Source organism: Chelatococcus asaccharovorans (assembly GCF_003201475.1).
Lineage (GTDB): Bacteria > Pseudomonadota > Alphaproteobacteria > Rhizobiales > Beijerinckiaceae > Chelatococcus > Chelatococcus asaccharovorans.
Window position 1 is genome coordinate 1 of sequence record NZ_QJJK01000018.1, and the last position, 57671, is coordinate 57671.

At 63.0% G+C, this 57671-nt stretch carries 44 protein-coding genes and 1 pseudogene; 17 read left to right on the top strand and 28 right to left on the bottom strand.

The genetic code is table 11. From position 1 onward, the window contains the following. Positions 1-232: pseudogene (locus C7450_RS34360) on the bottom strand (hypothetical protein); the annotation flags it as partial. A 250-nt stretch (positions 233-482) separates the two neighbouring features. Here C7450_RS34360 and galE point away from each other — a divergent pair. The 5 genes from galE (at position 483) to C7450_RS29945 (ending at position 8519) form a co-directional block, all read left to right on the top strand. Further along, positions 483-1472: a UDP-glucose 4-epimerase GalE gene (gene galE, locus C7450_RS29925; RefSeq protein ID WP_110378163.1), complete on the top strand. Its 990-nt coding sequence runs from the start codon at positions 483-485 to the stop codon at positions 1470-1472. 389 nt (positions 1473-1861) lie between these two features. Continuing rightward, the gene (locus tag C7450_RS29930) at positions 1862-3535 is read left to right on the top strand and encodes a polysaccharide pyruvyl transferase family protein (protein ID WP_210206578.1); all 1674 of its coding nucleotides are present in this window, start codon (positions 1862-1864) and stop codon (positions 3533-3535) included. A gap of 256 nt (positions 3536-3791) precedes the next feature. Next, positions 3792-6278 (top strand): hypothetical protein, encoded by a 2487-nt coding sequence (locus C7450_RS29935; protein ID WP_146227589.1) that lies wholly within the window; start codon positions 3792-3794, stop codon positions 6276-6278. 7 nt (positions 6279-6285) lie between these two features. Next, on the top strand, positions 6286-7554 hold the full coding sequence (locus C7450_RS29940) for a glycosyltransferase family 4 protein (protein ID WP_245450227.1): 1269 nt from the start codon (positions 6286-6288) through the stop codon (positions 7552-7554). A 176-nt stretch (positions 7555-7730) separates the two neighbouring features. Then, positions 7731-8519 (top strand): hypothetical protein, encoded by a 789-nt coding sequence (locus C7450_RS29945; protein ID WP_110378167.1) that lies wholly within the window; start codon positions 7731-7733, stop codon positions 8517-8519. A 70-nt stretch (positions 8520-8589) separates the two neighbouring features. On the opposite strand, the gene rfbA is transcribed toward C7450_RS29945, so the two are convergent. From rfbA to C7450_RS29985, 8 genes are all read right to left on the bottom strand, one after another. Continuing rightward, positions 8590-9462: a glucose-1-phosphate thymidylyltransferase RfbA gene (gene rfbA, locus C7450_RS29950; protein ID WP_110378168.1), complete on the bottom strand. Its 873-nt coding sequence runs from the start codon at positions 9460-9462 to the stop codon at positions 8590-8592. After that, positions 9459-10358 (bottom strand): dTDP-4-dehydrorhamnose reductase, encoded by a 900-nt coding sequence (gene rfbD, locus C7450_RS29955; RefSeq protein ID WP_110378169.1) that lies wholly within the window; start codon positions 10356-10358, stop codon positions 9459-9461. The genes rfbA and rfbD overlap by 4 nt, the downstream gene beginning before the upstream one ends. Continuing rightward, positions 10358-11446, bottom strand: coding sequence for a dTDP-glucose 4,6-dehydratase (gene rfbB / locus C7450_RS29960; protein WP_110378170.1), 1089 nt, complete (start codon positions 11444-11446; stop codon positions 10358-10360). The genes rfbD and rfbB overlap by 1 nt, the downstream gene beginning before the upstream one ends. A 9-nt stretch (positions 11447-11455) precedes the next feature. Next, positions 11456-12049, bottom strand: coding sequence for a dTDP-4-dehydrorhamnose 3,5-epimerase (gene rfbC / locus C7450_RS29965; protein ID WP_245450229.1), 594 nt, complete (start codon positions 12047-12049; stop codon positions 11456-11458). Between the two features lie 108 nt (positions 12050-12157). After that, on the bottom strand, positions 12158-13540 hold the full coding sequence (locus C7450_RS29970; RefSeq protein ID WP_170147518.1) for an HlyD family type I secretion periplasmic adaptor subunit: 1383 nt from the start codon (positions 13538-13540) through the stop codon (positions 12158-12160). 297 nt (positions 13541-13837) lie between these two features. After that, complete coding sequence (locus C7450_RS29975) at positions 13838-15601, bottom strand: type I secretion system permease/ATPase (protein WP_170147519.1); 1764 nt, start codon at positions 15599-15601, stop codon at positions 13838-13840. A gap of 95 nt (positions 15602-15696) precedes the next feature. Beyond that, positions 15697-16524, bottom strand: coding sequence for a SapC family protein (locus tag C7450_RS29980; RefSeq protein WP_170147520.1), 828 nt, complete (start codon positions 16522-16524; stop codon positions 15697-15699). Positions 16525-16584: 60 nt separating this feature from the next. Beyond that, positions 16585-17286, bottom strand: coding sequence for a SapC family protein (locus tag C7450_RS29985; protein WP_110378174.1), 702 nt, complete (start codon positions 17284-17286; stop codon positions 16585-16587). Between the two features lie 141 nt (positions 17287-17427). Here C7450_RS29985 and C7450_RS29990 point away from each other — a divergent pair, with 141 nt between their 5' ends. From C7450_RS29990 to C7450_RS30020, 7 genes are all read left to right on the top strand, one after another. After that, entirely contained in the window at positions 17428-18243 is an 816-nt protein-coding gene (locus tag C7450_RS29990; RefSeq protein WP_110378175.1) for a hypothetical protein, read from the top strand. 218 nt (positions 18244-18461) lie between these two features. Next, entirely contained in the window at positions 18462-19451 is a 990-nt protein-coding gene (locus tag C7450_RS29995; protein WP_110378176.1) for a DUF4214 domain-containing protein, read from the top strand. Positions 19452-19729: 278 nt separating this feature from the next. Beyond that, positions 19730-22309, top strand: a complete 2580-nt coding sequence (locus C7450_RS30000) for a glycosyltransferase family 2 protein (RefSeq protein WP_110378177.1) — start codon at positions 19730-19732, stop codon at positions 22307-22309. A 115-nt stretch (positions 22310-22424) separates the two neighbouring features. Continuing rightward, a complete protein-coding gene (locus tag C7450_RS30005; RefSeq protein ID WP_110378178.1) occupies positions 22425-24917 on the top strand; it encodes a glycosyltransferase family 2 protein in 2493 nt (830 codons plus the stop codon). A gap of 36 nt (positions 24918-24953) precedes the next feature. After that, positions 24954-25661 carry a class I SAM-dependent methyltransferase gene (locus C7450_RS30010; RefSeq protein ID WP_210206579.1) on the top strand — a complete coding sequence of 236 codons (708 nt, stop codon included), beginning with the start codon at positions 24954-24956 and terminating at the stop codon, positions 25659-25661. After that, positions 25658-26863 (top strand): glycosyltransferase, encoded by a 1206-nt coding sequence (locus C7450_RS30015; protein WP_110378180.1) that lies wholly within the window; start codon positions 25658-25660, stop codon positions 26861-26863. The genes C7450_RS30010 and C7450_RS30015 overlap by 4 nt, the downstream gene beginning before the upstream one ends. A gap of 129 nt (positions 26864-26992) precedes the next feature. Continuing rightward, on the top strand, positions 26993-28282 hold the full coding sequence (locus tag C7450_RS30020; protein WP_146227590.1) for a hypothetical protein: 1290 nt from the start codon (positions 26993-26995) through the stop codon (positions 28280-28282). 27 nt (positions 28283-28309) lie between these two features. On the opposite strand, the gene C7450_RS30025 is transcribed toward C7450_RS30020, so the two are convergent. From C7450_RS30025 to C7450_RS30055, 7 genes are all read right to left on the bottom strand, one after another. Then, entirely contained in the window at positions 28310-29275 is a 966-nt protein-coding gene (locus C7450_RS30025; RefSeq protein WP_110378182.1) for an NAD-dependent epimerase/dehydratase family protein, read from the bottom strand. A 14-nt stretch (positions 29276-29289) separates the two neighbouring features. Beyond that, complete coding sequence (locus C7450_RS30030) at positions 29290-29610, bottom strand: EthD family reductase (RefSeq protein WP_110378183.1); 321 nt, start codon at positions 29608-29610, stop codon at positions 29290-29292. A 68-nt stretch (positions 29611-29678) separates the two neighbouring features. Continuing rightward, the gene (locus C7450_RS30035) at positions 29679-30971 is read right to left on the bottom strand and encodes a TRAP transporter large permease (protein ID WP_110378184.1); all 1293 of its coding nucleotides are present in this window, start codon (positions 30969-30971) and stop codon (positions 29679-29681) included. Positions 30972-30975: 4 nt separating this feature from the next. Continuing rightward, positions 30976-31506, bottom strand: a complete 531-nt coding sequence (locus C7450_RS30040; RefSeq protein WP_110378185.1) for a TRAP transporter small permease — start codon at positions 31504-31506, stop codon at positions 30976-30978. A 55-nt stretch (positions 31507-31561) separates the two neighbouring features. Further along, positions 31562-32551 (bottom strand): DctP family TRAP transporter solute-binding subunit, encoded by a 990-nt coding sequence (locus C7450_RS30045; RefSeq protein ID WP_170147521.1) that lies wholly within the window; start codon positions 32549-32551, stop codon positions 31562-31564. Between the two features lie 69 nt (positions 32552-32620). Beyond that, positions 32621-33340 (bottom strand): SDR family NAD(P)-dependent oxidoreductase, encoded by a 720-nt coding sequence (locus tag C7450_RS30050; RefSeq protein ID WP_210206580.1) that lies wholly within the window; start codon positions 33338-33340, stop codon positions 32621-32623. Position 33341: 1 nt separating this feature from the next. After that, positions 33342-34238, bottom strand: a complete 897-nt coding sequence (locus C7450_RS30055) for a fumarylacetoacetate hydrolase family protein (protein ID WP_110378188.1) — start codon at positions 34236-34238, stop codon at positions 33342-33344. A 122-nt stretch (positions 34239-34360) separates the two neighbouring features. On the opposite strand from C7450_RS30055, the gene C7450_RS33745 reads away from it, so the two are divergent. After that, positions 34361-35065: a GntR family transcriptional regulator gene (locus C7450_RS33745; protein WP_170147522.1), complete on the top strand. Its 705-nt coding sequence runs from the start codon at positions 34361-34363 to the stop codon at positions 35063-35065. Between the two features lie 163 nt (positions 35066-35228). Here the strand turns inward: C7450_RS33745 and C7450_RS30070 are convergent, their stop codons facing one another. The 4 genes from C7450_RS30070 to C7450_RS30085 all read right to left on the bottom strand — a co-directional run bounded on the left by C7450_RS30070 (position 35229) and on the right by C7450_RS30085 (position 44265). After that, positions 35229-36659: an aldehyde dehydrogenase family protein gene (locus C7450_RS30070; RefSeq protein ID WP_110378190.1), complete on the bottom strand. Its 1431-nt coding sequence runs from the start codon at positions 36657-36659 to the stop codon at positions 35229-35231. 158 nt (positions 36660-36817) lie between these two features. Continuing rightward, positions 36818-37039: an alkylphosphonate utilization protein gene (locus C7450_RS30075; RefSeq protein WP_110378191.1), complete on the bottom strand. Its 222-nt coding sequence runs from the start codon at positions 37037-37039 to the stop codon at positions 36818-36820. 182 nt (positions 37040-37221) lie between these two features. Continuing rightward, positions 37222-43443 carry an autotransporter outer membrane beta-barrel domain-containing protein gene (locus C7450_RS34960; protein ID WP_110378192.1) on the bottom strand — a complete coding sequence of 2074 codons (6222 nt, stop codon included), beginning with the start codon at positions 43441-43443 and terminating at the stop codon, positions 37222-37224. 309 nt (positions 43444-43752) lie between these two features. Further along, the gene (locus C7450_RS30085) at positions 43753-44265 is read right to left on the bottom strand and encodes a hypothetical protein (RefSeq protein WP_110378193.1); all 513 of its coding nucleotides are present in this window, start codon (positions 44263-44265) and stop codon (positions 43753-43755) included. Positions 44266-45028: 763 nt separating this feature from the next. Between C7450_RS30085 and efeU the strand changes: the two genes are divergently transcribed. The 4 genes from efeU to efeO (C7450_RS30105) are packed head-to-tail and all read left to right on the top strand — an operon-like array spanning position 45029 to position 49279. Further along, entirely contained in the window at positions 45029-45904 is an 876-nt protein-coding gene (efeU, locus tag C7450_RS30090; protein WP_281064292.1) for an iron uptake transporter permease EfeU, read from the top strand. Continuing rightward, positions 45901-47085, top strand: coding sequence for an iron uptake system protein EfeO (gene efeO, locus C7450_RS30095; RefSeq protein ID WP_110378195.1), 1185 nt, complete (start codon positions 45901-45903; stop codon positions 47083-47085). Before efeU ends, efeO (C7450_RS30095) begins: the two co-directional genes overlap by 4 nt. Before the next feature lie 3 nt (positions 47086-47088). After that, positions 47089-48441 (top strand): iron uptake transporter deferrochelatase/peroxidase subunit, encoded by a 1353-nt coding sequence (gene efeB / locus C7450_RS30100; RefSeq protein WP_110378196.1) that lies wholly within the window; start codon positions 47089-47091, stop codon positions 48439-48441. A gap of 16 nt (positions 48442-48457) precedes the next feature. After that, entirely contained in the window at positions 48458-49279 is an 822-nt protein-coding gene (gene efeO, locus C7450_RS30105; protein ID WP_110378197.1) for an iron uptake system protein EfeO, read from the top strand. Positions 49280-49561: 282 nt separating this feature from the next. Here the strand turns inward: efeO (C7450_RS30105) and C7450_RS30110 are convergent, their stop codons facing one another. The 8 genes from C7450_RS30110 to C7450_RS30145 all read right to left on the bottom strand — a co-directional run bounded on the left by C7450_RS30110 (position 49562) and on the right by C7450_RS30145 (position 57404). Further along, the gene (locus C7450_RS30110) at positions 49562-51067 is read right to left on the bottom strand and encodes a tripartite tricarboxylate transporter permease (RefSeq protein WP_110378198.1); all 1506 of its coding nucleotides are present in this window, start codon (positions 51065-51067) and stop codon (positions 49562-49564) included. A gap of 13 nt (positions 51068-51080) precedes the next feature. Continuing rightward, entirely contained in the window at positions 51081-51542 is a 462-nt protein-coding gene (locus tag C7450_RS30115; RefSeq protein ID WP_170147523.1) for a tripartite tricarboxylate transporter TctB family protein, read from the bottom strand. Between the two features lie 160 nt (positions 51543-51702). Next, on the bottom strand, positions 51703-52671 hold the full coding sequence (locus C7450_RS30120) for a Bug family tripartite tricarboxylate transporter substrate binding protein (RefSeq protein WP_110378200.1): 969 nt from the start codon (positions 52669-52671) through the stop codon (positions 51703-51705). Between the two features lie 286 nt (positions 52672-52957). Then, a complete protein-coding gene (locus tag C7450_RS30125) occupies positions 52958-54022 on the bottom strand; it encodes an Ldh family oxidoreductase (RefSeq protein ID WP_110378201.1) in 1065 nt (354 codons plus the stop codon). Next, positions 54022-54906, bottom strand: a complete 885-nt coding sequence (locus C7450_RS30130) for an alpha/beta hydrolase (protein WP_110378202.1) — start codon at positions 54904-54906, stop codon at positions 54022-54024. The genes C7450_RS30125 and C7450_RS30130 overlap by 1 nt, the downstream gene beginning before the upstream one ends. Before the next feature lie 75 nt (positions 54907-54981). After that, positions 54982-55536, bottom strand: a complete 555-nt coding sequence (locus C7450_RS30135; RefSeq protein WP_210206581.1) for an NADPH-dependent FMN reductase — start codon at positions 55534-55536, stop codon at positions 54982-54984. Positions 55537-55736: 200 nt separating this feature from the next. Next, positions 55737-56645 (bottom strand): VOC family protein, encoded by a 909-nt coding sequence (locus tag C7450_RS30140; protein ID WP_110378204.1) that lies wholly within the window; start codon positions 56643-56645, stop codon positions 55737-55739. Between the two features lie 138 nt (positions 56646-56783). Beyond that, on the bottom strand, positions 56784-57404 hold the full coding sequence (locus C7450_RS30145) for a fumarylacetoacetate hydrolase family protein (RefSeq protein WP_342588565.1): 621 nt from the start codon (positions 57402-57404) through the stop codon (positions 56784-56786). Positions 57405-57671 lie beyond the last annotated feature (267 nt).

Consider the following 57671-nt stretch of genomic DNA (forward strand, 5'->3'; position numbering starts at 1 on the left):
TCAGCATCTCCTTCGGCATCGCCTTCGTCGCCGGCAGAAACCGCGTGCCAAGGCCTGCCACAGGAAACACCGCCTTGCGGATCCGGCGGGGCGCAACGGCCGTTGAACGTTCTGTAATTACAGGTTTTTCGGTCATAGGCGCTTCGTTTAACTCCATACGGGACGACTGATTGACACGGGAATCACAGCGCGCCCCCCACATGACGCAATCTTCCGCGCCCTGCCACGCCATTCTGATCTCAATCTGAGCTCACCAGAACTTAACGGCCCTCGAATCGAATGGCGACCCGAGCGGGCGATATGCCCTCGTGAAACGATCGAACGATTGATATACAAAAATATATTTCGCAATTGCACAAGAGCATGACAGCCGTGTTAGCTATAATGCGCAACGTGGAAAGCGGGGTGGCCATTCTGCCTTTCTCTCCCGGACCATTTATTGCTAGAGAACGGCGTTCGGGCTGTTCAAGAGGAACATCGGCATGAGCGTTCTCGTCACCGGCGGAGCAGGCTACATCGGCAGCCACATGGTTCTGGCGCTTCGTGAGCAGGGCGAAGAGGTGGTTGTCCTGGACAACCTCTCGACCGGCTTCCGCTGGGCGCTTCCCGCGGATGTACCGCTCGTCACCGGCGATCTCGCGGATGACGCCCTCGTCGACAAAACCATCAAGGACCACGGCGTTAAGTCAATCGCCCATTTTGCGGCCAAGATCGTTGTCCCCGAATCGGTCGCCGACCCCCTGGGCTACTATCTCGGCAACACGGTCAGGACCCGCAGCCTCCTCGCTTCGGCCGTCCGCAATGGCGTTGAGAATTTCATTTTTTCCTCCACCGCCGCCGTCTACGGCAATCCGCCCGTCATGCCGGTCCCGGAGGACGTGCCGCTTCAACCCGTCTCTCCTTACGGCCGCTCCAAGCTCATGAGCGAGTGGATGTTGCAGGACACCGCCTTCGCCCATGGGCTCAAATATGTCGTTCTGCGCTATTTCAATGTGGCGGGCGCCGATCCCGGCGGCCGGACCGGCCAATCGACACCGGCGGCAACCCACCTGATCAAGGTCGCCTGCCAGGCCGCGCTGGGGCTTCGTCCCCAGCTCGAGGTCTTCGGCACGGATTATGACACCCCGGACGGATCCTGCCTGCGCGACTATATCCAGGTGAGCGACCTGGCGCAGGCCCATGTGGCCGCGCTTGCCCATCTGCGCGCCGGCGGTGACAATCTCACATTGAACTGTGGATACGGGCGCGGATATTCCGTGCTCGAGGTGGTCGAGGCGGTCAAGCGGGTCAGCGGTATCGACATCCCCGTTGTGCTGAGCCCAAGGCGCCCCGGTGACCCGGCCGCGATCGTGGCGGAGGTCGCGCGGATCAAGGCGACGCTCGATTGGAACCCGCAGTTCCAGAACCTCGACATGATCGTTTCACAGGCGTTGGCCTGGGAAAAGAGACTGGCGAACCACCAAGCCGCCTGACCACGCGTCGGGCGCCCCTGGCAGGACAAGCCTGTTGCCGCAGCGCAACATAATGCCGCCGCGAGCCCGCGGTACGGTATTATGCTACCGTTCGCGCAATATATTCTTCCACATAATCAACGGGTTCGGCTTCCCGTTCGCGCGAAATTTGGATAATAATCGAACGAATCTGATGATCGGTCCGTATTGCCTGTGTGCCCGCAGGGATTAACGAATATGGTCAACGAAGTTTCAGCCCTGTCATACGCATGTTTCATCTTTAGGCCCCAATGGGCAGTCTATGATTGCTGATCGCAAGACGCGGGACTGGAGCGAAGCTTGGCTTTTGTTTCTGTTGGCACGGTTTTTGTGCGGAGAGGGGCGGGACTTATGTTGGCGAGGCTCGGCGGGTGCACCGCCGCGGCTGTATCTGCTTCCGAAATGTGTCGTGCGGCCGTGGTGAGGACTGGTCAAGGTTCCGCGACGGATATCAGGGCCGTACAGTGGCGTTTGGCGACGAAGGAATCCGAATGAACAGTTTGATGGAAGGTCAATCTCACGTCGCATCCTCCGCTGAAGCGGCCGGTGCGGCAACATCACCGAACCGTTCGGACACTGTTTCCTCCAATCAAGGCCCATCACTCGCCGACCTTGCTCATGTCGAAAGCGTAACCGATGAACGTTTACGCGGCTGGGTGCACAAGGACGCAGCAGATCTGCTTGAAGGTGGGCTGCGCGTTTCGATTGACGGGACCCCCTTCGCCAATATTGCCCCGCAGGGACTGAAGGCCGTGCCGGGGGCGGCCCGCTATGCCGACAAGATGATCTTCGAACTGCGGTTGCCCCGCGTGCCGGACACCGCGCCCCGTCGCCTGATCGACGTCGCCTTTGCCGCGAATGGCCAGGCCCTTCCGAACAGCTCGCGCCATCCGCTGCCGCTACGCCGGCCGGCCAAGGCCCTCGTCATGATCCCGGCCGGAGCGCGCTACGAGCATGACAAGATCAAGCTGCATCGCTGGCCGGTTGAAAGGGTCATCGATACCTACTCGAATATCGGCGACTTGATGGTCTATGATTCGACCCTGAAGCTGCTCTCCTTCGAGGATGTGGAAGTCGCCAATATCATCGACTTCACCGATAAGGACGTCGACCGCTACAACGCCGAGTTCGACTTCGTCTTCCTGCGCGGCTCGAACTTCATCCACGAGTTCATGCAATGGGAACGCGCTGGTGAATTGATTGCGCGCCTCAAAATTCCCGTCTACGCGATCGGCGTGGGCGCCCAGGCGGAGAGCAACCGCCGCATCGACCTGCCGCCGGAAGCGCTGCGCGTTTGGTCCGGGATCGCCGACCACTGCGCGCAGATCGGCGTCCGCGGCGCGTTCTCGGCGCAGGTACTCGCTGAAAACGGCATCAAGAACGTCGAGGTGGTGGGCTGCCCGTCGATGTTCCGCGCCCGCAATGAAAAGCTGAAGCTCAACGTCAAGGATGCCTACGACATCCGCAAGATCGCCTTCAGCCTGCGGCGCGAGACCGGCAAGGGCTACGCGCGCAATATCGAGGACTATCTCAGGATCCAGCGTGACTTCATGCTGCGGCTCGACAAGGAGAGCAATTTAACCGTCACGCTGCACGGCGAGCGGGAGGAAAAGGCCTTCTTCTTCCGTCACCCCGAGCGTATCGAGGCGGCGGTCAACACCCTGCGCGGCAACGGATGGCTGACCAGCCAGAACGAAGCCCAGATCCTCAAGATCTATGAGAACCAGTTGTTCTTCAACCGTTCGGTCGAGCAGTATGACGAGTTCATCCGCACGATGGACCTGGCGATCGGCTATCGCGTGCACGGCATCCTTCCCGCGATGGCCAGCGGCGTGCCCGGCGTGCTGGTCGACTACGACGAGCGCAGCAAGGAACTTGCGGAAACGCATTGCATTCCACTCATTTCGGAGGACGATGTCGCGAAGTTGTCCTGGCGCGACATCTACAAGCCCGAACTGTTCGACAAATTTCAGAAGGCGTTCCCTCAGAGATATCGAACAATGCGTGAGTTCCTCAACCGCAACAGCGTGCCACACCGCCTCTGACCCCCTGGGGATGCTGGATGGGGGAGACGGACCGGCAAGCGCCGCGCGACAGCGCAACGGACCCGCCTCCTTCCGCGTCGCCGCGCATCGCGATCAATTGGCAGCGCGTTTGCTGAGTTGACGCACGCCCTTTTCAGTGAATGGATACTTTCGAGTTCGCGGATGACTTGAAGGGTCCGAATTCTGTTCCGGCGATCGGGCCTTCATCGAGGTTCGGATAGCGGGAATACCAAGTTTGGAAGAGTGAGCAAGCCTCATGACGCGCGCCACAACCGATGAGAAGCTGTCCGAGCGATCGCTTCCCGATAACGGAGACGACGCGACGACGGCTGCTGTTCCACCGATAAGTGCCTCCATGGCGCCGAAGGGACGGCGTGCACCGTCGAACCGCTCCTCCAGGCGCAAGACATCGGGGCCGCCGGAATTGGCGCCACAGGGCGAGGTGCTCGCAGATAAATCTCCTGCACCGGCGGACAGACCTCCCGCACCGGCAGACACGGAGCAGGGACCGGCGAGCCCCGAGGCTTCACCGGACGTGGAAGCGGCGGTCGTGGAGGCCGAAGATCCGGCCGCCGCCGTGGAACCTGCGATGGCATCTGACCCGTCCCCTGCGGGACAGCCGGAGGCCCAGCCCCTGAATGGACAGCCCTCGCCATCCGCTCGCGGATCGGGCGCAAACCGGGTGACCTCTCCCCTCGCGGAGGGCGTGCAGCGCGCGCCCCAGTCTTCCATTCGCGGCCGCATCGATCTCGTCAGCGCTGACCAGGGTATCGTCGGTTGGGTTTTCAACCTTGATGAGCCAGCGTTACGCCTGAAGGTGCAGCTGATCGCCGGTAACACCGTTCTCGCTGAAACGGAGGTCAACCAGTTCCGCTCCGACCTTGGCAACACGCTCGATCCGGAGTTCATGCCGGGCTTCCGTTTTGGCCCTGAGACCTTCTACAACTGCTTCCGCGTGCCCCCGGACCAGCGCGGACAGCGGCTCATGATCCGGGTAACGGGCACGGCCTTTGGCCTGGGCGGCACCGCAATGCCGACCGTAACCGAGGCCTTGGAGCTCGCCGAAGACGTCGCGCGGCGCGCAGAGGCAGCCACCCGGACTGGTCAGTTCTCCGATCTCGCATCGGATCTCATGCGCTTGCGCAGTGAGGCCGAACCGCTCTGCCGTATCCCCTTCCGCCCGCTACCCGGCGCAGAGCGCGGCTTCATCGAGGCGATTTGCCCCCTGTCCGATGATCTCGTCATCATCAGCGGCTGGGTGATGGAGGGCGAGCCGCTCAATTTCTGCGGTGTGATCGTGGACGGCCAGAAATACCCAGCCGGTATATTCGTCGCGACCTATCCGCGCGATGATCTGCCGGAAGGCGCGCTTGCCTTCTTTGGCGTTGCGTCCACGCGCTGGCGTCCAAGCGGGCCGGCGGCGGATTTCTTCCTCTACCGCGGCTTCGAGACCCCTGTTTTCCTTCGCAGCGTGAAGCCCCTGCACGCGCTCTCCGAGCAGGATGCCCTGGCGCGGCTCAATGAGCTCAGGGCGCAATCCGATGATCGCCGCCTCAGGCAGATCGAGCGGCTCATCGAGCTTTCCGGCAACTGGGTCCCATCCGGCAAATCCATCGCCCAGGGCGGCGTCGCCCTGTCCATCGATCGCGCCATCGTCCTGGAGGACTTCGGTGTCTTTGTCGAAGGCTGGCTGCTGAGCCCCTACAAGCGCATTGAGGATGTCATCATGAAGCTGGGGGACAACCTCCTGCATCTCGATGGCGCCTCGCGCTACAGCAAGCCCCGGCCAGATCTGCAGGCCGCGTTCCCGCGGATGGACGATCTTTTCGACCAGGCTGGCTTCGTTGGCATTTTCCGAGGTCAGGTCAGCGACGGCGACCTCTTCAATCCCATGTTGAAGATCGTTTTCGCCGACGGAAGTTCCGTGGTGCAGGTGCTTGACGCGAGCATCTTTCGTTCGTGCCTCGACAGCCGGCCTCTGGCACAGGTGGCGATGCTCTACCCGAGCCTTCCGGTTGAATCGTTCTTCGACCAGTTCGTCGCGGCCTTCCGGCGCCAGGTGCTGACCCTGTCCCGCCGGGCCGATCCCCTGATCGTCCAGAAGGCCCGCCGTCTCGTCGCCGTGGCCCTGCCGCAGGAGCCCAGCGACGTTCTGCTGGTGCTCGAGGAGCTTGCCGACGAAATGGGCAGTTTGGCGAGCGATGTTGGCGTCGCCTTGATCGCCGGCCCTTCCCATGACAGACCGCGGGTTCTGGGGCTCGCCAACGACCTGCGGTTCCGGCTCCGCAGGCCGGTGTCCCTCTTCCGGGTCGCCAATACCAGTTTTGCGCTCTATTCGCTCACCGCCATTCTGCAGCAGCTTGAATGCGACTGGTTCACTTATATTGGCCCGGACATGTTGCCGACGTCCTGGGGCTGGAGCTGCATTGAGTCCGCCCATGCCGAGGAGGACAGGACGCTGCAGTTCTTCGCGAGCGAGGATGCGCTCGAGGGGCACCCTCTCGAGGGCGCAAGCGTCGATTGCTTCGCCTGGTCAGCGCAAGCCTTCCGCGAGTGGATGCTCGGCGCGCCGGCCTTCCTCAATGGGACCTATGAGGATAACGGCCTCGCCGAACTGGAGGATCACGTGCTGCACAAGGGAGCTGTGCGGCGCCTGAGAAGCCAGCCCTCGTCCATGGTCATCGAGACATTCAACGAAGCCGTGCGGCGCCGCTATGTCGTCAGCCGGCCAAGATACGCATGAGGCGGCGATGATCCCCCAAAAGACGCGCATAGCGATCATCTCCCATACCCATCCCTCCATCAGCAAGGGCGGCGCGGAGATCAGCGCCTACACCTTGTTCCTGGGGCTACAGAAGCTCGGTCTCGATCCGTATTTCATCGCGGCATGCCCGCGGGATGAGAAATCGCGGCTCGAGTTCAAGTCGTCCACGGAACGGGTCATCTTCTATGATCCCGCCTATTACGACCACTTCTACCATATCGCGCCGAAGCAGGTTGCCGATGAGCTCGCCTTCACCTTGGACGAACTCGGCGTCGGCATCGCCAATTTCCATCACTTCATGAATTTCGGCGTGAATGGCGTCCGCATGGCGTCGAGACGGGTCCCCCGTACCGTGGTGACGCTCCACGAGTTCCTGGCGATCTGCCACCATCACGGGCAGATGGTCACCCGCCCGCATCGCCGCCTCTGCGATAGTGCGAACGCGTCCAAATGCGTCCGCTGCTTTCCGGAACACGAGCGCGGGCAGTTCCAGTATCGGCAGGACTTCTTCATGAAGGCCTTTTCGCGTGTGGCGAGCTTCATCTCGCCAAGCAACTTTCTCGCCGACCGCTTCGTGGACTGGGGGCTGCCTGCCGAGCGCATTCGCGTCATCGAGAACGGACTGGCGGAGAAGCCGCAGCGCATCCCGAACCGGCCGAAGGATCCATCCGAACCGTGGGTTTTCGGTTATTTCGGGCAGATCAATCCGTTCAAGGGCGTCGATGTCATTTTGGACGCGGCAGAGTTCATCCGCGCCAAGCCGCAGCTTGCGCGCCGCGTCATCATCCGCATCCATGGCAATATCATCGGCCAGGCGCAGGAATTCATCGACAAATTCGAGGCTGACGTGAAGCGCAATATCGCGCTGGAATACGCGGGCGCTTACGACAATACGCAGGTCACCACATTGATGCGTGCCTGCGATTACGTCGTCATGGCGAGCCGGTGGTGGGAAAACTCGCCCGTCGTCATTCAGGAAGCCTACGCCGCCGGAAGGCCGGTGATCGCCTGCAATATCGGTGGCATGGCGGAGAAGGTGAAGCCCGGCATTTCCGGCCTGCATTTCCAGGTCGGCAATGCGGCGAGCCTCGCCGAGGCCATCGAAACCGCTTGCGACCCGCGGGTTGCGGAACGGCTGCAGGTATCCGTGCCCGATCCATCGGACGCGCGACAGATGGCTGAACAATACTTGCGCGTGTTCCGCGAGGCGCCGATGAAAAGTGCTCCGGCACTCGCTGCCATCGCAGCGTCATGACGGCATGAAATATGCTTTACCTGGCTGGGGGGCCAAAAGGTAAACGGGGGATCGAAGGAAATTAACTCAAGCTAAGGACTGCGTTTATGATCCGCGGATCGATCGAGTTTGTTACTGTGGATAAGGTAGGCGGATGGCTTTACACGGAACCCCTTAGCGCCAGGGATCGCACCGTTTTGGCCTTCCTTGATGATCGCTGCATTGGCGCCGGCAAGGTGGACATCTTCCGTCAGGATCTCGCTGATGCGGGCCTCGGCGACGGCCACCTCGGCTTTCACTTCTCCATCACCGTCGATGACCCCGAGAGGCTTGCGGGCGTGGTTGTACGCCTGGAAGGCAGCGACGCGTCGCTGATCCAGGCCAAATCCCGGATCCAGGCGGTTGATCAGAAGCCGACGATTGAACCCGAGGATATAGCCCTCCGGCTGTCGTCGCTCAAATGGATGCTGACGCGCGGCTGGTTGACGCAGGCGGAATATGATTTCCTCAAGGCCACGCTGCAGTTCGGCGTCTACGAGCGCACGCTCGCCGTTCGCAATAGCGAAGGGATTGCGAAGGAAGATCCCGCCACGGTCGCGGCCGACTTGTTGTCCGTCTGGCATTTCAACGACACAGGCATGGAGAGGCAGCACGTCAAAAGTGCGCAAGCTTTTGAGCGGCTGCTCCGGGCGCATCGCGCGCAGGGCACCAAAAGTGCCATGGTCGGGCTGTGGACCGAGCAGAAGGCCAACGTCCTCGTCGTTGAAGGCTCGCACATTGGCGCAGTGCCGACCGAACCGGGCCAACCCGACGACGTGACAGGTGCCGTCAGCTACAGCATCCGCTCGGAGCAGCTGCTAATGCTCGACGTCCGCTGCCAGTTCGCGTTCTCCGGCGTGTTCCCGAAGAAGGGCATTACCGTCCTTGGCGTTCCCAGCGCTGCGTGGAGCGCGTGGGGAGACGATGACGAGGAAGAAGCGGCCTGAGAGGCCGACTCCGACAGTCATCCAGCTTGAGTTTGACAATATCGGGCGCAGCCAGGCTGGGCCCGATTTTTTATGGCGCGTCGCCTGTGAGGCCGTCGAGATAGGCGCCATAGCCGCTTTTGCGCAAGGGGCCGGCAAGCGCGCGGAGCTGCGTGGCATTGATGAAGCCCTGCGCATAGGCGATCTCTTCCGGCGCGGCGATCTTCTGGCCGGTGCGTTTTTCGATCGCCCGCACGAACTCGCCGGCCTCCAGCATGCTGTCGTGGGTGCCGGTATCGAGCCAGGCATAGCCGCGGCCGAGACGCTGCACGTGGAGCAACCCCTCGCGCAGGTAGAACTGGTTGAGGTCGGTAATCTCCAGTTCGCCACGCGCAGACGGCTTCAATCCGCGTGCAATGGACGGCGCCCGGCCGTCATAGAAATACAAGCCCGTCACCGCCCACCCCGACTTCGGCGAGACCGGCTTTTCCTCGATCGACAGGGCCCGCCCGTCCGGGCTGAACTCCACGACACCGTAACGCTCGGGATCGGCGACATGATAGGCGAAGACGGCGGCACCACGCGCCTGCCGGCGCGCCTGGGCCATCTGCTGCGGCAGATCATGGCCAAAGAAGATGTTGTCGCCGAGGATCAGCGCCACGGGCCCGGCGTCAACGAAGGCCTCGGCCAGGATCAAGGCATGCGCGATGCCGCGGGGTTCATCCTGCTCGAGAAAGGTCAGCGAGACGCCCCATTGCGAACCGTCGCCGAGGAGGCGGCGGAACAGCGGCAGATCCTGAGGGGTCGAGATCAGGAGGATATCGCGGATGCCGGCGAGCATGAGGACCGACAGGGGATAATACACCATCGGTTTGTCGTAGACGGGCATGAGCTGCTTCGAGACGGCGAGCGTCGCCGGGTAGAGCCGCGTGCCGCTTCCCCCTGCAAGAACTATTCCTTTCATCGGCCATCGTCTCCTGGCACCAGCAATTGGTCGAGGCAGCGCCGGAGTGACATCAGCCAGTCCGCCGCCGCGATGCCATGAATGGCCGAGATCCGCGCGCAATCAAGTCGCGAATCCTGTGGCCGGGCTGCGCGCGTGGGATAATCGGCGGTCGCAATCGGCCTGAGCAGCGGTGTCCTCCGCCCGCGCTTCGCCGTCTCCGCAAAAATGGCCGCGGCGAAGCCGTACCAGGTGGTATGCGGCGCGCCCGTGAGATGGACAATGCCGAAGGCCGGATCGCCCGCCTTGGCCGATACGAGACGCGGGGCCATGCGAATGATGGCATCGGCGAGATCATCCACGAATGTCGGCGCTCCGTATTGATCGTCGACAACGCCGACGGCGTCGCGTTCCTCGCCGAGCCGCAGCATGGTCTTGAGGAAATTGGTTCCGCTCGCCGACACGACCCAGGCCGTGCGCAGGACGAGGGCACGCGCGTGGCAGGCGAGGACCGCGCGCTCGCCGGCAAGCTTGGAGGCTCCATAGACGCCGATGGGGCTGGGGGTGTCCTCTTCGGTATAGGGAGCGCCCTTGCGGCCGTCGAAAACATAGTCGGTCGAGACATGGAGGAGCGCGGCGTCGCAGGCGGCAGCCGCGCGCGCCAGCGCAGCTGCGCCTTCGGCATTGACCGCCCAGGCAGCCTCCCTGTCATCCTCGGCCCGATCGACGGCCGTATAGGCGGCCGCATTGACGATGAGGTCCGGCCGCGCGGCCTGGATGCGATCGCCCCAGGTCGCGGGTGACGCCAGATCGAGCTCGGCGCGCGTCGTGGCGACGACCTCGGCCCCGGCTGCGCGGAACCCCGCGACGAGCGCGCTGCCGAGCTGCCCCCCGGCCCCGGTGACGAGGACGCGCATCACCCCGCCCTTTCCGGGGCCTGTGACGAGGACGCGTCAGGAAAGAGGCCGAGCCTCTCCCCGCCATAGACCCCCTGACGCAGCGGCCGCCACCACCACTCGTTGTCGAGGTACCATTTAACCGTCTGCGCGATGCCGCTCTCGAAGCTCTCCCGGGGACGCCAGCCGAGTTCCCGCTCGATCTTCGCGGCATCGATGGCATAGCGTCGGTCATGGCCCGGCCGATCGGCCACGAAGGTGATCAACCGGCGACGTGCACCCGACGCATCCGGGACCAGTTCATCGAGAATATCACAGACGGTCTCCACGACCGCGAGGTTGCGCCGTTCGCTCCGGCCGCCGACTGCATAGGTCTCGCCCACCCGCCCGCGCTCCAGCACGGCAACGAGTGCCCGCACATGGTCCTCCACGAAGAGCCAGTCACGGATGTGCCTGCCATCGCCATAGACCGGAAGGGCTTTGCTTTCGAGGGCGTTCAGGATGATCAGTGGAATGAGTTTTTCGGGAAAATGATAGGGCCCGTAGTTGTTGGAGCAATTCGTGACGATCGCCGGCAAGCCGTAAGTCGCATGCCAGGCCCGCACGAGGTGGTCCGACGCCGCCTTGCTCGCCGAATAGGGTGAACGCGGATCATAGGGCGTCACCTCGGAAAAGGCGCCTGTATCGCCCAGCGAACCAAAGACTTCGTCGGTTGAAACATGCAGGAAGCGGAAGGCTTCCTTCGCCGCGCCGGCGAGGCCGTCGTGATAGGCCCGCGCGGCCTCGAGCAAGGTGAAGGTGCCGACGATATTGGTCTCGATGAACGGCGCCGCGCCGAGGATGGAGCGATCGACATGGCTCTCGGCCGCCAGATGCATGACCGCGTCCGGCCCAAACGCCTTGAACGCCGCCTCCATACGCGCGCCGTCGGCGATGTCCGCTTGCAGAAAGGCAAAGCCCGGCTTGCCCTCGCATAAATGCAACGACGCACGGTTGCCGGCATAGGTCAGCTTGTCGACGACGAGGACGTGCGCGCCGCGCTCCAGGACCAGATAGCGCACCAAAGCCGATCCGATGAAGCCGGCCCCGCCGGTGACGAGAATTCGCATACGCCCCCCTCAGAAGACGGGCTCGGTCTCGGACAGGAGCGGCTGATGCCGGTCCTTGTCCGAGAGGCTCGCCTCGGCTGCCGCAACGGGCCAATCGATGCCGAGCGCCGGATCGTTCCAAGCAATACCGCGGTCGCATGCGGGCGCGTAGACGTCGGTCACCTTGTAGAAGACCTCCACATCGGGCGTCAGGGTGCAGAAGCCATGCGCAAATCCTTCCGGAACAAAGAGTTGCAGGCCTTCTGCGTGGTCGAGCTCGACAGCAAGATGCCGCCCGAAAGTGGGTGAATGCCGCCGGATATCCACGACCACATCGAGGATGGCACCACGCAGCACGCGGACAAGCTTGGCCTGGGCATGGGGCGGCGTCTGAAAGTGGAGGCCGCGGATGGTCCCGCGCGGCGCCGAGAACGACTGGTTGTCCTGCACGAAGACGCTCTCGATGCCGACAGCGACGAAATCGCGGCGGCTATACGTCTCCGTGAAGAACCCCCGCGCGTCGCCGAAGCGCCGCGTCTTGATGAGGAACACACCCTCCAGCGCGAGCGGCAGCGCTTCGACATTGCCGTGACTGCGGATTGCGCCACCCTCGATACCTGCCACAGATGCCTCGTTGCGATCAGCGATACACGCAGTCTTCGTAACAGGTTCCAACAGGGAACGCATCGGCCGCACGGAGCGGCCGACCGTCAAATCCGGAACGGCAGCGCATCAGTGGCCGTCGACCATGGTCTTCCGGAGGCGATTGAACAGAGGCGCCGTGAGATATTCGAACGGCGTGCGCTCGCCCGTCGCGATCATCACCTGCGCCGGCATGCCCGGCCGCAACTTGTCCTTGATTTCGTCGGGTATGGATTTGGGATCCACGACAATTTCGGCAGCGAAATAGGAGTTCTGGTTCTTCTGGTCGATCAGCCGATCGTAGGAGAGGCTTCGCACCTTGCCGATGATGAAGGGCACCTGCCCGAGGTGGAAGGACGGAAAACGGACCTCCGCCTCAAGACCGGTCTGCACCACGTCCATGTCCGTCGGCTGGATCTGGGCCTGGATGACAAGTGACTCGTTGAGCGGTGCGATGTCGAGCAGCGCGTCCCCCGGACGGATCACCGCCCCGCGGGTGAAGAACTTGAGCCCCTGCACCACGCCGGTCTGGGGCGCAAGCACGGTCAACCGGTTGAGCACATCCTCGGCGACCTTGAGCTTTTCCGCGAGATCGGCGAGTTGCTTGCGGACATCGATGATCCGCTGGGCAACCTCCTGCTGCATGCCTTTCCCGACCTGGGCCATGTCAAATTTGGCCTGGTCGATCGCCTGCCGGCTTTCCGCCATGGCAGCCGCGGCCTGGCCGATCGAGCCTTCCATCTGCGCCCGCTGGCGCTCCAGGGCCGTAATGCGCGGCCACTGCACGAGGCCCTTGTCGTAGAGGGTGCGAAGGGCGGGAAGCTCCTTGTCGATCCACTCGAGCTGCTTGATGGCCGATTTATGGGCCTCCTCGGAGCCGGCAAGCTTCTCCTCCGCCTGCCCCACCTTCGCCTGAAGGGAATCGACCTGGTTCTTGAGAAAGGCGCGCCTGTCCTTGAACGCGCGCTGCTGGTCCTCGATTGTTCGGCGAACGGCCTGCTCGTTCTGCCGGTCGAGCGCTTCCTTGGGGAAGGTGATGACGTCCTTGCCATCGCGCTCGGCGATAAGACGTGCCTCCTCGGCAAGCGCGGCTGCCCGCTGGTTGCGGGCGGCGTCGAGATTGGCGCGCGCCTGCGTGTCGTCAAGAATGAAAAGGGTCTGCCCTTCCACGACCTGGTCGCCGTCACGCACCAGGATGTCGCGAATAATGCCACCCTCGTAGTGCTGCACGGTCTTCCTGTTCGATTCCGCGCTCACGACGCCGTCGGCAATGGCGGCGCTGTCGAGCCCTGCGACGAACCCCCAGGCAGCGCTTCCGCCGAAGCCAATGGCGATGACGGCAAGCCCGAGACGCGCCGAGCGGCGCCAGTCCATGTTGAGCGGCGGCAGGCCACGGTCGTCCTGCGGCAGAGCCCGGTTCGGCCGGTCCAGCACCGTGGTATCGAAGCTTTGATCCATGTCGTCGTCGGACATACGTAGCCTTTCATCGATCCGGCCGCGCCCCGTCACGGGCATGATGAGCGCGCAAAGGTCGGACTGCAACTCACCACCGGCCGCACCGTTCCGAGCGAAGATCCGGGGCCCTTGGAGGGCGATCTGCTGGTTACGGCCAATCTGGTGGATTTGAGATTCGTCACAGAGTGGGTCGAGAATGATGAACGAATTTCAAATCCGAAAACCACACGAGACTTATCAGCTTGCCAGTGTCCCGACCTATCCGAAATTCGAACGACGCCTCCCGGACATGATACGAAGTTCGGATAAGGGACCCTAGCGCCTCGCCAGGAGCTCCGGCTGTTGTCCCTTGATGGGCACGATCTTCGGCGTGGACAGCCGTTTCAATACATCATCGCGCAGGCCGAAATGCATCAAGGTCCCGTTACCGAGCACCGCGATCTTGTCGACGCAACTGAGGATCTGGGCCTTGTGCGTCACCAGGACGACGGTTGTCCCTGCTTCCTTCAAGGTCAGGATCGCGCGGGTGAGCGCCGCCTCACCGGCCGCATCGAGATTGGAATTGGGCTCGTCGAGCACGACATAGGACGGGCGGCCATAAGCGGCGCGGGCGAGCGCAATGCGCTGTCGCTGACCGCCGGACAGGCCGATGCCGTCTTCGCCAAGCCTGGTGTTGTAGCCCGCAGGAAGTGACTGAATGAGATCGTGGACCCCGACGAGCTTCGCAGCCTCGATCACGCCGGCATCATCGCGTGGTCGAAAGCGCCTGACATTCTCGGCGACCGTCCCCGCGAGCAGTTCGACATTCTGCGGAAGGTAGCCCACATACCGGCCGAGTTCGTCTGGCGCCCAGTGTTCGAGATCCGCGCCGTCGATGCGAATGGTACCGAGCGTCGGCCGGATGAGCCCGACGAGCGCGCGTGATAGCGTGGATTTGCCGGCGCCGCTGGGCCCGATGATCCCCAGGACATCGCCCGGTTCGATCGCAAAATCGACATTCCGTAGAACGATCTGCTTGCTGTCGTAGATCGAGAGCGTCGCATTCTCGACCGACAACGCGCCCTCCGGTCGCGGCAGGACGACCCGCTCCGCCTGCATGCCCGCCTCGCGAAACAACGTCTGCAGACGGCCATAGGCCAGGCGCGAGCCGAGAAACCCCTTCCATTGCTGGATGAGCGAGCGCAGGGGACCCGTCGCCTGCCGGAAAATGAGGTTCGCCGCAAAGATGGCGCCGGGAGAAATCTGCCCCTCGAGCGCGAGAAAAGCGGCCGCGCCGAGAACGGCGATCATCATGCCAGCGCTGATGAAAGTGGACGCGGTCGTATAGGGCGCCGCACGTTCGGCGGCATAGGCATTCCACGCCAGCGCGGCCCGGTGTTCCTCATGCCAGGCGTCCGCCATCGCGTTGCGCATGCCCATGGCATGAACGGATTCGACGTTCCTCATGGCCATCCGCGCATGTGTGGAGGCGCGGATATTGGCCTCGGACGCCTTCTTGAGCCCGGGCCACATTGCTTTCTCGATCAGCACGGCCAGAACAGCGATGATCGCGACCGCAACGAGCGCGAGGATGCCGAGGTAAGGGCTGAGAACGAACAGGGCGACGAGGAAGATCGGCGTGTACATCGCCGAAAAGACTGTCACGAGGCCATGGTTGACCCAGAACTCGCGAAACGTGTCCAGGTCGCGCAAGGCCTGCACCTCGCCGCGGTTGGGAGAGGTGAGAGCCGCGGTCTGGATCGCCGAGAACAGTTGCGGCGCCACTTCCTCATCACACCACGCGCCAAGCCTCTTCAGCATCGCCGTTCTGATGAATCGAATCACCGCAGCGATCAGGAGAAGAAACGCGGCGATGAGACTGAGTGCGAGAAGTGTATCAACGCTACGGCTCGATAATACGCGGTCGTACACGTTCATCATGTAGATGGGCGTGACGAAGCCAAGGACACTCGTGACGCTGGTGAACAACGCGACATAACCTATCGCCGGGCGCGCCTTGCGGATCGCTTGTTCCAGCGGCGTGGGCTTGGAGGCCGTGGTGCCCAACAGGTGATGCGGTAACCAGGACGAAAGAAGCAATGCGCGAATCTCTCTCGGGCCGCGGAAAATGAAACGTTTTCCGATACTTCACGGAAACGCCGTGTCGTAGTCTTCGATATCTAAGTGCCTGATTGCTATTCTATATCAAAGGTGAGGTTGTCTCCATAGTCGAGAAAGTCAACTTCTTTACGACGGAATGACCAAGCTTGGGCGGCCTCATCCTTCTCCGCAAGCGACCCAGGTGCCACCTCCGCGGTCCTGTCCGGCTGCGCACGGCGCATCTTCATGACGGTGCGGTGGGAGAATACAATAATCTCGGCAAGCTCCATGGCCATCGGCGATGCCGCGAAGAGCCCGGCGAGCGATTCCGGCGGCGCCGCCTGCAAAGCTCTGAGCTTTACGGCCTGAACGCCAAAACAGCGCTGCCGCCTTAGCCACGGCCCCATCTTCTCCGCCGGCACCTCCGCAAGCACGTCGAGCGCTTCGAGTTGCAGAAGCGCGGCAGCAAGCTCCCGGTTGCCGGCCTCCGCCTCGGACAAGGCCTTGTGGACGGCGCGGGTCGCTTCCGAAATGGATTTGTCGCGCTCAAAAAATGCGAACTCGCCATCGGCATGCACGGTGGCGCCATCTCTAGCCACGGCCAGAACGAGCGAAGTGCCTGTCCCTGAGGCGATCAGGCGGAAAGGGTGGGTGCGGAACGCAAAGGGAATATAGGGCGCTGTCCAGCGACCCTCGTCGTCGACATGCTGGTTGCGGCCGTCCTCGCCGGCAAGAACCGCCACGAGGCTGACGCCGGCGGACGTCCGGCACACACAGAGCGGGAAATGGTGAGCTGCCCGGTGCACCTCCCGGAAGGTGAGCGGCACGAGCTTGATGTCGCTCGCGAATCCGAAATGAACCGGCCGCGACCACCGCTGATTCCGATGCCTGGCAATATTGAGAGGCTCAAACAGAAACTGCATCAGGCTCCACTCAGCGAAAACGCACACCATGTGTCTGAAATGTCGCACATATCAGCCACCTCAAGCAGCCCGCGGCGCAGTCCGCGCTTCGAGGAGATTCTGCATACGGAACAAAGACAGCTCGTGCATCGTTGCGAGATGGATTGCATCCCATCCCACTTGCTCGATCACTCCGGCGAGTTTAAGGCGCCTTATATCCACATCTCTGTCGAGAACTTCGAGCCCCTGGAGCCCAACGAAGCGCTCGCCGATCTTGAGGGAGACATCCCAGGGCTTGAGCAGCCCCACACGGTCCAACAGCTGTGACAGCGCCTGCGTGCGCCCGTAGCTCTCGGCAAAGATGCGCAACGCGGAAAGCCGGTGGTCTGCCTCGGGGCTTAGTTCCCCTGCCGCAGTCCTCAGGGGCGCAGGATCGTCCTCCCCCTGCCCCATGACCTCGTCGACAAGGATCCGCCAGTGGTTGTCCTTATCCGTCTTTGCCAGCGCGAAGGGATATGCCTCTAAAATAAGCAGGTTGCACTGCACAAAGTTAGGATGCCTAGATAATGCGTAATTATGATCCGCCTCCAATCCCACAAGCGCGACAAGCTCGACGCCGTCCTTATTTCGCTGCCACAGGACAGGATAAGAATGCGCTACATTATTTACCTCAACAAGTGAAACTGGAAATGTGATAGTTTTGTTAAGATGTTTATACTGAAAAATATTAAATAACTCCAAGCGCTTTCGCTCATAAGAAAACGGCGCTAAATTTTTATACATGCGGACCCCTGCCAATTTGTGGCGATAGACGCGCTTAAGATAGCATTCCTCGCAAAGGTTCTATTGACTTATGCATACCACGGGAATATGAAAATATGAAAATCAACGTTATATATTTGTGCTTTGCGTTGGAGCGGTTTGATGGTGCCTGAGGGCTATATGGTTGGGGTGAAGGGCAACGAGGATCTGAACAGGGTCTTCGCTCGTGCCATGCCCATCCCTCGGGGGTTGTTCGCGCTTCGTTATCTCGGCGCCGACGACGAGCGAAATCCGCCTCGCGTCAGTGTGCATGTCGGACCGGACGTTGCCGGCGATGTTCACCTGCTGTTCGCGCCGGGGGCCGAAGATGGTATTATGCGCCGACCGGGCGATGCTGTCGTCGTATCGTCGTCCGGCGATGCGATGATTGTGGTGACAATTTTCGTCGGCGAGTTCGCGCTCTCCGACGGCGTGAAGCTGAAGATCGACCAGCTTGACAAGGTTTCCGGCCGTGACGGCGAGCTTGTTCGCGCGTCCTCCGGACACAAGAAGAAGTCTCAGGATAGCAGCGAGGAGATGCCAATCTATCTCTCGGGACATATCCAGCGTCGCGGGGATGTTTCGTTGCCGGCCGGCGAATGGCTTGGGGGTCGTTCGTCTCGGCAGCACATCGAGGGGTTTGCCGTTCATTGGCCGCGCCGGCCGATGGGCGTCGATATCGAGTATGACTGTTCGGTGTCAGGGCAGGGTCGTATGCCCGAGGCATTGACCGGTGGTTTTATCGGCACGCGCGCCCGCGCGCTGTCGATTGATGGAGTATCTCTTCGTTTGATCGGAGAGAATGCAGCTTCCTACAAGCTGCAGGCAGAGGCCATTTTTTCGGACGGGACCGCTGTTCGGTCCTCAGCCTCGGAGCTCGTTGCCGCTCCTAGGGATCCGGGCGCTTCGCTTGTCGGCCTTACGGTTCACGTCCAATAGGCGGAGATCGAGAGCGTTAAGGCTTCTGCAACTCAGTTAAGTGAGACGTCCGTTGGGGGAAGTGTCGATCATCAGTTGGCCGATTCGGTGCCCGAGATGAAGGATGCTGGGGCGAGGAATGGAATGGGACTGCGCTCTGAAAGGGTCCGCGTTTTTCGCGGAGCTCGCAGTTTCGCCAATCGACACGCAGCTGAATGAATCTGGGACTGGAGGTCTAGATGGCAACCCCGTATGATACGTCCGTAAGCGACGCTGAAGCCGCCATTGGCGGCTCAGATCTGCCGCAGGGCGTAAAGGATGCAATCCTTAACGTATTAAGTGAAATTCCACCTGGTGAAGACGTAAGCATCGTCGACTTCTGGCAACCTGGCGATAACATCCCTGATGGTGTTGACGTGTTGTTCGTCAAGGGCGACGCGACGCAGGTCGCTATTCCCGATGGCGTCCCGATCGTCATCTTCGAAACCGATCAGAATACCCAGGTCACGCTGGAAGGCACCGTTCCGACGGTCGTCCAGCTTGGCGCGGGCGACGACACGCTGATCGTCGATCCGTCATCGCAAAACGACCACACGGTCCACGGCGGCGCCGGCGACGATTCCATCGTTTCTGCAGCCGGCGACGACACCATCTACTTCGGCGATGGTTCGGACACGGTCGATGGCGGCGCGGGCTTCGATCTCGGCGTCATCCAAACCTCGTTCGACACCGCCGGCATTTCGTGGGAGGGCAACCAGCTCTCGATCACGAACCTCGCCGGCGAGACCTCGGTTATCTCGGATGTCGAGTACGTGCAGTTCGACGATGGCGCGATCATTGCCGCGGAAACGGCGGATCTCGGCGTCGTTGCCCGTATGTATGAGACGTTGCTTGACCGCTATGGCGACTTCGAAGGCGTCAAGTTCTGGTTCGACATTTACGAGTCGGGCGACGCTTCTCTTCACGACATCGCTCAGGAGTTCCTCAACAGCGAGGAGTTCACCAGCAGCCACGGTTCCGAAACGAACGCGGAATTCGTGGACAACCTCTACGAGCAGCTCTTCGGTCGTGAGCCCGACGCTGCCGGTGCCGCTTACTGGACCAACCTGCTTGACGACGGCGCTGCCGATCGCGCCGACATTGTCGTCGCCTTCGCCCAGTCAGCTGAAGGCGAGCAGTCCACCGAGCGCACCATCCATGTGATCGATGAGGACGACAATCTGGCCTAACGCCAGTAACCTCTACAGCGAATAAGTGTGGGCCGTCTCCGACGGCCCACACCCTTTGATACCCGGTCATCATTTGACCCTTTTCGCCATACGGCTGAGGTTCTCGCGCCAGACATTCTGGCCGCCCGGCCTTTCGCAGGTGAACCTGCGCGCCAGGCACTTCTGCGAGCCAGGCACTTCTGCGAGCTTGGAATTGCCCGGCACAATCTTCCCGGATCGAGGGGCGATGCCGACGCGCCATTCTTCCCCGGGCCGCCGCCCACTGAGTGTCCGTGCACGTGCGATCCCCTCTGCTGTCATCGCGTCATTCTCTGCTTCTGGGTTCGAGCAGCCGCAGCGATTTCGCGCTCCACGCGCTCGACGCCTATCAGCGCGGCGACCATATTCGGGCGCTCGCCCTGATCGACCGATGCTGCCGCGCCTTCGTGCCAGACGCCGAACACTACCGGCTGCGCGCCGCCATCAACGAAGCGCTCGGCGCCGTTGATGCCGCCGAGCGGGATCTGGCCAGTGCCCTCAAGCTGACGCCCGATGATCTCGCGCTTCGCGCCCATTGGCTGCGGGTGCTGATCGACAAGGAGAGCGAGCGGGATTTCGCAGCGCTTGCGGCGGGCATCTTCCGGGATGACCGCGCGGACATCCATGCGGCTGTGGTCGCGCGCGCCTTCGCTGCCGGCGAAACGCCTCACACAGGGCGCCATTGGCTTGATGGCGAGACGATTGTTCTTCATTGCCTGTGGCGGGGGGAGAAGACGATCGCCCTCACGCTTCGCTATGGCGACGGCCGGAAGGACAGCCGCGCGGACAACCAGGAGCATCTCATCGACGTTTCCGGTCAAGCCGCGGAGAACTATAAGGGGGCCTTCGACTACAGCATGCGAACCAGCCTGCCTTGGCCCGACGGTGCAGACCGCTGCGCGTTCTTCTGGCCATCCGGCGAAGCCGTGGCGCCGCCGATCCTGCGGCCAGTTGTCGAAGGCAAGCGCGGAGACGCGAGGGAAACGACAGCCGCAATAGCAGCTGAGGCGACGCCCCGTCCCCCCCGCCGGGCCAAGCGTGAAGCGCCTGTCACCGTGTTAATCCCGGCCTATCGCAATTTGCCCGCCACGCGGGATTGCATCGAGGCCGTGCTGCGCGAGCCCGGGCACGGCAAGCGCTACGATGTGATCGTCGTCGACGATGCAAGCCCCGAACCAGAACTTTCAGCCTATCTGCGGGATCTTTCAGCGGCCGGCAAGATCAGGCTCCTGGCGCATGCGCGCAACATGGGGTTCATCGGCGCCGTCGAAACGGGCCTTGCCGAGACCACGACGAGCGACGTCATTCTCCTCAACGCGGATACCGTCGTGCCGACAGGATGGCTGAAGCGGCTCCGCGCAGCCGCCTATGCCGCCGACAACATCGGCACGGTCACGCCCTTGTCCAACAACGGTGATCTCACAAGCTATCCCGTCCCCTTCGGCGAGGCACCGATGCCGGAGCCGGACTATCTCGCGCTGATCGACGCCACGGCGGCGCGTGTGAACGCCGGTGGGATCGTCGACCTGCCGAGCGGTATCGGCTTCTGCTTCTACATCAGGCGAACATGCCTCCGCGCCCTTGGCTTCTTCGGCAGTGACTTCCTCACGCACGGTTATTTTGAGGACGTGGATTTCTGCCTGCGTGCGGAGGAAAAGGGCTTCCGCAATGTCTGCGCCACTGACGTCGTGGTCGGGCACCTTGGCTCGGCCTCCTATCTGGATGCCAAGCGTGGCCTTGTTCTGCGCAATCAGGCAGAGACGCTGCGGCGCTTCCCGGACCTCAGGCGCCATACCACCTGGTTCATGGAGACGGATCCGCTGGCGACAGCCCGCCATCGCATTACCGAGGGGCTGTGGCCGGACGTCGTCCGCGCCCATACCGCCGTTGTCTCGACATGTGTCGATACGGCCGCGGGCGAGGAACTGCTTCGCAACTTGCAAGAGTTGCAGGGGCTTGAGGAGCCGCTGGAGGAGGCTTGGATTCACATCGCACCGGAAGAGCACGGTGCGGTCACGACGCTGGCCGTGAAGGTGATGGGGATGGTCGGCCGTCTCCCCATCGCGCTGCCGCTTCCGGCCAGCGAAAGCGGACGCCTCGAGGCCTTGTTGCGTACAGCCGGCGTCAAGCGCATCATCGTCCTGGCGGGCGAGGCGCCATCGCCGGACGTGCTCGCGATCGCCGAACGGCTGAAAGCGGAGGTGGATGCGGTTCTCGTCGAAGCGCCGCAGACGGCGGGCGACCTGGACACCGCTCTCACGGCATGGTCCGACCTTCTGGCGCGTGCCGGGCCTATCGTGCCGGGCTGCGCGGCCTTGAGGGACGCACTCGCGGCCCATGGCAGGGAGCCCGTCCATGCGCCCCTGATGACCCTGGAACGCGCGCCCCCCGCGTCGAGACCTGCGGCCGGCCGGCCCGACGATCCTTTGGCGATCGTACCGCTGGACGACGGCCCGGCCGCCTTTGCGCTCGTGCGCGCCTTGGCGCTGAAGCTCAACCAGGCCGGCCGCGACACACCGCTGCTCGTCGTCGGCGAGACCCTGGACGACGCAGCGTTGATGCGTCTTGGCAATGTGTTTGTCCTCGGCAAGGTCGACCCGCAGGAATGGAGCGCGATCGTCGCCACCTACCGGTCAGCCGGCGTTGTCGTGCCGTCGCGGCGGCTTTTGTTGGCGGATTCGCGGATTTCCATTCTGGCGGGGCTCCCCGCGCCAATCGCGGCATTCTCCCAGGGCCTGTTCGCCGAACTGGCCACCGGCCCGTACGACCTTGCCCTGCCCCCCGATGCCGGAGACGAAGCGGCGGCGGCCGCGATCGGCACCTGGCTGGCGCATTTATGATGCCGGTTTCTTCAATACGCCGCAATGGCTTGGCATTCCGCTGGAAGCTATCCGTAATCATCGTCACTATAGCTTCGGCAGACGCCAGCATCGAAAAAGGTATATGTAGCAGCGCATGGAACAACCCAACCGCGACGAGGCACCGGACTCGGTGAGTGAGCAGGATGCTGCCAGCGCGCGGATCGTGCGCCGGGTGCAGCGGATCACCCATGAACCGGCCGCGATGCGGGAGGCGCCAGCGCCAGGGATCGCCCACGTGCTTGAAGCCCCGGCGTTCCAGGGCGACTTCTGGCAGCTCGGCGACGGACTGTTCGGGGGATGGGCCTTCGATCCGCGCCATCCGGAGCGCAAACTCGCCGTCGAATTGTGGCTCGATGGAACGGTGACGTCGCTTGTCCGGGCCGATCTGTTCGTACCGGAACTGCGCGAGGCGGAAGGAACCGACGGCTGCCATGGTTTCGCGACGAGCCTGAAACTCTCCTCGCTCGCCCATACCCGGCAGGTTTCGGCCTATGTGGCCAACACGGATCATCACCTCGGCACCGTGCATCTGCACAGTACGGGCTCCTCCCGGCCGGTGAAGCCGGAGGATATCGCGGGTTCCGTCCGCTGGGTCGGCGGGATCCGTGTCGTCGGCTGGGCGCGTGATCGCGTGCATATCGAGCGGACCCTCACCGTCTCGCTGTTCGAGGGCTCGCGCCTGCTGGCGGAAGTGCCCGCCGACATGTGGTACGAGCCGGGGCCCGACGAGCCGCTCGCGCCAGGCCGTCACGGCTTCGATGTGACCCTGCCCCTGGAACTTGCCGATGGGCGCTTGCACGAGATCCGTGTTCTGACCGAACGTGGCACGGAACTCGCGGGCAGCCCGATTGCGCTGCTGACGCTCGGCAGCGGGATCGAGCAATTCGGCCTCGCCGATAGCGAGACTTCGTCCAAGGACGCGGTGGAACGCCTCGCCTATCTCGAACGGCTGATGCCCAGTTCGCTGCCGCTCACGAGCTACCCTGACTGGCGTCGCGCCTACGCGCCAAAGGCTCCGGAACTCGCCGAGACGCCCCGCATCGCCGCCGTGGTGTTCGGCCCTCCGGAGCAAGCCGACGAAACGCTGCAGAGCCTCGATACGGCCTCGGCGCCGCTGTGGACCGCCGTGGCGCTGGAAAGCCTCACGGTGGGCGGGGTAGAGGCGTGGCGCGAGGCGCGTGCCCATCTCGTTGAAGAGGGCAGCGAGATCATTGTCGTGCTGAAGGCCGGCAGCCGCGTTCATCCGGCGGCTCTCGCCGCGCTCGCCGCCGCGATGGTTGGGCCGGACAAGCCCGCCCTTGTCTATAGCGACAGCGAGATCGCCCTGGCGGACGGCACGCTGCTGCCACGCTTCAAGCCGGCCTTCGACAAGGAACGGTTCCTCGCCCAAGGCTATCTCTGCGATCTCGTTGCCTTCGATGCGGCGCTGCTGCCTGAGCTCGACCACGACGAAAGCGTGAGCGACTACGGCGTTGTGGCGCAGGTCCTCGCCGGCGCACTCGCCGCCGAACGACCGATCGGCCATCTGCCGGAGGTGCTCGCCACAGTGCCGGCAGGGTCTACGGAGGCTGACGCCGACGCCCTTGTGGCGGCCCTGCCGCCGCTCCTCGACCCCGAGCGCGAGACCCATGTCATGGTGCGCGAGGGTCTGCTGTTCCCCGCGATCCGCGTGCGGCCGGCGGTCGACCCCGACGCGCTCGTCAGCATCCTCATCCCGACGCGTGATCGCCTTGACCTGCTGCGGCCTTGCGTGGAAAGCCTCTTCGCGAAGACCGCCCATCCCGCTTTCGAGATTCTGATCGCAGACAATGATTCACGGGATGAGGACACGCTGGCCTATTTTCGCGAGCTCGCCTATCGCGGCGTCCGCGTCCTGCCGGCGCCCGGACCGTTCAACTATGCCCGGATCAACAACGCTGCGGCCCGCGCGGCGAACGGCCGCTATCTCCTCCTGCTCAACAATGACACGGAGGTTGAGGATCGCGATTGGCTCACGGCACTGCTCGAGCCGGGAAGCGCCGCCGATGTCGGCGCGGTCGGCGCCAAGCTCCTGTGGCCAAGCGGGCTTGTCCAGCACGGCGGCGTGGTCCTTGGCTCGCATTTCGGCGCCGCGCACGCCTTCAATGAACGCCAGGGCGACGAGCCGGGTTACGACGAGCTTCTGCAGGTGACACGAGAGACAAGCGCCGTCACGGCCGCCTGCCTCCTCGTCAAGCGAAAGGACTATTTTGCAGTCGGCGGGCTCGACGAGCGGCTGTTTCCTGTCAATTTCAACGACGTGGACCTTTGCCTCAAATTGCGGGCGATCGGCCGGCGCAATATCTGGACCCCGCACGCCGCCCTCCGCCACAAGGAATCCGCAAGCCGCGGGCAGGATGCCAATGCGGAGCGTCAATCCCGGACCCGGCGTGAGTTGAATGCGCTGCGTCTGAAATGGGGAGAAACACTGGTTGCCGATCCGCTCTACTCTCCGTGCCTCAACCGGGATGCCTATCCCTACACGGGGATCGCCTGGCCGCCGCGGGAACGGGCGCTGCGCCGGAACCTGCCACCACAACCCAACGCGATGTTCAAATGGCTCAGCTAACCATGCAGGCCCGGCCCACAAGCAGTGGGGGCATCCATGAGTGACGATAAGGTCATGCTCCTGGAGGATACGGCGGCACCCCGCATGAAAACCGTGCTGCACGTGGGGTGCGGCATGCCCAATCCACGCAAGCTGCATTCCCATTTCCGCCGCCCCGGCTGGCGGGAAATCCGTGTCGATATCGACCCCAACGTGGAGCCGGACGTCGAGGCCGACATCTGTGATCTCTCGGCCTTCGCCGACGGCAGCGCCGATGCGGTCTGGAGTTCCCACAACCTCGAGCATCTCTACGATCACGACGTGCCCGTGGCGCTGCGGGAGTTCAAGCGCGTCCTCAGTCCCACCGGATTTGCACTGCTGACGATGCCCGATATCGAGGCGATCGCCCAGCTCGTCGTGGAGGGCAAGCTCGACGCGGTGGCCTACCAATCCCCGGCCGGCCCGATCACCGCACTCGACATGATGTTCGGCCACCGCCGCTCGGTCGCCGCCGGCAATCATTTCATGTCGCACAAGACGGCTTTCAGCCGGGATCGTCTCGGCCATCTGCTGGTCGATGCGGGCTTTCCGCGCGTCGTGGTTGCACATGGCAACAGTTTCGACCTCTGGGCGATCGCCATGCAAAAGGACGCTCCGTCCTATCTCGACCATGTTTTCGAGGACCCTGCAGACAAGGCGGCGGCGCCAGCCGCCCCTGCCGCAAAGGCAGCCGGAACCGAAGGCCAAAAGGGTTCGCTCTCTTGAAGATTTTGTTCGTCCATCAGAACTTCCCAGGCCAGTTCGGCGGGCTCGTCGACCGGCTTCTCATGGACGGCGCCGATGTGGCGGGCATCGGCGCGCGGGAATTCCACCGCAGCGGCATTCGCTACCAGCGCTACGGCGCGCCAATGGTGCATCAATCCAACGATCTCTCGATCGATGACGCCAGCGGACGGCTGCGCCGCGCGTCCGCGGTGGCAGCCCAGGCGCGGCTTTTGCAGCGCGCGGGCTTTGAGCCCGACGTGATGATCGTCCATAGCGGCTGGGGCGAAGCCCTTTACCTCAGGGATATCTTTCCGCGCGCCAAACTCGTCTGCTATTGCGAATTCTTCTATCACCGCTCGGGCACCGATATCGGCTTTGATCCGGAATTTCCGATCGAATCCCTCGATATCCTGCATCGACTGCGTGTCCGCAACGCCTTCGAGCTCGCCTCGGTCGACGATGCGGTGGCCTGCATTTCGCCGACCCTCTGGCAGCGATCCACCTATCCGGTCGAACTGCATTCGAAGATCGCGGTCCTGCATGAGGGGATCGACGTGTCGGGCCTCGTCGCCGACGAGGCCAGCGTGGCCCAGTGGCGCCTGAAACTGGGCATCCGACGCCAGGCGCCGATCATCACCTACGTCGCGCGCTATCTGGAGCCGCATCGCGGCTTTCACATCCTCATGCGCGCAGTGCCCATTCTACAGTCGCTTGTTCCCGATGCCCATATTCTCGTCATCGGCGCGGAGAAAGGTGGCTACGGCCCCGCCCCGGCGAACGGCCAGACCTGGAAAGAGGTCCTTTTACAGCAAAATGGCTGGGAAATAGACCACACACGGCTCCATTTCCTGGGCAACCTCCCGTTCCGCGACTATGTCGCTGTCGCACAAATGGCACAGGTCCATGTTTATCTGACCTATCCCTTCGTGCTCTCCTGGTCGGCTCTCGAAGCGATGGCCAAGGGGCAGGCCATCGTCGCGTCCGACACTCCACCCGTGAGCGAATTCATGACCCACGGAGAAACCGCCCGGCTCGTAAACTTCTTTGACAGCGAAGCCTTAGCGCGGGCAACTGTGGATCTTTTGCAGGATCGAGAGCAGCGTGAATATTTGGGACTGGCCGCCCGGGACCTCATAAGGAAGCGTGGGCTAGACCGGGCCGAGGCTAGCCAGAAGCTTGCCCAATTCATCCACCAACTCTGAGAGACGGTTTACGTCTATGTTCATTGCCCATCGATTGATACGCTATGCTCGTGTTCCATACGATTCGCATATCTGCTGGATGTCTGGCACCGACCACGCTACACCGGCACCATGTCCATAGACAGCGAGATGATGTCAGAAAGCTTCAACGGTTGGGAGCGCTGGTGCAAGCGCCTGACGGCCGATACGCCTCCCTCTGTCGACGAGGCGACGGAGTTTTGCCTGTTCGCCCGCCAGTGGTTGCCATCACTCCTCATGCGAGCCGCCATTCGCCCGGGCCTGGTGCCGGTATCGCCTGTGCGCCATGGGGCAAGCGACCAGACAAAAGCACCGCCGGGCCTGCAGGACATCGCCGAATTGCTGCGGGATCGCGCCGAGGCGCTCTCCGCCGAGCGCCCGGACGTGGCCCGTCTGATGTGGCAAGGTGCCAAGACGCTCGACGCGCTCATCGACGCCATCGTGCAGAAGGGTCAGCAGGGCGAGGAACAGCCGCTTCTCCAGACGCTCGCGCGTGCCCTTCCCGCCAGGACAGGCGACCGTTCCAGGGACGAACTGCAGACCCATCACCCTCTTTCGCAGGGCCCCGACGAAGAAAAGGTCTATCTTCGCCAGAAAGTCGACAGCCTGATCGGCGCGCTCACCGAACAGGCCGCGCTCCACGGCGGACTTGCCGAGCGGGTGAAACTTGCGGAAACCCGCGCCAAGGCTGCCGAAGCCGAGGCGAAGCGGTTGCACAAGACGCTCGCCTCCCTCAAGATCAATCCAACCGCGGAGCCGTCCGCGGAGGTCGTCGCGTCGCTGCGCGATGCCTTGAGCCTTCTCAAGGACGAGCGCAAGAAGCGCGACAAGAGCGAAGAGCGCGAGCGGACCTTGCGCAACGCGCTGGAAGAGGCACGCATCGAGCAGGCAACACGGGCAGCGCCGGCCCTTCAGCTCGAGGCTTTGGCCCAGCTGCCCCGCAGCGCGGTCCCGCAATTGCCCGGCGGCACGCCGGTCCAGCCCGCGCTTCGTTCCTCCGCACCGGTCTCTTATCCCGAGGCGGATCGGCTGCCGGCCAGCCCTCCCTTGCCGACGGTATCGAGCGACCCCGTCAAGCCGCCAGCGGCCGCGACCCGGCGCGTGGTGCGGGAAGCGCCCGAACCGTCAGCACCGGGCCACAGCCCACGCCCTATGCGCAGTTCCGAGCAGATGGTGGCGGCGTATCGTGCCGAGCGCACCACCGACCGGCCCCAAACCGGAGCGGCCAGAATAGACGTCGTGAGCCGGGCGCCGGCTGTCCCGGCGGCCCCTGCCCCGCGCCCGCCGACGTCCCATGCCACATCCCATGCGGTGTCCCACGCCGCGCCGTCGCAGGCGTCCCGGACACCTGTTCGCGACAACGGCACGCGCATCCGATTCATCACATCCGAGGATGTGTGATCGCAATAGCCCCCTGAAGGATCGACCTCAGGGGCGCGACGCGAGATAGGCGACCGAGTCCTGCAGGCTATAGGCCGCGGCAAAGCCAAGCTCCGCCTGCGCCGCAGTTATCGAAGACGGGGCTGGCCGCTGATGCGGAAAGCCGGCGAAACCGGACGTGACGTTGACCCGCAAGTCGACAGAAAGCGCGGGATAGATTTTTCGCACCACATCGCAGACATCGTCGAAGCTATACCACAATCCGTTTGCTATGTTGTAGACTAGGCTATGCAAATGCGAGGCATCGAGCGCCGCCACATTCGCACGCGCGCAATCCCGGGCGTCGACGAACTCTTCCCGGCCGGCCCACACAAGCAGCGGGTCCTCGATGCGCGCGGTGCTTCCGGCGCGGCCTGCCGACAGCAGCACCGACAGCAATCGATCCGGCACACTGGTCGCCACATCCGCATTGGCGCTCAGGACGGCACCATAGCGCAGGATCGCCACATCGACGCCGTAGAGATCACCATAGAGAAGCGCGATATGCTCCGCAGCCAGCTTCGTTGCTGCATAGAGACTCGCCGGCCTTTGACTAACGACGCGGAGCGCCAAGTCTTCCTCGATGGGATCGGGCCCATGAGTCCCGAAGCACGTGTATCCGACCGTCGTTGAACTCGCGATGACAACGCGTCTGACCGCACAGGCACGCGCGACCTCCAGGACATTGGTCGTTCCCACCGTATTGACCATCACGCCACGCACGGGATCGCGGCGGATGGCCGTGGAGAGCAGAGCTGCGGTGTGAACGATCGCCGTGATCCCCTGCGACCGCACAAGGCGTTCGAGCGCGTCGCGATCGAGGATGTCGCAGGTCACGATCGCAAGGTCATCCCGGGAAAGATCCCCCGGATCGACAGCGCGGACATCGGCCACGATGACCCGGTCCCCGCGGGCAGCCAGGAGGGCGGCCGTCCTGAGACCGACGACACCACCTCCTGTGATGAGAACGGCCATGACAGATCTCGTTGTTATGTGCGCTCGTCAAAGACAAGATGATAGACGCGCCCCTGAAACAGAGACATGTTTTCAGCAATCGTCTTGCGAACGATCTGGCGCGTCTCGCTGGCGAGCGCGGCGTCCATCTCGGCAAGACTATCGAAATAGAGATCGAAGATCATATAGACATCCGGCGCACCGGCCTCGGGCACCGCGATTTTTCTCAGCTTGACGTCACGCAGTCCGGGATAGGTGCGGATGGCCGCCAGCACCTGCTCGCCCATGGCGCGGTCGAAAGCGTCTTGATGCTCCGGGGCGACATGCCCCTCGAGCACGGCAGATCGTACAATCATGGAATGGCTCCGATCGATGGCGGCAGTAGGCAAGCTCTGGCGAGGCAGTCCGCTTGCCAGACGGATCTCTATTGAAAGCCGAATAGATGCGGGAGGAAAAGGACAATCTGTGGGAAAAGAACGAGGATGAACATGACGACCGTCAGCGGCACGCAGAACATCCAGATCTCGCGGTTGATCTCCCGCATCGGCACTTTGGTCAGCGTCGACAATACGAAGAGGATCAAGCCGTACGGCGGCGTAATGACTGCAATCATGAAGTTGATGATCGCAACGACGCCGAAATGCACGGGATCGATGCCGAGCGCATGGACGGACGGCAAGAGAACGGGCACGAACACCATCAGCATCACGGCACCGTCGAGCACCGTGCCGAGGATAAGGAACAGCACGTTCACCAGCAGCATGAACTGCAGCGGCGTCAGTTCCATCGCGGTGATCCACGCCGCCATGTTGCTGGCCAGTCCTTCGTTCGTAATGGCGTAGTTGATAATGAAGGAACTGATGATCAACATCATCACCACGGCCGATTGCCGCGATGATTCAAGGAAAACCGCAAGAAGCGACCGTGGGTTCAAGTTGCGGTAGACCACGATTCCAAGCAGCATCGCCCACAGGGCGGCGACCGAGGCGGCCTCCGTTGGCGTGAAGATGCCGCTCCAGATGCCACCGAGCAGCACGACGGGGAGCGTCAGCGGCACCAGGGCGCCGGCAATCACCCTGAGCCGGTCGCCGCGCGCCACCTCCCCCGCGCGTGGCAGGTTCCGCCGATGCGCGATGATCGAGATCAGGATGCTGAGCGACAGTGCCATCAGGAAGGCCGGCACGATGCCGGCGAGAAACAGCGCCCCCACGGACGCGCCGGAAATGACCGCATAGAGCACGAGCGGGATGGACGGCGGCATGATCGGGCCGAGCAGAGAGGCACCCGACGCCACCGCCACCGCAAGGCCGCCGGGGTAGTGGCCCTGGCGGCGCATCATGCTGATCGCCACCATGCCCGGCCCGGACGCTTCCGACACCGCGCTGCCGGTCATCGACGACATCGCCACATTCATCAGCACGGTGACATGTCCATGGCCACCGCGCAGCCGCCCGACCACGAGATTGGCCGCCGACCACAGACGCTCCGAAATGGTCGCGGCATTCATCACATTGGCCGCCAGGATGAACATCGGCACCGCGAGCATCGCGTTCATGCCCATCATGTTGTTCAAGGTCTGGTCGACCAGCAGCCCCACGTCCTGGTGGCTCGTCCAGAGATAGACGATGCCGCTTCCGAACATGGTGAGGACGACGGGAAGGCGCAGGAGCGCGCCCGCCACGAAGGCCACGCATAAAACGATCAGGCTGGTGCTCATCGTCTCAACCGATCACGTTCGAGGTGGCCGCGAGGTCTGACGCGCCGACATGCTCGCGCCAGTTGGGGCCGCAGAATTCGACCAGTTGCGCAATGAGACGCACCACGACCATGACGATGTAGATAATGAAGCATGAGAAAACGATATCGAGCCGTATTTCGAGCACATCCGTGCGCTCACGCCAAAGAAAGAACACGTAATCGACGATCGTCGGAAAGGCCGCTGCAAATATGAGGGCAAAGACAAGCCGTCCGATGATCCCGATGATCCGGCGCGTCCGGGGAGAGACCATGTCCCAGAGGACGTCGAAGGCGACATGGTCGCTGGCCCGGACGACGAAGGCATCCGTGAGAAACGTGCACCACAGCAACAGCAGGATCGTGACCTCATCGGTCCACATCAATGGCCGATGAAAGAGATAGCGCATTGCGATCCCCAGGATGAAGACCGCGAATATCCCCGCAAACATCAGTCCGGAGATGATCTCGGCGACGCGGCGGACCTTTTCCGTAGCGCGTAGTATACGCCCTTTCATCGCGCGCTCCTGCTGCTTTACTTGATGATGCAATGCTCGACACGTCAAACCGATGTCACTTGATCGCTTCGATCTTGTCCTTCAGGCCCGGCTGCCACTTGGCTTCGTAGCCTTCTTCCTTGTAAAGCCTGGCGGCATTGGCCCGGAACAGCGCGAGATCAGGCTCGGACACGACGATGCCGGCCTTCTTGAAGCCTTCGATCGCGGCCTTCTCGTCGTCGACCGTCTTCTTCACCTCGATCGCGGTGGCTTCCTTCGCCGCGGCGCGCAAGGCCTTCTGCTGGTCGGGCGTCAGCTTGTCATAGGCACTCTTGGAGATGGCGATGAAGACAGGCTGCACGATATGCTGGGTCAGAACGATCTCTTTCGTGACTTCATTGAATTTCCAGTCACGCGTCATATTGGCCGGATTGTCCTGCCCATCGATGGAGCCGGTCTGCAACGCGAGATAGACTTCCGTGATCGGCATGGCGAGCGGCGTCACGCCCATGGCGCGCGCCAGGGTCTGGAAGGCCGCGCCTGGCGGCATGCGCAGCTTCACACCGGCGAAGTCTTTCGGTGTCTTGATGTTTTTCACATCCCGCAGGCCGACCTGGCGGGTGCCGAGATAGGCCGTGTCGAGAATGACGAGCCCCATCTTGTCGGCGACCTTGGCGTAGAACTCTTCGCCGATCGGCCCGTTGAAGACCTTCAGCATATGTTCGGGATCGCGGAACACATAACCGGAGCTGAACACGCCGTATTCCGGCAGCTGCGCCTCGATCTCGAAGGTGACGGGCGACGCCATCTCCAGATTGCCGCGCTGCATCGCCGGCAATTCTGTGCCTTGCCGGAACAGGCTCGACGCCGGATGCACCGATATGTCGAGTGCGCCGGGAAAGGCCGCATCCAGCTTCTGCTTGATCTGGCGGAAGGCATCGGTCAGCGGCGAATTATCGGGCGCAGCCGTCGACATGCGCAATTGCGTGGCCGCCTGCGCCACACCAGCGGTGCCTGCAGCCATGATCGCGCAAGCAACAGCGAAAGCTTTCGGAAATTTGAACATGGAGTATCCCCTCATTCTTATCGTGACGCGGACGACGATCCGCGAAGATACCGATTGCTCGACGTAACCCTATGGACCAAGACCACCCAGTGACTTCCCGCCATCGACAAACAACGTCTGCCCTGTGATGAAACGCGTGGCGGGATTGGCGAGGAAGGCAATCGCTCCGGCGATGTCGTCCGGATCCGCCGCCATCCCGCTCGGCTCCAATGCCTGCGCCTGCGTATACTGCTCCGGCGGCATGCTGCGTGTCATCGGCGTATCGGTGAAGCCTGGCGCCACCGAATTCACCGCGATCCGGCGCGGTCGCAGTTCCATCGCCATTGCGCGTGTCAGGCCGATCACACCGGCCTTCGACGCGACATAATGAGCGAAGTTCGTGCCGCCGATGGCCGCGCGCGAAGACACCGTGACGATACGACCGCCTCCGGGCATGCGACGCAGCACCGTCTGCGCCGCCGCGAAGACGCCGAGCAGATTGACATCCAGCATGAGGCGGAAGTCGTCCATGGTGATGTCTTCAAACGCCCGCGGCTGGTATATCCCGGCAACGCAGACGAGTGCTCTGATCTCAGGATAGTCCGCCATCGCCCGGGCGATCGACGCCTGGTCCCGCACATCGACCGTATGGACGGTGATGTGGTCGCGGCTCGCAGCCAGATCGTCCAGCCGCTCGCTGTCGCGATCGGCCGCAGCCACGTGAAACCCGTCATCGACAAGGCGCAATACGGTCGCCCGGCCTATACCCGACGCACCGCCAGTGACGAAAGCGACCGGCCGCGCCTCCACCTCAAGCCTCCCCGGCGATCGTGACCGAGAGCTTGCCGATGCCCTCGATCTCGGCATCGACCCGGTCCCCGACTTTGAGGAAAGTCTGTTTCGGAACCCCGACGCCAGCGGGCGTGCCCGTGAGCAAGAGATCGCCGGGATCGAGCGTCATGATCTCGGACGCGCGCGCCACCTGCTCGGCAATCGAGAAGATCATCTGGTCGGCACTGCCGTCCTGCTTGAGTTCGCCGTTGACGGAAAGGCGCAGCCTTGCCGACTGCGGATGCGGAAAATGGGCGGCCGGAACGATCCAGGGGCCGATGGGGCAGCAGGTGTCGTTGGCTTTCCCCGCCACCCAGTCGAGCTTGTAGAACTGCTCCGGGGCCTTGTTGAAATCGCGTGCCGAGAAATCGATCGCGACCGTATAGCCGGCGATATGCGACAGCGCCTCATCGACCGACACATGCCGTGCCGTCCGGCCGATGACCGCCGCGAGTTCGACCTCCCAGTCGAAGGCTTGCGTTCCCCGCGGCATCAGGACGGTGGCGCCCGGCCCGACGATGGCGTTGCGCGGCGGCTTCATGAAGAAGAACAGGCGCTGGCTTTCCTTGGTGATACCGGGAAAGCCCATCTCGGCCATATGGTCATAGTAGTTCGCGCCGGCGCAGAGAATTTTCCCGGGATAGCGGAGCGGCGCAAGCAGGGTGGCCTCGGAAGCCGGGCGTCCATCGGCCACATCGGCGGCGAGCTTTGCCAGAACAGGCTCGCATCGCGCCCAATCGGCGAAGACGGCCGCGACCGTGTCCGGAAGCGCGACGCCATGAGCAGCGGCAAGTTCGACGAGAGGATGGAGGGCGCCGTCCACCACCAGACAGGCCGTAGGCCCTGTCGCTAACTCGGCCGTCGTCAATGCCCACATCGGAGATCTCCCTGCATCGGATTGAAGCGATCATGACATTATTTCCACAATCGTCAATAGTTTGGAAAATTATTTTGATGATGGAATCTGGCGCGGCGATTCCGATTCTGGTAGAAGAAGCTATGAGTGAAACACTCTCTGCCCAGCCCTCGGCGCAAACGGTCGCCGAAAACGTCTACCGATCCATCAAGTCGGACCTCCTGTCCGGAGCGCTTCCGCCGGGATCGGCCTTGCTGACGCGCGATCTGCTGGCCCGTTACGACTGCGGCATCAGCCCGCTGCGCGAGGCGCTGGCGCGGCTGGTCGGCGAACAGTTCCTGGAGGCGGCGAGCCACCGGGGCGTCCGTGTCCCGCGCCCATCCATCAGCGACGTGGAGGATGTGTATCGCATCCGCATCGCGCTGGAGCGGGAGGCGCTGGGGCTTGCCCTACAATGCGGCGATGACGACTGGGAGGCGGACATCATCGCCACCTGCCATCGCATGGAAAAGGCGCCGCTACCTTACCATGTCGCGGATCAACCGAGCGCCGTGATGGAATGGGAGGCACGCCACCGTGCCTTTCACTTCAGCCTTATCAAGGCCGCCCCCTCCCCGCGCCTGTTGCGGCTCATCGACCAGATGGTCGACCAGACCGAGCGTTACCGGGCGCTGCGCCTGTCGGGCATGGACCGCGCGAAGCTCGGCCATGATCTCGTGGCGGAACATCGCAGCCTGATGGAGATGGTTCTGGCGCGCGACCCGGCCAGCCTCGACTTCCTGGCGGCGCATCTCGACCGCACCCGGATTGCCGTCTCGGCCATCCTGCGCGAAGGGGCCGCGCCGTAGGGCGATTCGATGTATCGGACGGGCAATGCGCAGGTCCGTTCGCGGGCCCACCCCGTATCGCCCGCTTCAGTTCAAAGCGGATTGCCCCGCCCGGATGTCTCCCAAAGAAAAAGGCCGGGCAAAAGCCCGGCCTCGATCATGAGATCAACCGGCATCACCGGTATCAGGCGGCGCCGTAGCCGACGGTGCCCTTGATTTCCAGGAACTCATGGATGCCGAAATCGGCATATTCACGCCCGTTACCCGACTGCTTGTAGCCGCCAAACGGCGCACCTGCATCCCAGGCGGGATAGTTGATATAGACATTGCCCGCACGCATCTGCGCGGCAATCTTGCGTGCCCGCTCCAGTGAGCCCGACTGCACATAGGCGGCAAGCCCATAGGGCGTGTCGTTGGCGCGTGCAACGGCCTCCTCATCGGTCTGATAGGGCAGGATCGCGATCACCGGCCCGAAGATTTCCTCGCGCGCGATGGTCATATCGTCAGTCACATTGGCAAAGACCGTCGGCTTGACGTAGTAGCCGCGATTCAAGCCTTCAGGCCGGCCGAGCCCGCCGGCGACGAGATCGGCCCCTTCCTTGATCCCGGTTTCGATGAGCCGCTGGATCTTGGTGTACTGCACCTCGCTGACCACCGGCCCGAGGCGCGTGCCTTCCGCCGAGGCGGGCCCCACTTTCAGCGGCTCGACGGTCGCCTTGGCCACCGCCACGGCCCGGTCATGCATGGCGGCCGGCACGAAGAGGCGTGTCGGCGCATTGCAGGACTGGCCGGAATTGCTCATGCAATCCTCGACGCCGAGCTTCACGGCGCGATCGAGATCGGCATCGTCCAGAACGATATTGGCTGATTTGCCGCCGAGCTCCTGATGAACGCGCTTCACGGTGTCCGCCGCAGCCTTGGCAACCAGGATGCCGGCGCGGGTCGAGCCCGTGAAGGAGACCATATCGACCTGCGGGTGACGCGCGATCGCCTCGCCCACCGTCGGCCCGTCGCCATTCACCAGGTTGAAGACGCCCTTCGGCACGCCGGCGTCGTGCATCGCCTCGGCAAAGATGATGGCATTCAGCGGCGCGATCTCGCTCGGCTTCAGGACCATGGTGCAGCCCGCGGCCAAAGCCGGAGCCACCTTGCACATGATCTGGTTGATCGGCCAGTTCCACGGCGTGATCATGCCGACGACGCCGATGGGCTCGCGCGAGATCAGGGTCGTGCCGCGCAATTCCTCGAAGGCGAAGTTCTCCAGCGCCTCGATCGTCTTCGCGAGATGGGCGGTTCCCATCGCCGCCTGCGAGCGGTGGGCGAAGGCGAGCGGGGCGCCCATCTCCTGCGACAGCACTTTCGCCACGTCGTCGTAGCGCGCCTTGTAGGCCTCGAGCAGGCGCCGCATCAGGGCAAGCCGCTCCTCGCGCGAGGTCTGAGAGAAGGCGGGAAAGGCCGCGCGGGCGGCGGCGGCCGCCCTGTCGACGTCCGCTTCCGTGCCGAGCGCGATCGTCGCGAAGGGTTCCTCGGTCGAGGGGTCGATCACATCGAGCGTGGCCTGACCGCTGGGCGCGACCCATTCGCCGTCGATATAGAATTGCAGAGCATGCGCCATGAATGGCCTCCAGAAGAGCTGGCTTTGGCTGGTGAATTCATTCCACTAGCCGGTTCTCCATCGCGAGGAAAGCGCGCTCACGCACATGGCGCGCATGGTCTCTGCCTTGCCGTGAAGCGGACCTGGCATCGTCTCGACGGCGGCCTTTTCAGCGGTCCTCAGGCCTTCTTGAGAAACTCGGTCTTCAGCACAAGTCCCTTGACCTGCTTGGTATTGCATTCGACCTCACCGGGCTTCCCCGTCAGGCGAATGCCCTTCACCAGCGTACCGCGCTTGATGGTTTCGGAGGTCCCCTTGACCTTCAAATCCTTGATCACGGTCACGGAATCGCCGTCGTTGAGCAGGGTGCCGTTGCTGTCACGGACTGGATCGTCGCTCATGAATCGTCCTTTCTCAAACTTGTGCTTGGCCTTATCCGCTCGGGATAAACCCAATGCCAGCCTTTTCAAGGACATTCTGAGACGCGACGATCGCGAAGGTTGCCGCCGCGGCGGCGGCGATCCGCGATCAGCGGACCACGGCCGGCCCGTGAGGCATATGTGAAGGACGGACGGTAGCCCGATCAGAACGGTATCGACAGGCGCGCGCTGACCTCTTGCGACAGATATTTGTCACCGATGCCCGCCTTGTATTCGGCGCGCAGATCATAACTGTCATTGCTGTAGAGCTGGGCACCGGCTGTCAGATTGACGAGGCGGCCCGGCATCGCGGCCTCCGCCATGAAGTCCTGAACCGGCGCGAGCGAATCCGTGAAGCCGACGCCGATGCGCATGCTGTCCTTCGCGAGGAAGGTGATACCAACCGATGCATAGGGCCGCAGCCACATATCCGGGTTGATATCGATACGCCCGCCGATCTCGACCGCCGGCGTGAAGGCGACGTTCCATTGCTGCGCGGACGCGAAACGCAGGTGCGTCAGGCCACTGCCGGTCTCGTTGTAACCGGGCATGGAGGTGTACATGAGGTCGAGATCTGCATAGGGCTTGAGGTACCAGTTGTCCCGCACGACCTCATAGCTCGCCCGCAACCGCCCGGCGGCGGTCCACACGGTCGACGTCCCACCGGATGCCGCAAGCGAAGGCCCGATGTTCAGCACACGGTCCGTGTCGTAGCGCCCCCAGCCGATATGCCCCGAGGCTGCAAGGAGCCAAGGCCCGATCTGATGCTTGAGCGCGAGAGACACATCAAGAGCGTCACCCGACGTCTTCGAGAAGCCGTGGCTGTCGGAGAGGTTCGAGTGGGTGTAACCGATGGTGCCGCCCAGGAACCAGTCCTTCGCGAACTCATGCTGCGCGCCGAGGCGGTAAGTCGCGGCACGCTGGCTGTATCCCGTCACGTCATGGGACGAGGATTGCCGGGTCCAGCTTCCCGTCACCCGCGCCCAGGCGCAGCTTGTTTCCTGGAGCAGCGTGCCGGTTCCGGCAAAGGCAGGGCAGCTCATCGCCATGCCCATCGATACGCCGGCGCCGAGCGTCTGCGACGCCGCAACGCTGACCGACTCGTCCGGGGACATGCTGTCGATTGCCTCGCGATAGTCCGACACGGAGGTGACATTGGCGAGATCACCGAACGTCTTGGCGTTCCCGGCCGAAATCGCGCCGCTGTCCCAGATCTGCTGCAGATGCCCCAAGGCGGCCGTTTCGGTCGGCGTGAGTTCAACGCCAGCGGGCGCGTTGAAAGCGGCCGTCGGCGTGATGTCGACCGCGTTGCCACCGGCCTTGGCTGTCCAGCGGATAGGACTGGCCGAGTTCGCTTCAGCCTTGAGGTCCGGCAACACCGTCAGCGTGCCCGTCGATGTCGCGACGCGGAAGGTTTCCGGCCGCAGGCCGCCAACGGCATAGGGCTCGATGGTGCCGCCGAGATCCATAGATCCGTCGACGCGCAGCAGATCGCTGCGCGGTTGGCCCGCGAGCTGCGTGCTGCTCACGTCGACCTGCAGCCGGCCGCTGTCGCTTTGCGAGAAGTGCCCCTTGAGGGCCGCCGTGGCGATGCTGCCGCGCCCGCCGACATCGAAGATGCCGTCGTTGTTGAAGCGGCCGGATGGGCCGAGATCGGCAATGCCGCGCCCGCCCGTGCGATAGGTCCCATCCTCATAGTTGTTGAAGATATTGACCTCGCGGGTTCCCTGCGCGAGCACGAGATCACCGATGACCGTGCCGCTGTTGTGGATGGTCTCCTCGCCATGGGAGGCGAGAATGGCCCGGTCCGAGCGTGCCTTGATGACCGACCCTTTGGTGAAGGTCAGCTTGTTCGCCTGTCCGCCATCCAGCCTGATTGCCGCGCCTTCCCCCGAACCGCCGTTCACGGTCCCGTCGAAGGTGATGGCGATCTGCCCGAGCGAACTGCCCTCGAGAACCGCACCCGACGACGACTGCATGCCGCTCTGGGCGAAGATGCCAACCGAGCCTGCGCCGGCGGTATCGATCTTGCCGCGCAGATCAACGGTGATAGAGCCGCCCGACTGCTCAGCACCCGAACGGATACCGGCCGTCGGCGTCAGCTGCGGGAGCACGATGCCCTTTGCATCGGCCAGAATGCCGCCGCCACCGCCGAGGCTCTGGGCCACGATGCCGTGGGCGTTGTCTCCCGTCGTGCTGATCTCGGTTTGGCCCTTGCTGCCGGACATTTCGATGCGGACCGTGCCGCCACGCCCTGAGGCGCGATTCACGCTGTCGAGAAAGCTCGCATAGCCGACCGTGCCGGTCGACAAGGCACCGCTATAGCCGCCCCCACCGCCGATCGATTGCGCGAGGATCGCCGTCGCGCCCGCCCCCGTGGTCTTCGTCGTGCTGCCGGCGCTCATTTCCACGGTCACCTGGTCGGCCGAGCCGCGGGCCCCGGCAACGCCGCCGAGCCGGCCTGTCGTGGCGACCGTCGTCGCACCGCTGGCTTCGCCTCCGCTGACAAGGCCACCGCCGCCGCCGATGGACTGCGCCAGGATGCCAAAGGCATTCCGGCCGGAGGTGGCGATCGCATCAGACGACTTCACCGTCACGGCGCCGCCATTACCCTGCACGCCGCTGCCGCCGAGCTCCAGCTTGTAGGCCTGCTTCTGAGACGGGTTCGCACGCCGCGCCGCCTCGGCTTCCGCGATGGCGGCATCCACGTTGATATCGTAGCGCTTCAGGAAGTCCTTCTCGGCGCTGTTGAGCACGCCCTTGAGGTCGGCCGCGGCGTTGACGTCGCGACGATTGAGGAGGATCAACCCGCCGCCGCCGCCGATGGATTGGGCGACCACGCCATGGGCTTCCGCGCCGGTCGTGCTGATCGACCCGATGTTGTCGATGATCACCCTTTGGCCGGAACCGTAGGCGCCACCGGCGCCGCCAGCCGTCAACGTGACGGGATCGAACGGCGAGCCGCCTTCGTCGATACCGGTGCTGCCGAGACCACCGCCGCCGCCGATCGACTGCCCGAGAATGCCGAAGCCCGAAACGCCTTCGGTCAGGATCTTACCCGTATTGGTGACTGTGACGGATCCCCCGTCTCCGCCCGCGCCGCCGGCCCCGCCAAGGCTGACCTTCACATTCACGAGCTTGGCGCCGGGTGTCGTGGAGGCGCCACCATTGCCGCCGCCGCCGCCGATCGACTGCGCGAAGATGCCGGCAGCGCCGGTGCCGAAGGTCGAAATCGTGCCCGCGTTACTCAGCGTGACGGTGCCGCCAAAACCGCCGGCGCCACCCTTGCCGCCAATGCTCTGGCCATAGGACACCGTAACCGGGGCGCTGTGCGACCATTTCCTCCGCGCGGCGAGTTTCGGCAGATATTTGAGCACGGCGCTCTTCATGCCGAAGGACTTCGCTTCCCTGATGAGGGTCGCGGTCAGATCATCCACCGGACCGGCCGACCCACTGCCGCCGCTGCCGCCACCGCCGCCGATCGACTGCGCCTGAATGCCGAAGGCGCCCTCGCCATGCGTCTCGATGGTGGCGCCGGATTTGTTCGCGACCGTGACCAGGCCGCCGTTGTTGCCGCTGCCGCCGTCGCCGCCGATGACGAAAGACCCCTGGACCTTGTTGTCGGTGCTCGCATGGCCCGAAGCCGCCAAGCCACCGCCGCCGCCGATCGACTGCGCCAGAATCCCCCGGGCGTCGGCACCCGTGGTCAGGATCGAGCCCGTATTCGACAGATCCACCGCGCCACCGACGCCGCCACTGCCGCCCTTGCCGCCCACGGCGACCGTCGCGGCGACGCTCGTCACGGCCGATGCGGGAACGCTGCCCGCACTGCCGGGAAGACGCGTGGATGATTTCGAAATGCCCACCCCGCCGACGCCGCCGCCGCCGCCCACGCTCAGCGCATGCATGCCCATGGCGGCAAAGCCCGCGGTATCGATGCTGCCGCTGTTGCTGAGATTGACGGTGCCGCCGGCGTTTCCGGAGCCACCGTCCCCGCCGAGGCTGACATTGATCGAGGCAGCCTTGCTGAGGCCGAGCGAATAGCCCGCCACGTCGGCGCCACCGCCGGCCCCGCCGCCACCGCCGATGCTCCCCGCCATCATTGCGGTCGCCTGGTCGCCGGTCGTCTTCACCGCCTTGTTGTTGGTGATGCGGACCGTCCCACCTGATCCGCCGGCGCCGCCACTGCCGCCGATCCCGACCGAGACGCCGACATTCACGATGCTGTTGCCGCCCACGGTCGATGCCGTAGCGTCCGCAAAGCCGCCGCGTCCGCCGCCACCGCCGATACTCAAGCCGACGATACCGAGCGCATCGCTTCCGTTCGTTGTGATCTGTCCGGTATTGTTGACCGTGACATCCTTGGCGCTGCCGCCCTTGCCGCCAGTCGCGCCCAGAGCCACGGCAACGGCGATATTCGGCAGCTGCTTGATGGCGCCGAACGATGCCGCCTGGGCAAGCGAGGCTCCTGCAATGCCGCCGCCGCCGCCGATGCTCATGGCCTCGATGCCGTTCGCCCGCACGCCGCTGGTCGTGATGGAGGTCGCATTGGATATCTGGACCGTATCACCCGATCCGCCAGGACCGCCATTCGCGCCGAGCGCGATAGCGACCGCGGCCTGGACGCCGAAGGTCCGCGCCTCGGCCGAACCGCCGACACCACCGCCGCCGCCGATCGACTGGGCGACGATACCGGAGGCGCCTTCGCCCTTCGTGGCAATGCCGCGTCCATCCGCGGAGCCCGCCCCGCCGGCGCTCGCGATATTATTGACCGTGACAGCGCGGCCGTCACCGCCACCGCCGGCAGAGCCTCCCAACGCCTTGGTATAGATCAGACCATAAGCGGAGGCGTCACCACCACCCCCGCCACCGCCGCCGACGCTCTGCGCGAGCATGCCGAACGCGTTCTTGCCCTCGGTATCGATGCGGTTGGCATTGGTGACGGTCACCGTGTCGCCGTTGCCGCCGGTGCCCCCCGGCCCGCCCGAGGCGAAAAACACGAACGACGCATCGCCGCCGGCGCCACCGCCGCCCGCCGGGGGATTGACGAGGTTGGACTGGAAGGCGAGTACCGCGTTGCCCCCGCCGACACTCTGCGCCACCATGGCGGAGCTGCCCTCACCCTTCGTCGTGATGGTGCCCGCATTGGAGAGCGTGACCCGGCCGGCGTTACCCGCAGCGCCGCCGCCGCCGCCGTAAACGAAACCGTCTCCGCCAAACCCGCCCGTTCCACCGACGGATTGCGCGACGAGGCCATAGGCGAAATTGCCGGAGGTCTCGATGGAGCCCGATAGGGTCGCCTCGATATGACCGCCTGCACCACCGGCGCCGCCATCGCTGCCACGGCCACCGCCAGCAGCGGTGCCGCCCTTGCCCCCTTTGCCGCCCACGCTTTGCAACACGAATGCCGGCGCGTAATCTCCCGTCGTCTTGATGGATCCGGCGCTCGACAAGGAGATGGACGGCCGGTTGTCGGATCGCGCGGCGCTGCCGGCATGTCCGCCCGCGGAATCCTGGCCGTGGGCGCGGGAACCGTCGCCGCCGATGGATTCAATGACGACGGCCGCGGCGCCCGTGCCATGCGTCGTCACCGATGCGCCCTTGTCGATCGTAAGCTTGGCAAGGCCGCTTGCTCCGCCCATGCCGGCACCGGCTGCAGCCGACCCTCCCGAAAGAATGCCCTCCGCGCCCCCGGCGCCGCCCTTCGAGGACACGACAATGCCACCGAGATAGCGGGCAAAGGTCTCCAGACTGGATTGATGGGTGACTGTCACGTCTCCACCGGCACCACCAGCCCCGGCGGAGGCGTAAAGTTCCAGGTGATCGTCCATGACGGCGAGATTACCGGCGCCGCCACGGCCACCGATCGAGTACACGCCAAGAAGAGACGATAGCGAAGCCGGTGCCGTGCCGGACGTCGGATCTCCGGTCTGGACGGCCGATGCGGCCTGGACAAAGGTCACGGTACCGCCCGCGCCGCCTGTGGCACCGCCCATATCGGACTTCAGCCCGGTGCCGCCCTGCCCTCCGATGGAGCCGAACTCGATGGCGCGCTGTGCGATGCCAGTGTTGATGACGGTATTGTTCCGGTAGTCGAGGAGGGGCCCGCCACTCCCGGCCATTGCCTCATACGCCTTATACCACCACCACATTCCCGTGGAGTAGGCATCGCTGCCCTTGGCACCCGTCTCCACGCGCTTGATGAGCAGGGGCGGGTTATTGATGAGGACCGCTTCCGACCGTGCGGATCCGGCCGCGAGCACAACCGCAGAAGCACTGATACCCGCAAGGAGTTGAAGGCGGAAACCGCCGCGCGGCTGAGCACAATGCTCAACGGTTTGGCGCGCGCGTTCGATTACACCGCAGACCTGAATGGTCGTGTTCATTCACCCCCCCAAACAGCACAGCTCAGCGCAAAATCTGCGCGAATCGCCACAGCCCACTTTTTCGTAGCAAGAGTGGTTTTCTGTGTAAATCTTATTGGAGGCTATTGAGCTTGGACGTGACTATGCTTCCGCTATTGCTATTTGTTTCTCCCGTTGCGGTCGATCACCATGTGGAACGGGCTTCGCCGAAGCCGCGCTCGAATAGCACTTGGTTCAAGGCGAGCACGTGGGTCGTGGCCGGCCCTTGCGAGGCCGCCCATCGAGAACGGGAAAGCCCGCCGCCGGCCGAGGCCGCTAGGGTCATGAGTATTAGAGGATCTTGGCGTCGTAAACCTCGCTGGCCGATTTGCTCAGAAGCCGCTGCGCCATGTCGTTCTTCAACCAGACAAGGCGCTCCTCTTCCGCAGCGGTGCGGTTTTCCTTCGCCGCAAGAGCGATGAATTCATCACGAACAAGGCCAGGACGCAGGGTAAGGTCGATCGTCTTGCCGCGATAGTGGAAGCGGAAGAGATAACGCCCCTTCGGGCTTGAAAGCACGTCGTCACCGGCCAGCGCGAGATCGACGTTGTAACGCCCCGCCGTCACCATGCGCGTCACCATCTCAAAGGCATCACGCCCGCCGGGGCCCGGAAAGGCCGTGTCCATCGACAGTTCGCGCCGTTCCGGGGGATTGCCACCGTCGAGCAGGGGGAACGCCCGCTGCATCACCTTGAAGGCATGGGCCACACCGCCGGGAAAGCCGAAGCCGTGGTATTTGAGTATCTCCGCGAACGTGAAGGTGATCGGCTGGCCGTTCTCGTGAACAGTGATTGTATCGCTCATCGTGGGTGAAGTCCTTGTTGCAGCGAGGGCGGCGCCGCGCGCTCAGCGTCTGGTCGTCCGGGCAAACAGGCGTCGGGATCGATGGAACGGGCGACCGTCACATTGCTGCGGTGCTGTACCATGAAGAACCGTCCTTCCATCAGGCTCCCGCACTTGGCTGGTGGAGCGAATTTGACATGTGAGTCCCGCCTGACATGAAGCTCCCGATCAAATGTCAAATTCAAAAGCTCTACTAGAACCAATAACTTGCTAGTGGTTCTCTTGACTCCGACATTGGCTCCAAGGCCCGTATCAGGCAGATGCAAATATCGGAGCAGAACCACTAGAACATCGGCGCGATACCGCGAAGGGCGCAGGCCTCAGGTCGACATCACGCGGGCCCGACCGGACCGGCAAGCCCGAGAAGATGAGCCGAACGCGAGGCGGGCGGGGCCCTATGTCTCGCCGCCATTCGGCTGCGAAGCAAGTTAAATCTATACGTTGGAAGAATTACAAAGTAATCAAAGCCAGGACCGCAACCGAGTCCGCACCGACGGGCTCTCGCGTTATCCGCAATCCCCTGATTTTTATTAGATTAATTCAAAACAAGATTCTTTCATGTGCTGTTGATTTCGCCGGCCGCGGCGCTATACATAGGCCATCCGCCTGGAGCATGTCCTGTGAACTCCAGTTCACCGAACATGCCCCAGGTCTTTGTTTTCACGCATTTTCTTCACGCGAACCGGTTTCCACTTCGCTCGAAAATGCTCTAGGTCTCAGCTCGATATCCGAGCAAGGGGGTCCCAAGACGCTTGCTCCGTTTCTCGTCATGCTGCGCGAAGGCATCGAAGCGGCCCTGATTACGGGCATCATCGCGAGTTACCTCCGGCAAACCGGCCGCTCCGCGTGGATGCCAGTGGTCTGGGTCGGGATTTTCCTGGCGGTGGCTGCTTCGCTCCTCGTCGGTGCCGGACTGCAACTGGTCAGCGCTGAATTTCCGCAGAAAGCCCAGGAGCTTTTTGAGGCGCTTGTGGGGCTGGTCGCGGTGGGCGTTCTCGTGTCGATGGTCTTCTGGATGCGCAAGGCGGCGCGCTCCATGAAATTGCAACTCCACCACGCGATCGATGACGCCTTCCAGCCAGGATCGGCCGGCGGATGGGCTCTCGTCGCAATGGTGTTTTTTGCGGTGATGCGCGAAGGTCTGGAATCGGTCTTCTTCCTTCTCGCGATCTTCCAGCAAAGCCCGAGCCCGCTAGCGCCCTTGGGCGCTCTCGCCGGCCTCCTCTGCGCTGTCGCTGTCGGCTATCTCGTCTATATCGGCGGCATCAGGATCAACATGCGCCGTTTTTTCAACTGGACAGGCGCTTTCATCCTCCTTGTCGCGGCCGGCATCCTCTCGAGCGCCCTGCGCAATCTCCATGAGGCGGGCCTGTGGAATCTCTGGCAGGGCCGCGCCTACGATCTCAGCGACATCCTGCCGGCGTCCAGCCCCTTGGGGACAGTCCTGTCAGGCCTGTTCAGCTACCAGGAAGCGCCCGCGACGGGCGAAGTCGTCGTGTATCTGGCGTTCCTCGCCGTCAGCCTGGCTCTCTTCCTGCGCGGCGACGCGTCGTCCCCGGCGCGCCCGCTTCCGCAATCGGCCAGCGAGCCTCGGCCATGAGCGACGAACGCGGAGCCGGTCCCGTGCCCTCGCGCCTCATGCGCCTTGCCGTTGTCGGCGCCGCATGCCTTGCGGTGGCGAGCGGCGGGCTCTTCTACTACGCCACCGTGAGCCGGCAGAGCGGCAACGCGGCCGCCGTCATCAAGGTGGAGGTAGGAGCCAAGGCGTGCACGCCGAACGCACTGACGCTTCCGGCGGGCCGGCATGTGTTCGAAATCCACAACACGTCTGATCGGCCCGTCGAATGGGAGATTCTCGACGGCATCATGGTGCTGGAGGAGCGGGAAAACATTGTTCCGGGCTTGCGGCAGACACTGGCTGCGAACCTGAAGCCCGGACAATATCAGATCACCTGCGGGCTGCTTTCCAACCCCCGCGGCAGCCTGACCGTCACCGCCAACGCCGCATCCGATGCCGCGGCCGCCACAGGGCCCGATCTCAAGGCCTTCATCGGCCCCTTGTCGGAGTACAAGGTGTTTCTGGCGATGCAGGGAGCGAGCCTTGTCGCGGCCACCGAGAAGCTTGCCGAAGCCGTCAAGTCCGGGGACCTGGAAGGCGCGCGCGCCCTCTACGAGCCCTCTCGGTTGCCCTACCGGCGGGTCGAAGCCGTCGCCATGCGCTGGGCTGATCTCCAGACCGCGATTGATCCCGTCGCCGACTATCTGGAGCGCCGCGAGAAGGACGATCATTTCACCGGCTACCATCGCCTCGAATACGGATTATTCGCCGCGAATGAAACGGCGTCGCTCGTGTCCGTCGCTGACAAGCTGGTGGCCGACGCGAACGAGCTGAAGGCGCGCATGCGCTCCATGAAACTGGCGCCCGACGACCTGTCGGGCGGCGCGGCACGGCTTGCCAGGCGTCTGGCCGACGGCAAGATCGAGAGCGGTGAAAACGCCTACGCCCACAGCGATCTCGCCGATCTGAACGCGAGCCTGACCGGCATAGCCAAGATGGCGGGGCTCGTACGCCCCCTCATTCCCGATGGCTCCGGCGATCTCGCCCAGGAACTCGACGCGCGGCTGAAGGCCGCCCGTCTCAGCCTCGATGCGCTGAAATCCGGCGACGGCTATGTCGCTTACGACAAGGTGGATGTGGCCGGCCGCAGGACGATCGCTGAGACCTTCCGGGCACTTGCCGACACGCTCGACAAGGTTTCCAACCGCCTGTCACTGGGATGAGCCATGAACGGATCGGATGACCGCCTGCCGCCTCGGAGCCGTGAGCGCCGGCATTTCCTGCTGGGTATGGGGGCTGCGGCCGGCGGTGCGCTGGCTGCACCCGCAGCGCTTGCCGCAACCCAAGCGAACGCCCAGACCCAGGACAGGGCCGGAAATGCCGGAACGCAACATCATGTCACCGATGCGCCGACGGGCGATGCGTCAACCGAGGGCCGCTGGCCCTTCTATGGGGACTTCCAGCAGGGCATCATCACGCCGCGGCCCGCGGCCGGCATGATCGCCGCCTTCGACGTCATCGCGAAGACGCCGAAGGACCTGGAGGGGCTCTTCCGGATGCTCACCGAGCGCCTCGCCTTCCTGACACAGGGCGGCCGGCCGCCGGACCTCGACCCGAAGCTTCCACCGGCGGATTCGGGAATCCTCGGGCCGGTCGTCGCCCCGGACAACCTGACCGCCACGGTCTCCGTCGGTGCTTCGCTTTTTGACAGCCGCGACTGGCTCAAGCCGCTGAAGCCGCGGCATCTGCAGCGGATGACACGATTTCGAAACGACGCGCTCGACGCCGGCATCTGCCACGGCGACATCGCCGTGCAGTTCTGCGCCAACCGGCCCGATACGAACATCCACGCGCTGCGCGACGTGATGAAGATGATGCCGGACAAGCTCGTCTTGCGCTGGAAGCAGGAAGGCAGCGTCCCCGTCATTCCGCCAAGACCGGACGGGCGTGTCGAGAGCGCGCGCAATTTCCTCGGATTTCGTGACGGCTCGGCCAATCCCGACGCCGGTGACCGGGCGCTGATGCAGCGCATCCTCTGGATCGACGGGGCGCGGGGCGAACCGGCCTGGGCCGAGCGCGGCACCTATCAGGCCATCCGCATCATCCGCAACTTTGTCGAACGGTGGGATCGCACGCCGCTGGGGGAGCAGGAACGCATCATGGGGCGCCGCAAGTCGAGCGGGGCGCCTTTCACCGGGACGACCGAGTTCGACGCACCGCATTATGCCGGCGACCCGCACGGGACCGTAACGGCTCTCGACGCGCATATCCGGCTCGCCAATCCCCGCACCACAGGATCGGAGAAGAACCTGATCCTGCGACGGCCTTTCAACTACTCCAATGGTGTGACGAAATCCGGCCAACTGGAACAGGGTCTTCTGTTCATCTGTTACCAGGCCGATCTCGAGGCGGGGTTTATTACGGTTCAGCGTCGCCTCGATGGCGAGCCGCTCGAGGAATATCTCAAGCCCATCGGCGGCGGCTACTTCTTCGTGCTGCCAGGCGCGCGCGAGCCCGGCGATTACCTCGGCCGAACTCTTGTCGAAGCTGTACGTGCAGGCAACGCATCACCGACATAGCACAAGGATCCATTCGATGAGATTGAAGTATCTCCTCGCCGTTACGGCACTCATGTCCACCCTCGGCGGAACAGCCTATGCCCAGCAGAATACGACGCTCGACCTGGTCGAACCGATCGCCGAATATAAGATCTACGTATCCGAGAAACTGCAACAGCTTGTCACGGATACAAAAGCCTTCACCGATGCGATCAAGGCGGGCAATGTCGACAAGGCCAAGAGCCTCTTTGCGCCGACCCGCATGAGCTATGAAGCGATCGAGCCGATCGCCGAACTGTTCAGCGATCTCGACGCCGCTATCGACTCGCGTGCAGATGACTATGAGAACGGCGAGAAGAACCCCGAATTCCCGGGCTTTCATCGTCTTGAATACGGACTATGGGAGAAGAACTCCACGGACGGCCTGGCGCCGATCGCCGACAAGCTCCTGGCTGATGTGACCCTGCTGCATCAGCGGATCACCGACATGGCGCTCCCGCCGGAAAAGGTGGTCGGCGGCGCGGCCGCCCTCATGGAAGAGGTCGCGGCCACCAAGATCTCCGGCGAGGAAGATCGCTACAGCCACACCGATCTTTGGGATTTCAAGGGCAATTTTGACGGATCGGAGAAGATCTTTATCCTTGTCCGCCCTCTCATTGAGAAAAACGATCCCGCTTTCGTCAAGAAGGTTGCGGATAATTTCAACACTGTCGGCACAACTCTTGCCAAATACAAGAGTGGTGATGGCTATCAATCCTATGACAAGCTGACCGACGACGATCGCAAGGTTCTGGCAAGCGCGGTGAATACGCTCGCGGAGGATCTGGCCACCCTGCGGGGGAAGCTTGGACTGAACTAGTGGAGCGAATTTGACATTTGAGTCCCGCCTGACATGAGGCTCCAGATCAAATGTCAAATTCAAAAGCTCCACTAGAACCAATAACTTGCTAGTGGTTCTCGTGGCTCCGACATTTGCTCCGAGGCTCGTATCAGGCGGATGCAAATGTCGAAGCCGAACCACTAGTAGAGCGAATTTGGCATGTGAGCCCCGCCTGACATGGGGCTGCATATCCGGTGAACCGCAGTTCACCGGATATCCTCCAGGCTCGACCGGGCGTGTTCCGGATGAGCCCGGAGCGCATCAAGCATCCTCCTGGAACGCAACCTCCCGCGTCTTGCGAAAGCTTGGCCACAACACCATCGCCAGAGCGAATGCCGCCAGCGCCAGCAAGGCAGCGCTGATCGGATGTTCGACAAAGACCAGGAAATTGCCGTTCGAAAGCTGCAGGGCGCGGCTCATATATTCTTCGATCATCGGCCCGAGGATGAATCCGAGAAGCAGCGGCGCCGGCTCGCAATCGAGCTTGCACAGCACATAACCTATAACGCCGAATATGGCGAGCATCGTGACATCAAAGGTGCTGTTGCTGATGCTCAGCACGCCGATAACACTGAAAAGCAGAATGGCCGGATAAAGGAGATGATACGGCACGGACAACAGTCGCACCCACAGGCCGACCAGGGGCAGGTTCAGGATGACGAGGAACAGGTTGCCGATCCACATCGACGCGATGATGCCCCAGAACAGTTCCGGCTGTTCCGTCACGACCGCCGGCCCGGGCTGGATGCCCTGAATGATGAGCGCACCAATCATCAGGGCCATGACGGGATTCGATGGTATCCCAAGGGTAAGCATGGGAATAAACGACGTCTGGGCGCCGGCATTGTTCGCCGCTTCCGGCGATGCGACCCCCTCGATCGCCCCCTTGCCGAAGCGCTCTGGCGTCGAGGAGATCCTTTTCTCGATCGTATAGGCGGCGAAGGAAGCCAGCATCGCGCCACCGCCCGGCAGGATGCCGAGAACCGAACCGAGTGCCGTCCCGCGGAGCACCGGGGCGATGATACGCTTCAATTCCTCACGGGTCAGCAGCAGGCTCGAGACCTTGTTCACCACAGTCTGGCTCGCTTCACCGTGCTCCAGGTTGCGAATGATCTCACCGAGGGCGAATACGCCCATCGCCACGATCACGAAGTTTATCCCGTCAGCGAGATTGTCGATATCGAAGGTGAACCGCTGCACACCTGAATTGACATCGGTTCCGACCAATCCGAGCAGCAGCCCGATCAGGATCATGCCGATTGCCTTGAGCAGCGATCCATGGGCGAGCACGATCGACGCGACGAGGCCAAGCACCATCAACGAGAAATACTCGGTCGCGCCAAAGCTGAGGGCGAGGGTGGCCAGCGGCGGGGAGAACAGCGCCAGCACAAGCGTGGCGACTGTACCCGCAAAGAACGAGCCGAGCGCGGCGGTCGCCAGCGCCGTGCCGGCGCGTCCCTGACGCGCCATCTGATACCCGTCCAGCGCGGTGACCATCGATGAGGATTCGCCAGGCAGGTTGATCAGGATCGCCGTCGTTGATCCGCCGTATTGTGCACCGTAGTAGATTCCGGCCAGCATGATGAGCGCCGCCATGGGCGGCAGGCCGAAGGTGATCGGAAGCAGCATGGCGATCGTCGCAACCGGGCCCAACCCCGGCAGCACACCGATCAGCGTGCCCAGGAGGACGCCGAGAAAGCAGTATGCCAAATTGAGAGGAGTAGAGGCGGCGTCAAAGCCTAGAGCGAGATTGGCAAGTATATCCACACCGAATACTCCCCTAGCGGCCCAGCAGTGGGCCGACCACCGGTATTGGCAACCCGAGCGCGAATACGAAGACGATTGAGCACAACGCGGCCAGGCCGATGGCCAGCAGAATGCCCTGCGTCCAGCGGAATGAGGGGCTCGCCAGCGCCGCGATGAGGACGACCGCCGCGGATGCGACGGCAAGCCCGGCGGTGCGGACGAGAAATCCGAATGCCAACGTGGCGGCAACGATCAGGAGCGTTGGTTTGGTCGCGAACGCCCGGATGCTCTCGCCCTCCGATCGCAGCCCCTTCACCCCGACGGCCAGCCCGACCAGGACCAGCAAGGACGCAAGCAGGGCCGGGAAAAATCCTGGGCCTATGCGACTCGCCTGGCCGAATTCATAGCCCCGGCCAACAACCAAAAAGGCTATCCCGGTGATGACCATGATTAAACCACTGAGGACGTCCTTGGGGTTGCTGACAAGCTTTTTCATGTCAAATCCACACATACCTATACGCCACGATCGGCGGGCCGTTGTGATTTCGGGGCGACTGCGGCCGGTAGATCGCAGCTGAGGATTGGGCGACATCCCTGTATCCGAAGGGATTTGATTTGCCGGATACATATAATCTCGACCCGATGAGCTGGTAGGCTCACTGCTGCGCGATGCCGGCTTCCTTGATCACCCCCACCCAACGTGTGGTTTCCGCCGCGACCCGGGCGCGCATTTCCGCAGGCGTGCTGGTGTGAATTTCCCCGCCGACAGCCCCTTCTATGCGCGCTTTCACTTCGGGGTCGGCAACGAGTTTTGCGATTTCGGAATTGAGGCGGGCAATGATCGCAGGCGGCGTGCCCTTCGGGGCGACGATGCCCGCCCACGTGCTGACATTGAAATCCTTCAGGCCCGCCTCGGCCACGGTCGGCACATCCGGCAGGCCATCCCAGCGGCGATCGGACGTAACGGCCAGAGCTCGCAATTTCCCGGCCCTGATCTGCGGCGCGATGGTGACCGGGCTCGCAATGATGAGCGGGATTTCGCCGTTGAGTACGCTTGTGATCGCAGCGGCCTCGCCCTTGTACGGAATATGCGCCATCTGGACACTGGCGACCTTGTTCAGCAGCTCGCCTGTCAGGTGGTGCGTCGTCCCGATCCCAGCCGATCCGTATTTGACCGAGCCGGGCGCCTGCTTCGCGATAGTGAGAAGCTCTTGCAGTGTCTTGGCAGGATGATCCGTGCGCACCGCGAGAACAAAGTTGTATTCGACGATGTTCGACACCATCTCGAAACTGTCGACAGGGTCGAAGGCCAATGACTTGTAGAGCCCCTTGGCCACCGCATGTCCCCCTGTCACCAGGCCGATCGTATAGCCATCGGGCTCGGCCCGCGCGATTGCCGCTGCGGCGAGATTGCCGCCGGCACCGGGTTTCGGATCGACGACAACCGGCTGGCCCAATCTCTCGGAAAGAGGCTTGGCCACCAGTCGTGCTATGGTGTCGGCGCTTCCGCCCGGCGCGTAACCATGCAGCAAAGTGATCGGACGCGTCGGATACTCCGCCGCAATCGCACCGGCGGCCCATAGTCCCACGGCCACAACAGCTCCGAATACGCGCGCGCGCTTCATCGCTTCACCCTCCCTTTGTCCGGCTCGTCGCGGCCGCTCAGCGATTGAGTTGACAGGCCTTTCGGCATTCCCGAGGGTCTGTCGCCTCAGTGCCGGCCTGCTGTTATCATTCTGCCAAGGCAATACCATTATTCGAAAATAGTCAATCTTTCGATAATCTGGCAATGCATTGACGGCGGGTACGGGGATAGGCCAGACCGGATACTGGGGTGATACGCGGGATTATCCGATTGCCCCCGCGTTCCTCTCGTCTACTGGACGCCACCCTGATCCATCCCCGATACAGCTAGAGATCGGCACGAAGCGCAGCGGGCCGCGCAATGCCGAAACGATCGGCCAGGCTGGCGAGGCGCTTGCAGGTACCCCGCGCCAGAGGAATTCCGCGCAGCGCGCGGTCCGCCTCGGTGCGAAATCCACGCTCCCCGGGCATCAGGATTGCATCCACGCCCGACGCAGACGGCAATGCACGGATTGTCGATGCCAATTGGCGCAAATCTTCTTCGAAGCCCGCGCGCGATCCGAAGGCCGCGATATTCAAGGCCAACGCGATGCCATTCATGCGCCCGGCCTCCCCGCCGCGCAGCGCCGGCGCGATGATCGCATTGGCACAGAGCAGGCTGGCGAGAACCTCGATCATGAGCGACAGACCCGATCCTTTGGGTCCGCCAAGGGGCAGCAGCGTCGCCACCGCGGCCGCATTGGTTGTCGCCTGCCCGTCCTTATCGATGCCCCAGCCCTCCGGAACAGGTGTCCCCGCGTCACGGGCCGCCATGATCTTTCCCAACGCCACGTTTGAGGTGGACATGTCGAGGATGATGGGATCGCCGAACCCGACCGGCGCCGCGATGGCCAAAGGATTTGTGGAGACGCTGGCAACGGCCGCGCCGTGGTAGGCCATGAGAGGTCCGGAGGCCGTCATCACGATGCCGACATGCCCGGCCAGGGCCGCCCGCATTGCATAGTAGCCGATCGCGCCGGCATGGGTAATATTGCGCGCCGAACACCAGCCAATGCCATGCGTTCCAGCGATCGCGACCGCCTCGTCCATCGCGGCGCACATGGCGGTCGCCCCCGGTGCCCGCCCGGATTCCTGGATTGCGATGGCGCCAGCCCGGTGGATGATCTCCGGCTGCGCGTCCGGTACGATGACACCCTCCTCGACCATTTCGATGTAGCGCGGAATACGCAACACGCCGTGCGAATCCATCCCGCGCGCATTGGCCCAGACCAGGAGATCCGCGACCTCCTTGGCCCGCGGCGATGGGAAGCCTCCTTCAGCCAGAAGGCTCACCGAAAACGCCTTCAATGTCTCGAGGTCAATGCATGCCGACCTGGTCTCTGCCAGCGTCATTATCGCCCCCTGAGCGGCGTGGGAAAGAATTGATCAAGCCAGGACCGTATCAAGACCCGTGTCCGTGGCGCGTCCTTCTCCGACAACGGGAAATGGGAGGTGCCGTTTACCAACATCAACTCGGCCGGCGCGCCCGCCTTTTCGAACATCCGGATGGATTGTTCAGTCGGCGTGATCGAATCGTTCGCCGTGTGGAACAACAACAGAGGGCGTGGCGCGATATTCGCAATGACATCATCCGCCCGGAAATTATACATGCTTATCGCGGTCTCTACTGGCACCTCGAACAAGGCCTTGGGAGAGAGATTCTTGCGCAACGGCTCGGGAATCGGCACAACGTCGAAGCGCGATACCCAAAGGCTTTCGCCTGTTTCTTCCTTGTGCTTGCGCCCGGCTTCCAGAATCCCGGTGAACTTCGCCCAGGCCTCCGGTGTGGGATGCTGACCGCGAAACTTGCGCTCTCCGTCGCCCCAACCGCAGGAGGAAATGACGCAGGCAAAGCGCTCATCCACACCCGCCGTGTAGACGGCGACCGCCGCACCAAAACTATGGCCGATGACGCCGATACGCTCGGGATCGACTTCGTCGCGCTGCGCGATGAAGGTAAAGGCGTTCTTTGTGTCAGCGACCTGATCGAAACAGCGGACCTGGCCGCGCGCGCCCTCACTTTCACCACATCCGCGCATATCGATACGAAAGGCGCAATAGCCGAAGTCTTCCAGCATACGCGCCTGTATTTCCGCATGAGACTCGTCTTTCGTGCCGACAAATCCGTGCAAAACAATAAACGTCGGAAGCTTTTCCCCCGGCGTGTGGCCTTCCGGCACATGCAAGACGCCTGACAGTTTCAAGCCGTCGGAGTCAAAGGTGAGTTTGTGCTGCATTGGACTCTCCTTCTGCAGATAGGGTTGTGATGCAGCGCGACAAGCCGGCGCGCGGCGGGAAACGCCCACGGCCGCTCAAACCGAGGCTGCGATAAAATCTCTAAAGCGCGTCAGATGCGCCGTCAGAAAGCTCCGGCTGGTTTCGTCAGAGATGGTGCCGGACACGATGTCAATCTTCTCCCGCGCCGCACCGATCTGGACCTCAGGCTTCGCCATCACCCGCATATCCTGGGAGTGCAGGACATGGCGAATGGGCCCATGGGCACGAGCGCCGCCCAGGAGGCCCGGCGACACACTCCAGATTGCGGCTGGTTTCCCCTCCAGCGGGTTCGGGGATAGCCGCGAAAGCCAGTCGATCGCATTCTTCAACGCCCCGGGGATGGACCAGTTATACTCGGGCGTCACGATGAGGAGCGCATCGGCGCGCGATAGGGGCCGGGCCATGGCCTCGACCGCGGCGGGAACACCCGCGGCCATCACGTCCTGATCGTAGTGCGGCAGCGTCCCGGGATTCGGCAGAACGATGAATTCCAGCCCGGCGGGTGACAGCCCCGCCGCCGCTCGTGCAACGACGCGCGACAAAGACGCTTTGCGCAGGGAACCTTCGAGAATAGCTATTGTTCTCGTCACCCCTATTCCTCTCTTTGCAAGACCCGGAGCACGCCAGCGCGGATCAGGCGCAAATTGGATCAGTCCATGCGATCCAATTTTGCCGATACACGCGTCGATAGTCTGCGCATATCAAGTTTAGTGGAATGGCTGCAACAGATCAGATCCATCTGTCCTGCTTGGGACGGATCACGATACATTAAATCAGATGGACGAATGCATCACGCGGCCGGTACCGGAGCAAACGGGAAATAATGCTCACGCCACGGAAGAGGCGCCGGCGTTCCCCAGACATTCATCACGCGTACATTCTCCGGACGCTTCAAGGCTGTGATGACGTTAGGCTCATAGCGCTCGTCGTCGGCAATCAAGGCCATGCCGCTAGAGCATTCAACCATCGCGCCCGCGGTATCGAGATAGTACGCATAGATATTATCACCGGGCCGATGCCGTCCGGGTCCCCAGACAAGCTCCCGCCCGCTGCGATCCAGCAAGTCGCCTAACTTGCAATAATCGCCAAAGCTGTTGAATTCGAACGAATAATGGTGAAGACCGGTCGGCCCCCGCACGATACCAAGAATATGATGCTGCCGATTGGCGCCTCTCATCCAGATCAAACTGTCGTCGACCATCTTTTCTGACAGCTTGAGCCCCATGATCAATTCAAACTGACGCTGTGTTTCGGCCGGTTCCGGCGATGTGATGTTGGCATGGTCCATGCGGTTGGGGCCGATCCCGGACGTGAAGTGTCTGCGACCGTAGATCACATCCGGAATGGGAGTGTGAATCTCGAAGACATGCCCCTGTGGCGTGGCATAGACGACGCCGGCAGCGCAGCAGTCGAGACTTGGCCTTTCCGACAGAATACGGCAGCCGGCCTCCGGCACGCGCCGGGCCGCCGCTTCCACCGCCGCCGCCGATACCGCCTCAAATCCGACAGAACGCGTCGCATTGCCGTCGGCTTGATGCAAGACCAGTTCGACTTGGCGGCCATTTGAAGCCAGCCAGACCTGCCGTTCGTCGCGCCGGGTCACCGTCAATCCCAGGATGTCCGTCGCATCTTCAATGCCGGCCGCTATATCCGTGACGTTTATCTGGACATGGCCGATCGTATTCACGAGATAAGGCATTCCACTCCTCCCATTTGCGCCTGCAGACTTTGTACCCGGCCCGACGGTCGACCCAGCCGGCTAACGACGCGTTGGCAGGATCCTATCCGAAGAGCGAACACACATCAATTATTTTCGAAACTTATATAAAATTCGAAATTAGATGATTTCGTCGATCACAGGATTCGACAAGAGCCCCACGCCCTCGATCTCCACCTCGACCACATCGCCAGCGGACAGGAACTGTGGCGGCTTCCGTGTCGAGCCGAAGCCGCCACAGGTCCCAGTCACGATCACATCGCCAGGCTGGAGCGGTGTGAAAGTCGATATATAGGATATGAGATAGCTGACATCGAAGATCATGCGCGACGTGTCCGTTCGCTGCATCTCGATGCCGTTGACCCGGGTAACCAGCGACAGACCCTTTGGATCGGGCAGTTCATCCGCCGTCACCATCCATGGACCAAAGGCGCCCGTTCCCACGAAGTTCTTGCCGGGGGTAAACTGGTGGCTATGCTTCTGCCAGTCCCGGACGGATCCATCGTTGTAACAGGCATAGCCGGCAACATGAGACATCGCTTGTGCACGCGGTATATGGCGCCCGGGCTTACCCACGATGACGGCCAACTCGCCCTCGAAATCGAGTTTGCGCGATTCGCGCGGCCGGATCAGCGGGGTCCCATGGCCGATCTGCGAGGCGGGCAGACGTAGAAACAATACCGGATACTCCGGTGCACCTGTCGGCTTTGTTTCTCCCTCGAAGTAGTTGATGGCAGCCATGATGATCATGGCCGGATTGGGAACCACCGGTGAAAGGACTATTTCGTCCCAGGCAAAGGCCGGCGAAGCGCCTGCATATTCATCCGCGCAGGGAAAGCCGGCTGCGATATAGCTGCGCAAATCCGGAAAGATCGTCCTCAGGCGCCTCCCCGGATCAATGATTCCCGCCCCTGTGGCCATACCCCACGAAGACGCTCCACCATGCTCGAAGCTTACATATTTCATTGTCTAAGTTACCACGCTTCCTGAAACGGGGCGCCAGACCTG

Bases quoted from the DNA above. Each gene is read 5' to 3' on its own strand.
- galE (WP_110378163.1), top strand. From the start codon at position 483: ATGAGCGTTCTCGTCACCGGCGGAGCAGGCTACATCGGCAGCCACATG.
- C7450_RS29935 (WP_146227589.1), top strand. From the start codon at position 3,792: ATGACGCGCGCCACAACCGATGAGAAGCTGTCCGAGCGATCGCTTCCC.
- C7450_RS29940 (WP_245450227.1), top strand. From the start codon at position 6,286: ATGATCCCCCAAAAGACGCGCATAGCGATCATCTCCCATACCCATCCC.
- rfbA (WP_110378168.1), bottom strand. From the start codon at position 9,462: ATGAAAGGAATAGTTCTTGCAGGGGGAAGCGGCACGCGGCTCTACCCG.
- rfbD (WP_110378169.1), bottom strand. From the start codon at position 10,358: ATGCGCGTCCTCGTCACCGGGGCCGGGGGGCAGCTCGGCAGCGCGCTC.
- rfbB (WP_110378170.1), bottom strand. From the start codon at position 11,446: ATGCGAATTCTCGTCACCGGCGGGGCCGGCTTCATCGGATCGGCTTTG.
- C7450_RS29970 (WP_170147518.1), bottom strand. From the start codon at position 13,540: ATGTCCGACGACGACATGGATCAAAGCTTCGATACCACGGTGCTGGAC.
- C7450_RS29980 (WP_170147520.1), bottom strand. From the start codon at position 16,524: ATGCAGTTTCTGTTTGAGCCTCTCAATATTGCCAGGCATCGGAATCAG.
- C7450_RS29985 (WP_110378174.1), bottom strand. From the start codon at position 17,286: ATGTATAAAAATTTAGCGCCGTTTTCTTATGAGCGAAAGCGCTTGGAG.
- C7450_RS29990 (WP_110378175.1), top strand. From the start codon at position 17,428: ATGGTGCCTGAGGGCTATATGGTTGGGGTGAAGGGCAACGAGGATCTG.
- C7450_RS29995 (WP_110378176.1), top strand. From the start codon at position 18,462: ATGGCAACCCCGTATGATACGTCCGTAAGCGACGCTGAAGCCGCCATT.
- C7450_RS30005 (WP_110378178.1), top strand. From the start codon at position 22,425: ATGGAACAACCCAACCGCGACGAGGCACCGGACTCGGTGAGTGAGCAG.
- C7450_RS30010 (WP_210206579.1), top strand. From the start codon at position 24,954: ATGAGTGACGATAAGGTCATGCTCCTGGAGGATACGGCGGCACCCCGC.
- C7450_RS30020 (WP_146227590.1), top strand. From the start codon at position 26,993: ATGATGTCAGAAAGCTTCAACGGTTGGGAGCGCTGGTGCAAGCGCCTG.
- C7450_RS30025 (WP_110378182.1), bottom strand. From the start codon at position 29,275: ATGGCCGTTCTCATCACAGGAGGTGGTGTCGTCGGTCTCAGGACGGCC.
- C7450_RS30030 (WP_110378183.1), bottom strand. From the start codon at position 29,610: ATGATTGTACGATCTGCCGTGCTCGAGGGGCATGTCGCCCCGGAGCAT.
- C7450_RS30035 (WP_110378184.1), bottom strand. From the start codon at position 30,971: ATGAGCACCAGCCTGATCGTTTTATGCGTGGCCTTCGTGGCGGGCGCG.
- C7450_RS30040 (WP_110378185.1), bottom strand. From the start codon at position 31,506: ATGAAAGGGCGTATACTACGCGCTACGGAAAAGGTCCGCCGCGTCGCC.
- C7450_RS30045 (WP_170147521.1), bottom strand. From the start codon at position 32,551: ATGTTCAAATTTCCGAAAGCTTTCGCTGTTGCTTGCGCGATCATGGCT.
- C7450_RS30055 (WP_110378188.1), bottom strand. From the start codon at position 34,238: ATGTGGGCATTGACGACGGCCGAGTTAGCGACAGGGCCTACGGCCTGT.
- C7450_RS33745 (WP_170147522.1), top strand. From the start codon at position 34,361: ATGAGTGAAACACTCTCTGCCCAGCCCTCGGCGCAAACGGTCGCCGAA.
- C7450_RS30070 (WP_110378190.1), bottom strand. From the start codon at position 36,659: ATGGCGCATGCTCTGCAATTCTATATCGACGGCGAATGGGTCGCGCCC.
- C7450_RS30075 (WP_110378191.1), bottom strand. From the start codon at position 37,039: ATGAGCGACGATCCAGTCCGTGACAGCAACGGCACCCTGCTCAACGAC.
- C7450_RS34960 (WP_110378192.1), bottom strand. From the start codon at position 43,443: ATGAACACGACCATTCAGGTCTGCGGTGTAATCGAACGCGCGCGCCAA.
- C7450_RS30085 (WP_110378193.1), bottom strand. From the start codon at position 44,265: ATGAGCGATACAATCACTGTTCACGAGAACGGCCAGCCGATCACCTTC.
- efeO (WP_110378195.1), top strand. From the start codon at position 45,901: ATGAGCGACGAACGCGGAGCCGGTCCCGTGCCCTCGCGCCTCATGCGC.
- efeB (WP_110378196.1), top strand. From the start codon at position 47,089: ATGAACGGATCGGATGACCGCCTGCCGCCTCGGAGCCGTGAGCGCCGG.
- efeO (WP_110378197.1), top strand. From the start codon at position 48,458: ATGAGATTGAAGTATCTCCTCGCCGTTACGGCACTCATGTCCACCCTC.
- C7450_RS30115 (WP_170147523.1), bottom strand. From the start codon at position 51,542: ATGAAAAAGCTTGTCAGCAACCCCAAGGACGTCCTCAGTGGTTTAATC.
- C7450_RS30120 (WP_110378200.1), bottom strand. From the start codon at position 52,671: ATGAAGCGCGCGCGCGTATTCGGAGCTGTTGTGGCCGTGGGACTATGG.
- C7450_RS30125 (WP_110378201.1), bottom strand. From the start codon at position 54,022: ATGACGCTGGCAGAGACCAGGTCGGCATGCATTGACCTCGAGACATTG.
- C7450_RS30130 (WP_110378202.1), bottom strand. From the start codon at position 54,906: ATGCAGCACAAACTCACCTTTGACTCCGACGGCTTGAAACTGTCAGGC.
- C7450_RS30140 (WP_110378204.1), bottom strand. From the start codon at position 56,645: ATGCCTTATCTCGTGAATACGATCGGCCATGTCCAGATAAACGTCACG.
- C7450_RS30145 (WP_342588565.1), bottom strand. From the start codon at position 57,404: ATGGCTGCCATCAACTACTTCGAGGGAGAAACAAAGCCGACAGGTGCA.